A 44492-nucleotide genomic window follows, 5' to 3' on the forward strand; every position below is an offset into this window, starting at 1 on the left:
TTTCAAAGTCCTTTATGCTTCGTTAGATGCTTTCAAAATAGAATCACTATTCGCTTCAATCATCTGCCTTGCCTACAGCACTTTGAACTCCCGCTGAAAGATCACATATTTAATAGGATTGGTATTACTCATTTATTAGATGAGTACAGGCTAAGTACAATTGTACTCACCATTATAGCGGTTAACTTCTGGCTTCTGCTTGGCTTGCAAGGTATTCATCAAATGTCCCTTGGAAGTTTATCAATTTTTTATCTTTAACATCAATAATACGAGTGGCTAACGATGATACAAACTCACGGTCATGGCTGACAAAAATCAAAGTGCCTTCAAATAATTTCAATGCTTGATTTAGCGCTTCAATCGCTTCCATGTCCATGTGATTGGTTGGTTCGTCCATTACTAATACGTTAATATCCATCATCATTAACTTACCGAATAATAAACGGTTTTTTTCACCACCCGAACAATTTCGGACCTTTTTGTTGGCGTCGTCATCTGTAAATAACAGACGACCTAACATACCTCGCACCATCAAATCGTTGTGCTTTGGTGTACGCCATAATGACATCCAATCAAATAAAGTCATGTCATTATCAAAGTCTGCAGTACTGTCTTGTGGACAGTAACCAATGGCTGCATTTTCAGACCATTTAATCCTACCATGATTGTGTTGTAATTCATTTACCAAGCAACGTAAGAGGGTAGTTTTACCTACGCCGTTTTCGCCAATAATGGCCAGTTTTGAACCCGCTTCAAGAATAAGGTCACCATGTTCGAATAGCACTTCATCGAAACCGTGTCCAAGTTCTTCAAGGACGAGCGCTTGGCGATGCAGCTTTTTACATTCTGTAAAGCGAATTGATGGGGTAATACGACTTGATGACTTCACATCGTCAAGTTTAATTTTGTCCATCTTTTTAGCACGTGAACTGGCTTGTTTTGCTTTAGAGGCATTCGCACCAAAACGATTAACGAAGTCTTGTAACTCGTCAATTTCAGCGCTTTTCTTGGCATTGCCCGCTAAAAGTTGTTCACGAATCAGACCAGATTGAGCTAAGAAATATTCATAATTACCAGGATAAACACGTAATTCACCGTAATCGATGTCAGCCATATGCGTACAAACAGAATTTAAGAAATGTCTGTCGTGTGAAATGATAATCATGGTGCATTTACGTTTGTTTAGCTCTGTTGCCAACCAACTAATGGTATGAATATCCAAGTTGTTGGTGGGTTCGTCGAGTAATAGAATGTCTGGGTTAGCAAACAGGGCTTGCGCGAGTAGTACACGTAGTTTCCAACCTGGAGCAACCTGCTGCATTAACCCAAAGTGAAATGATTCTTCAATACCGGCTTCTAATAGAATTTCACCAGCGCGACTTTCCGCTGTGTAACCGTCCATTTCTGCAAACTGGCTTTCTAAATCGCCCACTCGCATACCGTCTTCGTCACTCATTTCGGCTTTAGCGTAGATGCTGTCTCGTTCTTGCTTGACTTTCCACAGTGCAACATCGCCCATGATCACTGCATCAACCACACTATATTGCTCAAATGCGAATTGGTCTTGACTAAGTGTACCCACTTTAAAGCCTGGTGTGATGGACACGTTTCCTGATGTTGGCGCAAGAGCCCCGCTTAAAATTTTCATAAACGTGGATTTGCCACAACCATTTGCGCCGATTAAACCATAACGGTTTCCGTGGCCAAATTGAGCGGAGATGTTTTCAAATAATGGCTCGGGGCCAAACTGCATGGTGATATTAGCGGTAGAAATCAAAGCAATTTTCCAACTGTGTACTAACTGAATATTTATCAACAAAAGGCAAGTAAACAGCCGTGTGAGAATAAGACAGACGTGAGTATATGTAATTAAATAGGCCGCGAATTATACAGGTTAGCGCTAAGTTGTCGATTTATAATCTGCTAATATTATGTTTGATGTGTTAAACCACAAACGTCAACCCTGCGCGACTTGGTGTCTGCTGTGATTGACTTAACCTGCCTTCCTAGCTGGTAAAGCGTTGTTTCGTGTTATTTAACCGTTTTTTTAGGTGTCTGATGTACGTTTAACACTAGGAATTTGGGAAGATCTCGTATTTTGAACTATACATAAACCACGGTCTGATAAATGGTATGAGTAAAGTTATTTATACAGAACAAACGTTGTAGGTAGAAGGTATGGTATTGACTCATTTAGAGAGTAAAGATAGGGCTAAAGCATTCACTTTCCATTAGATAATGATGACATCTGGTCGTTTTTACAATTTGAGTCTCCGCTAAACAACAAAACTTAACGCGATTACGATATTTTTGAAGATTAATGTCTATCTAGGTCACATTTTATGTTTCAAAAAGGATGCTGAGCTCACTTTAGATGTACATTAACCACGCAGACGATACCTACTTTAGTTTACTTTTCACCATTATTATAAGAGAGAGTATATGAACTATAAACACTGGCCTATATCAAAACAAATAGGCTCTCTTGTTATATTGTCATCCATTATTATTTTTACTGTTATATCTTGGTTTTCGTATTTATCAGCAACGACGGTATTGCACGATAAAGCGATTCAGGCAATGAAGTCTCAAATGCAAAGTAATGCTCATTTAATTGAGCTTGAGTACAACAGCATGTTGTCTTTGGCGAGACGAAATTCGGATATGCTTCGGACTTTATTTCCTGGCCAATTTTCAATAGGGAATGGCACGGTTGAGGTAGCAGGTGTTAACACGCCATTACTTACCCATGATGATGAACAAGTGAATAATGTTAATACTAATGTCGATCATTTTTCGCATCTTACCGGAGGCGTTGCGACGATATTTGCTCGTGATAATGATGATTTTGTTCGAGTGACAACATCATTAAAGAAAACAGACGGAAATCGGGCATTAGGCACTTATTTAGGTAACAAACATCCTGGTTATCAAGGCTTGATTAATGGAGACGTGTATGAAGGCTACGCCAAACTGTTTGGCAAAGATTACATGACCATTTATCAACCTGTAAAAGATCACAGTGGGAAAGTTAACGCTATCTTATTTATCGGTTTTGATATAACTCAATCGGTTGAACAGATCCGAGATTCATTGAAAAAATTAACTCTTGAAGAGTCAGGTTCTTATTCAATTATTCGTAATGCAGACAAACAAGTTATCTCTCATCGCGAGTTAAGTAAAGAAGCCCCTTTTACAGAAGCATTGTTTGATGGCCTTTCACTTGAACAGGCACTGAAAGATAACGGCAGTTGGATTTACACATCGTTATCGGGGCAACAAATGTTTTCCTATTCTGTCAACATTATCGGCTGGAACTGGACTCTAGTTGGTTATGTTCCTGAAAAAGAATTAAGTGATGAAAGCCTAGAGATGCTAAATATCAATGCCATATTGGCATTACTGGGTATAGTGATCATTTCAATTTTAGTGTTTACGGTTATTAACCGAGCCGTTAAACCGCTAAAAAAATTAGAGGGACAGATTGCTAAATTAGGCCATGGAGACCTTTCACAGCAATTTATCGAATGCTCTGAAGACAGCCTCAACGAAGTTGACCATATCACCGTTAGTGTCACGAAAATGGCAGCGAGTTTAGCCGGATTAATTGTGTCGCTAAAACAGTCTGTCATTAGCTTAGAAAACCAAGCAAACTTGAGTCAACAAACGTCACAATTAAATGGTAATGAAGCAAAAGTACTGTTAGATCAAACAGAGCAAATTGCGACGGCTATTGAAGAGATGTCTTCTTCGATTAAAGATGTTGCACAAAATGCTGCCCAAGGTGCTCAACAGGCGCAAGAAATCGATAGTGCTTCCCATGAAGGGCATACACAGTTAACCCAAGCGGTTACAGCATTCCAATCGTTGAGTGAACAGTTGATTCAAAGTCAAACCAATATTGAAAGTGTTAACAAAGAAAGCCAAGCGATTAGCCAAGTGATGGAGGTGATTAATAGCATTGCGGAACAAACTAATTTACTTGCATTAAATGCGGCGATTGAAGCCGCTAGAGCGGGTGAACAAGGTCGTGGTTTTGCGGTTGTTGCTGATGAAGTACGCTCTCTGGCACAAAGAACACAGCATTCAATAGGTGAAATTAGTTCGACTATTAGTAAATTACAACAACAAGTTGAACACACCGCGACACAAATGAACCAGTGTCAACAATTGGGCATTTCATCAACAGAACAAGCTTGTGTGGTTAATGATCAACTGAGCCTCATTAACCAAAATATTGGTGAGATGGCATCGTTTACATCAAGTATTGCAGGTGCCACCAAGCAACAAAGTACCGTTGCTGATGAAGTTGCGCATAACCTGCATACTATCTCTACACTGGCACATAATAGTGATGAGCGGGCGACAAAAGCGGTGGCTGACGCAGAACAATTAACCGAACTAGCAGGCAATATTAAACAACAAATATCTGTGTTTAATATTAATTCTAAATAAGTTATGTGTTCGAGATAAACGGTTTTTTGATCTGTAATCAGGCACAAAGTGTTATTTTATAAGCAATAAAAACCGTTTAACCTCACCTAAAAAATGGGGATTTTAGAGCATGTTCATTGAATAATGGCTCATCTAAAAATCTTCTTTACAGTTTGTCATTGTGGTTTTAGGCGAAGAATTAGGCCATATAAGTTGAACTTCGTAAACAACTTAATATGGATAGGGCACAAGGTGTTAATTTTGCTAAAAACATCAACAACTAAGCCTAAGTAAGATGACCTTTACAAAACATTGTAGTCTGTAAGGGTATGATAATACTCATTTAATATTCAATTAAGTGAGAAAGTAGCCCTGCTATATAGAAGGGCTTAATTGTTGACTGTTTTGCATGCAAACATTAAGTCATTATTCTGGTATTTGTTGCGGCAATGATCATTTTATTTCTAAGCCACTTATTGGCGGGTTCTTTGTCTACATTGACATGCCAATATAAATGCACACCAATCTCAGGTAATTCCACAGGCATTGGATGAATTGCAATATCGAGCATTTGCCCATACATAGCCGCAGCCGTTTTAGGTAATGTAAGTAACATATCATTATTTAACAATACTCTACATGCAGATAACGCATGCTGACAGCGTAATGTTATCTTACGATGTAATCCAACCCGAGAAAGTTCAAAATCTTCTAAACCTGGGCCAGTTGATCTTGACGACACTAATATGTGGTCTAAACGAAGGTAAGTGTCTAAATCGAGTTTAGGCGCAATGGCTGGATGGTTTTTGCGTGCGACAACAACAAGTTGGTCAAGTTCTAATTGAGTGTGCATAATATTATTGCTAACAGGGATCAAGGTATCAATTGCTAAATCAATATCACCACTTGCGAGCTTGTTTTCTAATTCAGTTCGCCTTACTCGTTTATTGCTTCGTAAGTTGATTGCAGGAGACTCAAGCGACAAGCTTTGCTGTAGTATTGGTAAATAGTAGGGTTCTAAAGATCCATGTAATGACAGTGAAAAACTTTTTCGCGAGGTTAATGGTTCAAATTGCCGGGACTGTACTAAGCAAACTTGTAGTTGATGTAATGCTTCTCGCACATCATCAATCACATTCTTAGCAACGGGTGTAGGCCTCATTTCATTGCCTTGCCTGATAAACAAAGCATCATCAAAATGGGTACGCAATTTGCCTAATGAATGGCTCACAGCAGGTTGCGATAAATTAAGCACTGAAGCTGCCTTAGTTATATTCCCTTCGCAATATATGGCATCGAATACCACAAATAAATTCAAATCAATTTTCATACACACTCCGGTGATTTCACTGCATAGATTTAAAATATCTTAATCTGTATCTACTATTTAAAATACAAATAGTAGGGTATTAGAACTATTCATTTGTTCAATTTAGATGTTGGGATTAGCATAGTCAAGTAGATTCGGTGCAGAGCAGATTTACAGCCGATACTCATGACAATAATAAGTTTGTAGGACAAGCAAAACGATTTTACACCCGATGCAATGTTGCATTTTAGCTTGTTCGTTTGAGATTAAAGACAATTTAAACAGTTAGTTAATTTGATTCCGTATTGGATCATCACTTTTATTCAGTTAGAGACCTAATATGGCAGCAATTTACTTGATTCGACACGGGCAGGCATCTTTTGGAAGTACTGATTACGATCAACTGTCAAATAAAGGTAGCCAACAAGCGACAATATTAGGCCAGTATTGGAGTTCTAGAGCGACACCAAGTAAGTTCTATTGTGGTGATTTATTACGCCATGGACAAACGTTAACCAGCTTTGTGAAAGGGTACCAAGGTGAGTCGACACCCATGGTAATCCATTCTGGTTTTAATGAGTTTGACCACGTTGATATTTTACAAAAATACAATGCCCAGTGGAATAATTTCGCCGAAATGAGTGCGGAAATCAACCAACGGAACGAGCCTAATAAAACCCTGCAAAAAGAGTTTTCTCAGGCGCTAGAACGATGGGTGTCTGGTGATAAGGACCATGAATACAAGGAAAGTTGGCCTCAATTTAAGGCGCGCTGTATTCGGGCGCTACACAACATTATTGAGCAAGAATTAGCAAATAAACGTGTTCTCAGCGCAGTAGCCAGTGACACTAAAAATAGTAAAGACATTTTAGTGTTTACCTCTGGCGGAACAATTTCAGCGATAGTGCAACATATTTTGCAATTGAGTGATCAACAAACATTGGCCATGAACCAACAAGCCAGAAATACCGGTGTGACAAAACTGTTATTCTCCGAGAACATGCTAAGTGTTGATTACTTTAATAACTACAGCCACTTAGAGCAGGCAGGCGATGACTGGGTAACCTTTAGATAATAACGTACCCATTGATGCTTTGAATCATTAACAAAAAATTAAGGAAATAAAATGAACAATGGCAATTTATTTGATTTAACAGGGAAGGTTGCACTCGTGACCGGTGCAAGCCGTGGTATTGGGGAAAGCGTTGCTAAAGTATTAGCTCAGTACGGCGCTCATGTCATTGTTTCGAGCAGAAAAATTGAAGCATGCCAAGCAGTTGTCGATCAGATTACTGCCGCAGGTGGCAGTGCGCAAGCAATCGCTTGTCATATAGGTGAAATGGAACAAATTGATTCAATTTTTGCCACTATAAAAGAGCAGCATGGCAAGCTAGATATTTTGGTCAATAATGCAGCGGCAAATCCATATTTTGGTCATATTATTGATACCGATTTAACGGCTTTTCAAAAAACTGTCGATGTGAACATTCGTGGGTATTTCTTTATGTCGACCCAAGGCGCGAAGTTAATGAAAGAAAGCGGCGGCTCAATTATTAATGTGGCTTCGGTGAATGGTGTTATTCCGGGTGATTTCCAAGGTATTTATTCTATTACTAAAGCTGCGGTTATTTCCATGACGCAAGCATTTGCGAAAGAGTGTGCTCAATTTAATATTCGTGTGAACGCGCTATTACCTGGTGGCACAGACACCAAATTTGCATCAGCCTTAGTGGATAATCCAACCATTCTGAAGCAAATGATGCATCACGTGCCAATGCGACGTGTTGCACAACCAGATGAAATGGCTGGCACCGTTTTGTATTTAGCATCCAATGCATCTAGCTATACAACTGGCACTGCCATTAATGTTGATGGTGGTTATTTAATTGGTTAAGCGTACATAAGTAAATTAATCAATTTAACAACAATAATAAAATAAGTCATTTAACGCTAGGAAACCGACATGAATAACGATAGTAAAACCAGTATTAATAAGTTATTTGAATCTTTTAACACCAAATCGTTGTCTTTAAAAAATAAAACTGTAATGGCTCCGATGACACGTGCATTTTCACCTAACTATGTGCCCAATGAAGAGGTTGCAGCGTATTACCGACGTCGTGCAGAAGGCGATGTTGGTCTTATTATCACTGAAGGAACATTTATTTCCCATAAAGCCGCCAATGGATATGAAAATGTTCCGGCTATATACGGCGAACAAGCATTAGCGGGTTGGAAACATGTTGTTGATGAAGTCCACGCAGCCGGTGGCAAAATTGCCCCACAACTTTGGCATGTTGGGGCAGTAAGAAAACCTGGCATTGGTCCCGATAAAGAGTCACCAGCCTATAGCCCTTCAGGTTTATATAAGCCCGGCGCTGCAAATGGCGTCGCGATGACCCAAGCCGACATTGATGAGGTGGTTGCGTCATTTGCACAAGCCGCACTGGATGCTAAAAATATTGGTTTTGATGCTATTGAAGTTCATGGCGCCCACGGTTACTTGGTCGATCAATTTTTCTGGGAAGGGACAAATCAACGTGACGACCAATATGGTGGCTCGTTAGAAAATCGTACTCGCTTTGGTGTTGAAATTGTTAAAGCCATCCGCGCTGCTGTAGGTGAAGACTTTACAATTATCTTCCGTTTTTCACAGTGGAAACAACAAGATTACAGCGCTAAATTATGTCAAACCCCTGCCGAACTAGGCACCTTCCTAGGTTTGTTAAGTGAGGCTGGCGTTGACATTTTTCACGCTAGTACGCGCCGATTCTGGGTGCCAGAATTCGAAGGTTCAGACCTAAACCTTGCAGGTTGGACCAAAAAATTGACCCATAAACCAGTTATTACCGTTGGTAACGTTGGCTTAGATGCTGACTTTATTGGCGAAGGAAACGCTGATTTATCTGGTACCTCAAACCCAACCGGAATTGATGAGTTATTAGTACGATTAAACAACGACGAATTTGATTTAGTCGGGATTGGCCGTGCGTTATTAGTTGATCCGCAGTGGGTTAATAAAATTAAACACAATGCGATTGATGACATTAAGCCATTTAATAAGAAGTCATTAATGTCGCTGAGTTAGTCAGTCCTAAACACAAGGCTAGGCAATCATTACAGCACCTATTAACGCCGTAATTACCCAGTAAAAGGATATAAAATGAATTTTGAATACAGTGAAAAAGTTCAAGGGTTAATCAAACGAGTCAATGACTTTATGGATTTACATGTGTATCCCGTTGAGGATGAAATGCATAAACAAGTTGAATTAGACCCATGGTCAACACCACCTTTAATGGAACAACTTAAGGCAAAAGCAAAAGCAGAAGGCTTATGGAATTTGTTTTTACCGGTAGCTTACGGCAAATACAGTGCTGGGTTAACTAATTTAGAATATGCACCGCTTGCTGAAATTATGGGCAAGGTAATGTGGGCGCCAGAAGTGTTCAACTGTGCTGCACCTGATACTGGCAATATGGAAGTATTAGCCAAATACGGTAATGAAGCACAGAAAAAGCAATGGTTAGAGCCATTACTTGAAGGAAAAATACGTTCTGCTTTTGCAATGACAGAACCTGAGGTGGCTTCAAGCGATGCAACCAATATTGAATTACGCATTGAGCGAGATGGCGATGAATATGTCATTAACGGGCGTAAGTTTTACATTAGTGGTGCGTGTCGTAAACAATGTGAAATCATGATTGTGATGGGCAAAACGGACCCTGGCAATAGCAATAGATATATTCAACAATCACAAGTGCTTGTGCCGATGAATACGCCTGGAGTCACTTTAGTTAGACCAATGAAAGTGTTCGGTTATGACGATTCCCCAGAAGGCCACGGTGAAGTCACATTTACCAATGTTCGTGTTCCTGTTGAGAATATTATTGTGGGTGAAGGTAAAGGGTTTGAAATTGCACAGGGACGTCTTGGCCCTGGTCGAATTCACCATTGCATGCGCTCGGTGGGAATAGCACAGCGAGCATTAGATTTAATGTGTAAACGCGTTAGTGAGCGCATTGTATTTGGTCAACCGATGATAAAACAACAATCTGTTCGTGAAGACATTGCTAAATCAGCTTGTCAAATTGAGCAGGCGCGTTTAATGACCTTAAAAGCAGCGCAAAAAATGGATAGCGACGGTAATAAAGCCGCTAAAGACTTAATTGCAATGATTAAAATTGTTGCTCCAAGCATGTCTCTTGATGTGATTGACCGCGCCATACAATGTCACGGTGCGGTTGGGGTCAGTCAAGATACCTTTTTAGCTCATGCATGGGCTGGCCAGCGTACGCTTCGTTTAGCCGATGGCCCAGACCAAGTGCATATGATGCAGCTGGGTCGCGATTTAGTAAAAAAAATCGTTGAATAAATCGATAGTAGGTTGAAGCGCTACATCGCGTTTCAACCTGCATTTGAATTCGACAGACTAAATCAATAAAACAAGAGTATTGCTAAATGCCACAAGTATTCCCTATCGATAATGAACAACTTAGTGCTTATTTAGAGCAACATGTTAAAGGCTTTAAAGGGCCGATCACCTTGGAAAAGTTTTCTGGTGGTCAATCTAACCCAACTTATAAAGTCACTTCAGCATCTGGTGTCTATGTGTTACGACGTCAACCGCCGGGCAAGTTACTCAAATCAGCCCATGCTGTTGACCGTGAATATAGAGTGTTACATGCCCTAAAAGACAGTGCGGTGCCTGTCGCTAAGGTTTTTCATTTGTGTGAAGACACCACTATTATCGGTTCAATGTTCTATTTAATGGAATATTGCGATGGGACCGTTTACTGGAGCGCATCGTTACCCGAAATAGACACAAATGAACAACGCTCAGCAATGTATGACGCAATGAATAATGTGTTAGTTGCTTTGCATCGTGTTGACGTTGATGCCGTTGGTTTATCTGATTATGGTAAAGCAGGTAATTATTTTGAGCGTCAGTTTGGTCGCTGGAGTTCGCAATATCGCGTTACCGAACTGAACGAAATTCCAGCAATGGATGCGCTTATTCAGTGGTTGGAAGAACACATACCAGAAGATGATGGACGTGTTTGTTTAGTCCATGGCGATTTTCGCTTAGACAACATGATGTTTGCCAAAGACAAACCTAAGGTGATTGCTTTACTTGACTGGGAGCTCTCAACACTAGGTCACCCTTTTGCAGATTTAGCTTATCAGTGTATGCAACTACGTATGCCTGCAGGCATGGGAACCATTGATGGTTTAAAAGATATCGATCGAGCAAGTTTAGGTATTCCAACAGAAGAAGAGTATGTCGCTCAATATTGCCAGCGAATGGGGATTGCACGAATCGAAAACTGGGCGTTTTATCTTGCGTTTAGTTTCTTTCGTTTGGCCGCTATCGCACAAGGTGTGGCCAAACGTGCAACAGAAGGCAATGCCTCTAACGAACATGCTAATAAAGTGGGTTCGTTTGTAGCGCCTTTAGCGCAAATGGCATTAGACGTTATCAGTAAATCAAAATCATAAAAACAACATAAACAAGACCCTCAATTACAGGAGTTACTCCCATGGATCCATTATTAGACTTTACCGGTAAGGTTGCCGTTATAACAGGCGCAGCACAAGGTTTTGGCAAGCTTCTCGCTGAAGAATTAGCCAAACGTGGCGCAAAATTAGTTATAAGCGACATTAATGAAGCGGGTGTTCATAAAGTGGCTGATGATATTGCCTCTAGTGGCGCTTCTGTTATCGCAATGAAATGTGATGTATCTAAAGATGCATCATGTAAAGCCATGGTTGATACTGCAATTGAACATTTTGGTCGAGTTGACATTGGCGTGAATAATGCAGGTATTGCCCATGAGTTTATGCCGCTACATCATATCGACGAGTCGGTGATGGACAGCCAATTTGCCGTAAACGTTAAGGGTGTGCAATTTGGTATGCGTCATCAAATACAACAAATGCTTAAGCAAGGTGAGGGAGCCATTCTTAATGTTAGCTCTATGGCAGGCCTTGGTGGTGCGGCTCGAGGCAGTGCTTATGCGATGGCTAAACATGCCGTTATTGGTTTAACCAAAACGGGTGCAGTTGAATATGGCCGCGAGAATATTCGTATTAATGCTATTTGCCCATTCTTTACCCTAACGCCTATGGTGACCAACTTCGCAGACGAAGAAAAACAAAAGAAAATGGCCCGTGGTGCGCCTATGCATCGTCTTGGTGAACCTAAAGAAATCGTTGCTGTGATGCTAATGATGTTGTCACCAGCAAACACTTATATGACAGGTCAATGTATTGCGGTTGATGGTGGCGTATCTGCGTTTTAACCGTATCAAAGACACATTACTTGAATGACAGAAAACCTGCTCAGTAACAAGATAAGAAGAGAATATTATGCCTGCAACGTTAATGAATGAACGTGATCTTGAATTTATGCTTTATGAACTGTTTGATAGTGAAGGATTGACTAAACGAGAACGTTATCAAGATCATGATCGCCAAACGTTCAATGAAGTGGTTAACACCGCAAAAGCGATTGCAGAAAAATATTTCCTTCCTATTCGTCAAAAGATGGATGTTGAACAACCGACTTTTGATGGTAAAAAAGTGCATATCGTGCCGGAGCTTAAAACGGCCATTGATGCGGTTAATGGGTCTGGTATTGGGTCTGCGACAGCTGATTATGATTTAGGTGGTATGCAACTGCCACCAATAATAGCCAGTGCCGCAGGGTCTTTTTTGAGTGTAGCCGGTGGTGTCGGCATGGGTTACAACATGTTAACCACTGCGAATGCCAATTTACTGCAAGCCCATGGCAGTGCCGAGTTGATTGAAACGTGGGTAAAACCTATGCGTGAAGGTCGGTTTATGGGCACGATGGCAATGACAGAACCAGGCAGTGGCTCAGGCTTAGGTGATTTATCAACTAAAGCGGTTAGGGCAGAAGATGGCACATATCGCGTAACGGGTAATAAAATCTTTATCTCAGGTGGCGATCATGATTTAAGTGACAATATCGTTCATTTGGTACTAGCGCGCATTCAAGGGGCACCTAAAGGTGTTAAAGGGATTTCATTATTTGTAGTGCCTAAGTTTTTGCTGAATGATGACGGTTCTATTGGTGCAGACAATGAAGTAGCGCTTGCAGGTTTATTTCATAAAATGGGTGGACGAGCGCAAACATCGACGGCATTGAGTTTTGGAGAAAAAAATGGGTCAGTTGGTTATTTAGTTGGTGAAGAACACTGTGGCTTAAAGTACATGTTCCATATGATGAATGAAGCTCGCATCATGGTTGGTACCAGTGGTGCGGTACTGGCAGTTGCGGGTTATCAATACTCAGTAGATTATGCAAAAAACCGCCCGCAAGGTCGCTTACCTTCGTGTAAGGATCCATTGTCTCCGATGGTCAATATCATTGAGCATGCCGATGTAAAAAGGATGTTGTTGGCGCAAAAAGCGTTTGCAGAAGGGGCTATGGCCTTAGTGCTATATGGTACTCAATTAAGTGATGATGAACATACCGCTGAAACACCAGAGCAACGTCAATATGCCCATACACTGTTAGATTTTTTAACCCCTATTATTAAAACATGGCCATCAGAATACGGCCCAAAAGCTAATTCATTAGCGATTCAAGTGATGGGCGGCCATGGTTATATCAACGAACATCCGGTCGAAATGTTTTATCGTGATAACCGCTTAAATCCCATTCACGAAGGGACCACAGGGATCCAATCTTTAGATTTGATGACCCGTAAAGTACCGATGAACAAGATGCAAGGTTATAAAGCAACGTTGAATGAAATTTTGAAAACCATTGATGAGGCAAAGCAATATGACAACTTGAATGAGTTTTCAAACCAGTTAAGTCAAGCGGTTGAAACGTTAACCATTACAACAGATGCGGTATTAACGGCAATGTCGACTAAAAATATTGATTTAGCCTTAGCTAATTCGGTTAAGTATTTAGAACTGTTTGGTCATGTGATTATCGCATGGTTATGGATTAAACAAAGTATTGTTGCCACTAAAGCCTTGACTAAACAACCTCATCAAGCAGATGTTAATTTTTATCACGGTAAATTACAGGCTTGTCAGTATTTTTATCGATTTGAACTGCCCAAAATTTCGCTATGGTCTAGCTTATTGGTTAACACTGACAGTACAAGCTTTGACATGCAGAGTGACTGGTTTTAACTAATAATATTAATTTCAATGTATTAACACGTTAACCATTTATTAAATCAATAAAATTTAAAACATTATCGATTCATTCGGTAATGTTTTTTTGTTTTTTACTTCGTACTGCTATAACTCGCCTTTCTATTCATCTTGCGAATATCTTAGTATCAAAACTATTCATTTGTTTAATTGCTCTACCACCATTAGCATGAGTTATCGCTTAAATTTTATTCATGGATAGTATCTTGAAGTTGAAGAGGAAAGGGAACAATGCCGACAGTAATTAATCGAAACGACATAGCTAACTATAATGGTTTTCAAGCAGAGCCTACAAGCTGGTACCAAGTCACTCAAAGTCAGATCAATCAATTTGCAGATTGCACTCTAGATCATCAATTTATTCATGTCGATGAAGAAAAAGCTAAAGCAACACCATTTGGATCAACCATTGCTCACGGTTTTTTATCACTATCAATGCTGTCTCATTTTGCTGAAGAGTTTAGCGTCATGATTGATGGTTTTTATATGGGTCTAAATGCGGGTTTCGACAAAGTGAGATTTTTGCAACCTGTTACCGTTAACAGTCGCATTAGAGCACACGCCAAAACCCTTTCTATTGAAGAAAAAAAACCAGGACAATTTCGCTTATCCACCGAAGTCACTATTGAAATTGAAGGTGTAGATACACCTGCACTTGTTGCTGAGTGGATATCAGTGCAAATGGTTAAGTAACAATCATATTCACTTTAATAATAAAAAATAATACCGACTAAAGAAAGCGCTAAGGAAACATTATGACGATCAATTTTGCAGGAAAAGTAGCTATTGTAACAGGTGCGGGTAACGGTTTAGGGCGTTCACATGCATTGGAGTTAGCTAGACGTGGTGCCAAAGTGGTTGTTAATGATTTAGGCGGTGCACGTGATGGCAGTGGTGCATCTTCGGCAGCATCGCAAGAGGTAGTTGCTTTAATCGAAGAAATGGGTGGCGAAGCCATCAGCCATGGTGCAAACGTAGCTAACTTTGATGAAGTACAAGATATGGTTCAGCAAACCATGGACAAATGGGGACGCGTTGATATTTTAATTAATAACGCTGGTATTTTGCGTGATAAATCGTTTTCAAAAATGACCTTAGATGACTTTAAATTAGTCATGGATGTACATGTTATGGGGTCGGTTAACTGCACTAAAGCCGTGTGGGAAATTATGAAGCAACAAAACTATGGCCGTATTGTGATGACGACATCATCCAGTGGCATGTACGGTAACTTTGGTCAGTCTAACTATGGTGCCGCTAAAATGGCGGTACTTGGCTTAATGAATACCTTAGTGCTTGAAGGTGCAAAAAATAATATCAATATCAATGCACTTGCACCAACTGCCGGTACGCGTATGACAGAAGATTTAATGCCTGAAGAAATCGTTAAAGCATTTGCTCCAGAAGCGGTCACCGCAGGTATGCTTACGTTGTGCGATGAAGGCGCTCCTAATCGCTTTATTTTATGTGCCGGAGCCGGTGGTTATTCAAGTGCCAGTATTTTTGAAACAGAAGGCTGCTTTATTCCTAAAGCATCACAAAGCCCTGAATCAGTTCGTGAAAATTGGAACCAACTAACGGATCAACATAATCAAAAAGCGCTTGTGTCTGGTGCACAACAAGGTGAGAAATTCGTCCTTAAAGCAATGGCATTTATGAAGTCTCAGCAACAATAATTCATTGCGTAGAAAGGATTAAAAGACTGCTTAAATCATTGTGAATAGCAGCAACAAGATTAGTCTAACAATAAATAGAATAATAGGAATTATCATGAAAGAAGCAGTCATTATATCAGCCGCCAGAACGCCTATCGGTAAAGCGTACCGTGGTGCCTTTAACGATTTATCGGCCCCAACGTTAGCCGCTGTTGCCGTAAACGCAGCAGTAGAAAGAGCCGGTATCGATCCAAATGAAATTGAAGATTGTATCTTTGGTGCAGCGTTAACCCAAGGTAATCAAGGTATGAACTTTGGTCGTCAAGTGGCTATGGCTGCTCATTTACCTGTGTCGGTGCCAGGGATGACAGTTGATCGTCAATGCTCTTCAGGTTTAATGTCAATTGCAATCGCCGCTAATCATATTGTGTGTGATGGCGCGAAAGTTGTTGTTGCCGGTGGTTGTGATTCAATTAGTTTGGTGCAAAACGATAAAATGAACATGCACCGTGCAGTCGATCCAAGTGTTAAAGCGTATCGTCCCGCTATTTACATGCCCATGCTTGATACCGCTGAAGTGGTCGCAAATCGATATGATATTTCACGCGAAGCCCAAGATGCATATGCATTAACATCACAACAACGCACAGCGGCTGCTCAAGCAGAAGGTAAATTTGATGATGAAATAGTACCCGTTACCTGTACTAAATTGGTCATGGATAAAGCCAGTGGTGATATTAGTAAAGAGCAAGTTACCTTAACCAAAGATGAAGGTAATCGTCCTTCCACCAATATCGAAGGCTTAGCAGGCTTAAAAGCTGTTAAAGATAATGGTTCAATCACTGGAGGTAACGCATCACAACTTTCTGATGGCGCTGCCGCCGTAGTGGTTATGGATCGTGAATTAGCTGAACAACGTGGCTTGGCTCCTTTAGGTGTGTATCGTGGTATGGTGGTTGCTGGGTGCGAACCCGATGAAATGGGTATTGGTCCTATTTATGCCATCCCTAAGTTACTTGAGCGCCATGGCTTAACCATTGATGATATTGGTTTATGGGAAATCAATGAAGCCTTTGCCGTTCAGGTGATTTATTGTGCCGAAAAATTGGGTATTCCTGCAGACCGTTTAAATGTCGATGGCGGAGCCATCTCAATTGGCCATCCTTATGGCATGAGCGGGACCAGAATGACGATGCATGCGTTGATTGAAGGTAAACGCCGTGGTGTTAAATATGTAGTTATCAGTATGTGTATTGGTGGTGGTCAAGGCGCTGCAGGATTATTTGAAGTGTTATAAAGCGGATTCTTATCCAAAAAACAAACCGTAAGTAAGTGTGCATCATTGACAATAATAATAAACATAGCTGCTAGAGTATTAGGTTCTATTACGCATTCGAGATGAACTTTGCAGCCGCTAATAACGTAACATTTGGGGACAATATTATGGAAAAGATTTGGCTTGAAAAGAGTTATCCGCCTGGGGTTGAGTTTGAAATCGATCCCGATAAATATAACTCTTTAGCAGATTTGTTTTTTAAATATACCAAGTTATATGCAAGTAATACCGCGTTCATTAACATGGATGTCAGTATTACTTATCAACAGCTTGCACAGCAAGCGACTGATTTTGCCGCTTACTTACAGCAAGATTTAGGCCTAGTTAAAGGCGATAAATTTGCCATTATGATCCCCAACACGCTGCAATATCCTATTGCGTTATTTGGTGCTCTTATTGCAGGCCTGACAATCGTTAACGTTAACCCTTTGTATACCGCCCGTGAGTTAGAACATCAATTAAAAGACTCGGGTACTAAAGCTATCCTTATCCTTGAAAACTTTGGCCATGTATTACAATCTGTGATTGATAAAACGGATGTTAAACATGTTATTACAACTGGCGTAGGTGACCGATTAGGTATTATTAAAGGTGCATTAATTAATGGTGCGATTAAACATGTCAAAAAATTGGTTCCAGAGTTCAATTTACCAAATTCGGTTAAATTTAATGATGCTATGGCCAAGGGCAGCAAGCAAACATTTATGCCTGTAGATGTTGTTGGATCAGATCTAGCCTTTTTACAATATACAGGTGGAACCACTGGGCCATCTAAAGGCGCAATGCTGACGCACCGCAACATGGTTGCTAACCTAGAACAATCTAATGCGGTAACTAAAAATGTTTACGAAATTGGTAAGGAGATCATTGTTACGGCATTGCCGCTTTATCATATCTATGCGTTGACGTCGAACTGTTTAGCCTTTTTGCCGTTTGGTGGGACCAACTTATTAATTACCAATCCAAGAGACATGGCAGGGTTTGTGAAAGAGTTGGCTAAATATCGCTTTACCGTTATTACTGGCGTTAATACATTATTTAATGGACTGCTTCACACACCTGGTTTCGATAAACTGGATTTCAGTGCGTTAAAAATGGGCTTTGGTGGGGGAATGTCTGTGCAACGCCCTGTTGCCGAACATTGGGAAAAAGTCACTAAGAGTCGCCTTTTAGAAGGATATGGTTTAACCGAATGTGCACCTTTAGTCACAATGAGCCCATATAACCAAAAAAGCTACAATGGTTCAATTGGGTTACCAGCATCGTCAACGGATATTCGTTTAGTCGGTGCCGATGGTGAAGACGTTGCGCTAGGTGAACCAGGCGAAATGTGGGTTAAAGGGCCACAAGTAATGAAAGGTTATTACAACCGTCAAAAAGCAACCGATGAAGTATTAATCGATGGTTGGCTTGCGACGGGGGATATCGCCACCATGGACGAAAACGGTTTCTTTAAAATTGTTGACCGCAAAAAAGACATGATCAATGTGTCTGGTTTTAATGTATTTCCGAACGAAATTGAAGAAGTTATCGTCATGCATGAAGGCGTTCTTGAGGCGGCAGCTGTGGGGGTATCCTGTGATGCCACCGGTGAGCGAGTCAAAGTGTATATTGTTCGCAAAGATCCAAGCTTAACCGAACAAGATATCTTTGATCATTGTAACGAGATGTTGACCAATTATAAGCGTCCTAAAATTATCGAATTTATGAATGAATTACCTAAAAGCAATGTAGGTAAAGTGTTACGTAAAGACCTTCGTAAACAGTCTTAATCTTTGATGACGTTCTAGTGTCGGCCTAGCAGCCGACACGATAATAATAAGAATGATATGTTAGAAATATATGCTGGTGAAACGGCCTTAAAAAAAATCCACAAATATGGCTTTTATCCTGAATTATTTAGCTCATTTCTTGGTGCTAGTGGTGGCCCTAAATGGTTCACTTTATTGGGATTAGACAAGTACCTCTTTGGAACATTTTTTAAAGGAAGAGAGACCCCTTTAAATGTCATTGGTTCAAGTGCTGGTGCATTTCGTGCTGCGTGCTTTGCCCAAAATGATCCTGTTGAAGCCATTAAACGTTTAGCTAAAAACTACAGTGAAACGGTGTATTCTGACGATACTAAACCACAGCCAGAAGAGATTACCACTAAAGCCATTGAACTACTTGATGTGCTTTTAGGTGATGCTGGCGCAAATGAAATAATGACGAATAAAATATTTAAAGCGCATTTTATTGTGGCCAAATGCAATGGTTTCGTCGCATCAGAAAACAAGTTGCTACAAGGATTAGGACTCGCTAATAGTTTTATTCGAAATACCGTCAGTCGACCATTACTTAGCAGCCAGTATGAACGTTATATATTTCAGCATAACCAAAGCGATTTAACGCTGTTTGATCCGGATAACATCGTAACCACTACTGTGCCATTTAGCCAAAATAACATCAAGGGAGCACTGCTGGCGTCGGGTTCAATTCCTATGGTGATGCAAGGTATAAAAGACATTGCAGGTTGTCCCCAAGGCATGTATCGAGATGGAGGGATTATTGATTATCATTTTGATTTTAAAATACAAAATGAAGGGTTAACCCTTTATCCTCACTTTAGTTCCACATTGAAAGCTGGCTGGTTTGATAAAAAGTTATCCCGAAAAGTCAGGTTAGCACATTACGATAAAACGGTATTGCTGTGTCCTTCAGCAGCATTTGTTGACTCGCTTCCTTTTAACAAAATACCCGATCGTAGCGACTTCATAAAAATGAAACCCGCGCAACGAATCCAATATTGGCAGCAAGTTTTTGTTGAAAGTGAAACGTTAGCAGAACATTTTAAAAAATTTTATCAACAACAAAACATTAGCAGTATTAAAAACATCCACCAGTTACTTGATTAAGTACTTCACGTGAGTACGTTAATCGATAATTTACATAAAAAGAGAACAATAATATGACCACATATACAGCAATCAACTTAATCGCACGTCCAGCCGCTGGCCCAATTGGTCCTGAATTATTTGAAGTCGTTGAAAAGCCAATGCCCAAGGTCGGTGAAGGCCAGTTTTTAGTGAAACAGAAACACATGTCACTTGACCCTGCCATGTTTGGTTGGATGAGCGCTGATACAGAAAGTTATATTCCGCCTGTTGCACTCGGAGAGGTGATGCGCAGTTCTGGTATTGGTGAAATTGTAGAAAGTCATCACCCAGATTTTAAGGTTGGTGATCGCGTAATGGGCATGATGGGCTGGCAAGAGTATTTTCTCAGTAATGGTACTGGATTAAATAAAGTCACTGCCCCTTTGCCTGATGAAGCCATTTTGTCAGTATTTGCATTACCTGGTTTAACGGCAACCCAAGGCCTTTATGGGGTTGGAAAGCCAAAAAAAGGTGAAACCATTGTTGTCTCTGGTGCTGCGGGTTCGGTAGGGTCTATCGTTGGTCAGCTCGCCAAAGCTGATGGTCTACGAGTGATAGGCGTAGTTGGCAGCCAAGAAAAAGCAGATTGGATAGTTAATGAGCTGGGTTTTGATGGTGCAATCAATTACAAAACCGATGATTTAGCCGCAAAATTAGCAGAACTGACACCCGACGGTGTAGACGTGTATTTTGAAAATACTGGTGGTCCAATTCAGCACCATGTCGTTGCAAAAATGAATGCTCATGGACGTGTTGTTGTGTGTGGCATGATTGCTGATTACCCAAAAGCCGTGCCTGATTTAGGCCCAAACTGGATCCAAGTAATTAAAAAGCGTCTAACTATTCAAGGTTTTACAATGCCAGATCATTTTGGTGATGTTCCTGCCTTATTAGAAAAATTAACACCGTATGTCATGAAAGGTCAGATTAAACATCGTGCGCATGTGCTAAATGGGCTTGAGTCGGCCATCACCGGATTAAATTTATTTTTTACTGGCGACAATAAAGGTAAGTTAATCGTTAAATTATAATCAATATATTTCAATGACTTAATTTAACCTTAGTACGATATATAGTGGATAAAGGTAAGTCGCAATATCAAGCTTATCAATTATCAACAGAGTCATTTTTTGTTTGCAAAGCGTAACCCCACACTCATCGTTGCGTTAAGCGCTAACCTATTGTGTGCTAATGCAATAGGTTAGTAGGGCAAAGAATTTTTGATAATGCTTTATTCATTAAATTGAGGTTGTTTTATGCATAACCGACCTCAATGGTATGAAGCTACTTCAAGTGATTTGACTCGTTAAATGGAATTAAACATGAATATGCCAACAAAAATATTAACGACTGCTATTAGCTCGTTGATGATAAGTATCAGCGCATTTTCAATACATGCAGCAACCAATGCTGTCACTATTGATGAAAAAAGTTTCAATTGTATCAGAGACATGACCCCAGTTCGCCATTTCTATGTTGATAATGTCCTTGGCAATGTCGATGCAACATTAGCGGCAGCAAACGCGCCGGAAGGGGCTATTTACCCCGCGGGGTCTGTTGTACAACTTGTACCGACAGAAGTGATGGTAAAACGTGACGCGGGTACTTTTCCCGCGACGGGAGACTGGGAGTTTTTTGAATTAGAGGTGAGTGAGCAAGGTTCTACTATTTCCAAACGTGGTTTTGTTGATGTTAATAATCGTTTCGGGGGCAATTGTTTTACGTGTCATTTGCCGGCTCGAGAAAAATGGGATTTTATTTGCGAATCAGATCATGGCTGTGAACCCATTGCGATTGATCACAGTATGACTGGGGCGCTTCAACGTTCAGATCCGCGTTGCGGTGAACCAGAACTCGAAGACGGTGACACCTTAGCACTGTTTAAGCTTAAGTCGATGGTCGTTATTGGCGGCATAAAAAAATGGTTTGAAGACCTATTTTAACAGCGACAATTTCTTTTCATTATTCCAAGTCAGGTTACCAATATGAGCGAGATTAACACCCATTATCGAAACTGCAATATTTGCGAAGCCATGTGTGGCTTGGAAATTAGTTATAAAGATAAACAAATTTTGTCGATTAAAGGCGATCAATTAGATCCATTTAGTCAAGGTTATAATTGCCCTAAGGCTCTGGCGTTAGAAGATTTTTATACAGATAAAGACCGCTTAAAAACGCCGATTAAACGCACTAAATCAGGTTGGGAGGCAATTAGTTGGGATGATGCATTTAGCGAAATAACTGGTAAATTTAAAGCGATTCAACAACAACATGGCAAAAATGCATTGGCAGTATATTTAGGAAATCCTAATGCCCATAGCTTAGGTAATGCGTTAGTGCTTAAACCATTTATGAAGTCACTTGGCACCATAAACCGATTTAGTTCAGCGTCTGCAGACCAACTACCACATCATGTCGCGTCTAATTTTATGTTTGGTGCAGGCATGTTAATCCCTGTACCTGATATTGATCGAACTGATTTTATGTTGATTATTGGAGGTAATCCCGTTGTCTCAAATGGTAGCATGATGACGGCGCCGAATGTGATAGGGCGGATCAAGGCGATTCAAAAATGTGGCGGTAAAATTGTCGTGGTTGACCCACGTAAAACCCGTACCGCTAAAATTGCCGACCAACATATTTTTATTCGTCCTGAAAAAGATGCCTTATTACTGCTTGCGTTAATCCACTGTGTTTTTGCCAGTAACAAGGTGAATTTACGCCATTTAGAACACAGAGTAGAAGGGCTTGATGAGGTTGCAAACCTTGCCAAAGCGTATTCACCTGAAACGGTGGCGAAATTTGTGGGTATTGAAGCATTAACGATACGTACCTTGGCAAATGACATGACTGCGGCAGAGTCTGCTGTTTGCTATAGCCGTATGGGCGCGTCAACGCAAACGTTTGGTGGCATATGTTTATGGTTAACCAATGTGCTCAACATTATTACCGGCAACTTTGACCGTCCTGGTGGGGCGATGTTTCCACAACCTGCTTTTGATCTTTTACGAAACCATAAAAGTGGGCATAAAACTTCATTTGGCCAACATAAATCACGAGTTAGAGGCCTACCATTTTTTAATGGTGAATTCCCCGTGGCCACCTTAGCAGAGGAGATACAAACTCCTGGTGAAGGACAAATTAAGAGCTTAATAACTATTGCGGGTAATCCTGTACTGTCTGCGCCTAGTGGTCATAAATTAGCGCAAGCTTTTGCTGATTTAGACTACATGGTGTCGGTTGATATTTACTTAAATGAAACCACAAAATATGCCGATATTATTTTGCCGGGTACCACGGGGGTCGAGAACTCACATTACGATATCTTCTTTAATTCATTCTCTGTGAGAAACACGGTTAAATATTCGCCACCGTTATTTGAAAAAGATCCAGATCAACGCAGTGACTGGCAAATTCTTAAAGAAATTTCTGCAAGAATGCTCAATATTCCTGCTGACGACCCTATGCATAACATTACCCCAGAAATTATGCTCGATATGGAATTAAAAAATGGTCCTTATGGCGAACAAGGCATGAGCTTACAAAAATTAATCGATAATCCTCACGGTATTGATATTGGTCCACTAATGCCTTGTATTGAACAACGCATAAAAACTGCCACTGGGAAGGTCGACTTATTCCCTCAAGTTTATATTGATGACTTACCTCGGTTAAATGAAGTGATGACTCAATCAGTAAGGTCTACAGACTACCCGTTTGATTTAATCAGCCGCAGGTTAGTTAAAAGCCATAATACCTGGACACAAAATTCAGCTCGGCTAACGAAGGGGAAAAATCCTTGTACATTAGAGGTGCATTCTGAAGATGCGAAACACCTCGGGGTTAAACAAGGCCAACTTGTTAAGGTGAGTTCGGCGGTTGGTGAAATAGAAATTGAAGTCATGATTACTGACGATATTCAGCAAGGTGTTGTCACTATGCCTCAAGGGTGGGGGCATAATCAACAAGGCACAAACATGTCGGTTGCAGCTTTACAGCCTGGCGTGAGCATGAATGAATTAACCGATGCAAATAGAGTCGATGTATTAACAGGAAACGCAGCATTTAATGGTACTCCTGTTAGCATCAAAGTGGCTTAATACTGGCTGTTGTCTTGTGTAGAGACTAAGCCAGTTTATTAATGATATATGTACATATAATCAACGCTTTGTTACGACAAAGTGATATAAATGAAAAGGTTGACCATGTTTAAAAGTACAGATAATTACATTGCCTCAAACGAGCTTACATTAGCGGTTAATGCCGCCATTGCCTTAGAAAAACCGTTATTAATTAAAGGTGAACCAGGAACCGGTAAAACCCAATTAGCTGAAGAGCTCGCTCGCTCGCTTAATTGTAAATTGTATCAATGGCATATTAAGTCGACGACCAAGGCACAACAAGGCTTATATGAATATGACGCGGTTTCACGTCTACGTGATAGCCAGTTAGGTGATGAGCGCGTGCACGACATTGGTAACTACATCGTGAAAGGTAAGTTGTGGCAAGCGTTTGAAGAAGAGCAAAGACCTATTTTATTAATTGATGAAATAGACAAAGCAGACATCGAGTTTCCTAACGATTTACTGCAAGAGCTCGATAAAATGGAGTTTTATGTTTATGAAACTCAACAAGTCATTAAAGCTAAGCAACGTCCCATTATTATCATTACCTCTAACAATGAAAAGGAGTTGCCAGATGCTTTCTTAAGACGTTGTTTTTTCCATTACATTAAATTTCCAACAAAAGATGAAATGGCAAAAATTATTGATGTTCACCACCCGAATGTTAAGCAAGATTTGTTACAGCAGGCCTTGGAGGTTTTTTTCGATTTACGCGAGGTAAATGGTATTAAGAAAAAACCATCTACATCTGAATTAATCGACTGGCTCAAACTGCTGATATCGGATGACATTTCTCAAGATACATTGCTCGATAAGCAATCAGATATTATTCCCTTGTTTGGAGCATTACTTAAAAACGAACAAGACGTTTCTTTAATTGAAAAGCTTGCCTTTATGAGCCGCAGAAACAGGTAATAACATAGTGTTTATTGATTTTTTTCTTACCCTAAAAAAGCATAAAGTGCCTTGTAGCTTACGTGAGCTATTAGACCTAATTGCGGTATTAAAAACCGGGGTGGTTTTTGCCAATGTAGAAGATTTTTATCACCTAGCCAAAATTGTCATGGTTAAAGATGAAATTCACTATGACAAATTCGACAACGCTTTTGCGGAGTATTTTAAAGGCATAGAGAGTATTGATATTTTTGATCAAATCTTACCTGAAGACTGGTTAAGAAAGGAGTTTGAAAAACATCTGTCTCAAGAAGAAAAAGATAAACTTAAATCGTTAGGCGGCTTAGAAGAGTTAATGAAGGCGTTAAAAGAACGCCTTGAAGAACAGAAAAAACGTCATGCGGGCGGGAACAAGTGGGTTGGCACTGGCGGTACTTCTCCATTTGGCGCTTATGGCTATAACCCTGAAGGGATCAGAGTTGGCCAAGATAAAAACCGCAATAACAGTGCGGTGAAAGTATGGGATAAACGTGAGTTTAAAAACTTCGATCAAGACCGTGAACTTGGTACCCGAAATATTAAGTTGGCACTTAAAAAACTCAGAAAATTTGCCCGTACAGGGGCCAGTGAAAAGCTGGATATTAATACCACTATTCGCTCAACAGCACAAAATGGTGGCATGCTAGATGTGCACATGGAACCTGAGCGTCACAATGCCGTAAAAGTGCTGATGTTTTTTGATATTGGTGGTTCTATGGATGATTATATTCACACTTGTGAAGAACTTTTTTCAGCGGCGCACAGCGAGTTTAAACACTTAAAGTTTTTTTATTTTCATAATTGTGTGTACGACAAAGTTTGGCAAGATAATCACCGACGCTTTGATAAAGTCATTGATTTAGAAGAAGTCATCAGAACATTTGGTGCCGACTATAAAGTCATTTTCGTCGGTGATGCAACCATGGGGCCTTACGAAATCATCGCAAAAGGTGGCAGCGTTGAGCATTGGAATGAAAGACCGGGTATCGAGTATATGAACCGGCTTTTAGGGCATTTTAACAAAGTAGCATGGCTTAACCCACAACCGGAAAGCCAATGGCAAATTCACCATTCAATTTCAATTATTCAGCAACTGGTGAATGATAAAATGTATCCGTTAACCGTTGATGGAATAGGTCGTGCCATTAAAGATCTTAGTTAATAAATAACAGTTAATTAAACAGTATTTTGGCCTTCATGCACGAGATATTGAATGAGTAAAATAATAGCCAAGTTTACGATATGAATACGTGAACAGGGTGTCGATTTAATCCATCTATCCATTGTTAATGTTAGGGGCTGTTGACCTTTCAAGGCTGCTTTTGCAGCAAAGGTCTACCGATCCTAATAACAATAATTATTGATAGAACAACAATAAAAGGATGTGAACGTGTATGGAATTTTTACGTACCGATGATAGCTGTTTTGCTCATTTGGCTGGTTACGATTTTTCTGCTAACTATTTAATGGTCGACGATAGTGAAGGCGGTGAGTTACGTGTGCATTATCTTGATGAAGGCCCTAAAGGTGCAGAACCTATATTATTATTGCACGGTGAACCTTCATGGAGTTTTCTTTATCGCAAGATGATCCCTATTCTTGTTCAAGCGGGTCATCGAGTAATTGCCCCTGACTTGGTGGGCTTTGGACGTTCGGATAAACCAAGTAAACGTTCTGATTATACTTATCAACGTCATGTTGATTGGATGACATCATTGGTTTTACAACTCGATCTCAGCAACATTACATTAGTGTGTCAAGATTGGGGGGGATTAATTGGATTACGTTTAGCCGCAGAAGATACTAACCGCTATGCTCGTATTGTTGCTGCCAACACTATGTTACTCACTGGTGATTATGACCCTGGAGAAGCCTTTAAAAATTGGCAGAAATATTCTCAAGACGTAGAGCAATTCCAAATTGGCAACATCATCAACCGCGCTTCTGTGGAAGATTTATCTGCTGAGGTTATCGCTGCCTATGATGCTCCATTTCCAGATGAAAGTTACAAAGAAGGCGCTCGGCAATTTCCGTTATTAGTGCCTATTACGCCTGATGATCCTGCAGCTGAAAAAAATCGTGCCGCGTGGAAAGTGTTATCTCAGTGGCAAAAGCCGTTTTTGACAGCATTTAGTGACTCAGACCCAATAACCGCTGGCGGCGATAAGTTGATGCAAAAATTAATTCCTGGGTCAAAAGGGCAAAAGCATACCACCATTACTAATGCAGGCCATTTTTTACAAGAAGAAAAGGGTGAAAACTTAGCCAAGGTTGTGGTTACATTTATTGCAGATAATCGTTGAGTTCACATTTAAGCGTAAATGATCAAATGGTTTCAAAATATAAAGGATGAACAGTGCTGTATCAGGGAGTATCACTCATATTAGCCCCGTTACTAGTGTTTCAGGGGCTTAAGGTTAGACGCACTACGCCAAAATTACCTGAACCACAAGGCGATCGTGTAGGTAAAACGGCAACTAATGCTGATTTGAGTCTACTGATACTCGGTGATTCTGCTGCTGCCGGTGTTGGCGTTACTCATCAAAAACACGCATTGTTGGGACAGCTTATCCAGTATTTACGTCCGCAAAATGATGTTAATTATGGTTTGTTTGCCAAAACAGGTGCTACGACAGCCAGTACGCTTACGTCGTTAAATCAACATATTACATCGTCACATCCAATCTTAGGTCAAGATCATTTTGATGTTATCATTACATCGCTTGGGGTAAATGACATCACTTCGTCAGTAAGTTGTCATCATTGGTTAGCCCAACAAACCGAGTTACTGACATTGTTAACTGAGCGTTATCGCCCCAAACTCATCTTAGTGACAGCCATACCACCCTTGGGTTTATTTCCTGCATTACCCAATCCATTACGCTGGGCCTTAGGGCAACGGGCTAATCAATTTAATCAAAAAATGCATAAATTGTTATTTATGTTAGATCAACAACTAGGTTCACAACTTAATGTTAAGTTGATTAATCTGCCTTTAGAGAAACCGGCTCAGGATATAACAATGCTTGAATATATGGGGCAAGTGATGGCCAACGATGGTTTTCACCCTGGCCCAGCAGTTTATACAGCATGGGCAAAGCTTATTGCGGAGCAAATTCAGTTAGTCAGGCATCCTCAATAGTGTGGTTATTCAAAGCAGTTTTGAATAATTAGGGCCTGTTGATCTTTGCTGGTTAAGTTTTGTTCGAGATAAAAACGTGTTAATCGAGGCGAGCGAATTGCTGCCTAGCAATCTAAGCTACTTTTACTTAACGAAGAGGACTCAACAAAGAGTAAAACGTTTTTAGCCGAACAATTCGCTGCCAAAACAACCTTGAAAGATCAACAGGCCCTAACCAGTCTATGGTTTTATGTAGTTGATACGGTAAATCGCATTGGCAAAATCGTCTGATACGAGTATCGAACCGTCGGTCAAGGTCATGACATCTACAGGTCTGCCCCAGCTTTCCTCACCACCAAGCCAGCCGGTGGCAAAAGGTTTATAGGCGCTAACGGTGTTGCCGTTAAGCACAACTTGCATAATGCGATAACCAACTTTGTTAGAGCGATTCCAAGAACCGTGTTGCGCAATCAAAATGTTATCGTGATATGCCGCTGGAAATTGTGTTCCTTGATAAAACTCCATACCTAATGCAGCAACATGAGCACCTAAGGCTAATACAGGAGGCGTGTTGAGTTTGGCTATTTTGGGGTTAGTAAAATCTGGATCGGCAATATCCGTGTTATGAATATATGGAAAACCAAAGTGTTGGCCTGTTTGACTGACTCGATTAAGCTCATCATCGGGTAAATCATCGCCCATCATGTCGCGGCCATTATCGGTAAACCATAACTCGTTTGTTTGTGGATGAAAATCAAACCCGACGCTGTTGCGCACACCTTCGGCGATTATGCTGACTTGTTTGGTAGCGATATCCATTTGTAAAATCGTGGCAAAAGGCAGTTCACTTTCGCAAACATTACAAGGAGCGCCCACTGGAATATACAGCTTCCCATCCGGCCCAAAAGTGATAAATTTCCACCCATGATGTGATTTATTCGGCAGTTTGTTATACACCAATTCTGGTTTCGGGATATCAGGTAGAGACGTTTCAATGTTAGGATAACGCCAGATTTTATCCACTTCAGCGACATATAGGCTGCCGTTATGGTAAGCAAGTCCGGATGGCATAAACAAATCTGTCGCAATAACAATTTTTTTGTCGGCTTTAAAGTCATTATCACTGTCTATAAGCGCATAAACATTACCCGCTTTACGGCTACCAACAAAAACAGTCCCATTATCTCCCTGGGCCATCTGACGTGCATTTTCAATATTTTCGGCATAGGTTTCAATGGTAAAACCAGCTGGCAATTTGATTTTATGTAAAGGTAGAGAAAAGGATGGGTAAGAGGTACTTAAGCCCAAGAGTAGGGCTGATAACAAAACCGTTTGCCTTATCATATGCAGTGCCTCTTATGTTGTTTGATGAGATCAATGTTGCCTTACCATTCTTTAATGATACTTTTTACCATAGTAGCGGTATTTTCCGGCTGCTCTAGCGGGAACATATGGCCACCTTTAGGTAGCTTAATTAACTCTATATCGTTCAATTTAGCAAAGCGAGTAAAGTATTTAATGGGGAATATATTGGTATTCTCACCATAAATCAGTTTTGCTGGCACCTTTAATTTGTTTTTATATTGAGAAAGGTTTGTTGGTAAGTGCCTAAAGATATCGGCTTCGACGGCTGGAGAAAAGGTTAATTCCAAACGTTTGTCTCGCTGTATTACACCAGATGTTGCGTAGTCTTGGAGGCAACGAGGATCGAAGTTTTTGAATAATGCTTTTTGTGAAAAATAATCAACCAAGTTTGTTTTTTCTGGCCAATGTTGTTGGCGTGTTTTGGCTTTTCCTGCTGGAGAAAGTTTATCAATGTAGGGGGTGCGTTTAATAAAGCTGAGTAAATGCGAGTAGGCACCTGTGACAACTGGTGGGTCTAACATGACTAAACCACGAAATAACTCAGGATGTTGGCACGCCGCAACAAATGAAATTACGCCACCAAACGAATGGCCTATACAAATGACTTTTTCATCTTGTTTTTTAATAAATTCAATTAACTCAGTCACTAAATGTTGCCAGTTGCTATGTATAGGATACATCGCATTATGACCAAATTGATCATGTGCTACGGTTCGGAAATCGGCATTAAATTGATGTAAAAAAGTCTTATAGCTTCCTGCAGGAAAGCCATTAGCGTGGACTAAGTTGATTAATGGTTTTGTCATAGTGTCTCTAAATGGTTTACGCGCCATTTGCCATTAAATTATTTCACTCAAATAACAAATGACGCTGGTTTATCCAAATACTTAGAAAATTTTCGTTGGATCAATTGGGGTTAATGCTTCAAATTCAGGTGCACGTTTTTGCGCCTTGGCTTTAAAGATTTCCATCATATCGTTCTGTGGCTGGAACATGCCACTTTGCCATACAGACATATAATTGAGGCTATCTGCAACACTATGGTCACGTGCATAGTTGATCATTTCTTTACAGCCTGTCACAGCCAGAGGGGATCGTGCCGCGATTTCTTTGGCAATGGCTAATACGGCTGTGATCATTGATTCTTGGTCGTCATACACATGATTAACTAAACCGGCTTGTTTGGCTTCTGCTGCGGGCATTCTTCGGCCTGTGTAGGCTAATTCTTTTACCAGCCCAATTGATATTAATTTTGGTAATCGCTGTAGCGTACCAACGTCGGCTGTCATGCCAAGTTTTGTCTCTTCAATGCTAAAAAATGCATCGCTGGTGCAATAACGGCAATCTGCCGCAGTGACCATGTCGACCGCTCCACCAATACAACCACCTTGGATTGCCATCAACACAGGCATTCTGGCTGTTTCTAAAACAGAAAAGCAGTCTTGTAGTCTGAGAACTAAGCGACGAAGTTGTTCGTGTTTGCGGCCTAATTCAATATTGTCTTTGGTATCGTTTGCGCTGAAAACGGCTAAGTCCATTCCGGCACTGAAGTGTTTGCCTGTAGAGGAAATAACAATAGCACGAGCGTTGGCTTGGTGATTGATGTCATTAATCACATTTGGAAACTCATGCCAAAAGTCCACATTCATTGAATTCAGCTCATCTGGGCGATTTAGAATGATGTGAGCAACGTTATCGTTAACATCGACAGTGAGTGTGTTGTAATGTTGTTGTGATGTCATTGCATTGTCCTTAAAAATTGAATTTGATTTGCGCATCGAGTTTTATGGCAGCATCGAGTGATGCGAGTATTGAATGACGTTCTTTTAGTTTGGTGCCATGATGTGCTTTCATATTCAATGTTTGCATGTTTTTAGCCACTATAAGGGCGGTACTCATCAGTTGATCGGGTTCAACTACTTGGTCAATAAAGCCAGCAAGTACAGCCGTTTCTGGTGAAAATAGCTCGGCGTTAATCACCGCGCGAGTTAAATAATGTTGCGGGATCCGATTACGCGCAATTTCAATCCCTGCTTGGTGCATTGTCATGCCGATAGCAACTTCATTTAAACCAATTTTAAAGTCACCTGCACAGCCAATACGATAATCACAGCTCAGCATTAAAAATGCACCTTTGGCAATGGCGTGACCAGTGCATACACCTATAATGGGGGTTGGGAATGCTAGCATTCTTCTGGCTAGGGTTGACCCCGCTGTCACTAGAGCGATGGCGGCCTCAGAGCTGTGCTTCATGGTCTTAAGGTCAAAGCCACCCGAAAAAATGCCTGCTTGACCGGTGAGTATTACTACAGCGCCTTGCTGTTCGGCGTTGTCTAATGCGTGATTAATTTGCTCTATCACCTCCGGTGAAATTGCGTTTACTTTGCCATTGTTGAGGCTGATGATGTGTATATTGTCGTCAATTACTACGTTGATTAATTGCATTTTGCACCTAAGAGTGAGTTATTGTTTCGTTGTTATTATTGGTTTTTAGATGTTTTGTTTTCCAATACTTTGAGTTCAACATACCGACTAAAATACCTGCCGTAAATAACATTGTTAAGGTGTAAATTGCTGGCGTGAATGACATTTTATAATTTGCTAACAGTGTCAGTGCCATAAACATGGATAATGTACTGTTTTGCAGGCCGACCTCAATGGTGATAGATGTTCTTTGAGCAACATTGAGTCCAAACCATTTACTCGAATAATAACCAAGTAACATGGTCGAGATATTTAAAATAATTGAAACTGGACCAGCAGCAATCAGTGCTGGGATCACAATATCCTGCTGAATGTAGGTGAGAAAGATAATCAATAAAGTGAGAAATAATATTCCAAAACGAGACACATGAACTTGGGTGCTTTCTGCAATTTTGGGTGCAAATCGTCTAATCACCATACCAAATGCAATAGGCACAATTGTTAGCTTCATTAAACTGATCATAGTCGGAATAATAGGTAACTGAAATTCATTTCCTTGTCCCATAAAGTGAACCAATGAGTAATTCAGCACAACAGGAATGGTAAATACGGTGATTAAACTTGCCACTGCAGTCATCGTGACAGACAGCGCTACATCGGCTTTCGCTAAATGAGAAAACATATTAGATGTGGTGCCACCAGGGCAAAGCACTAACAACATAACACCAACGGCATATTCTGGCTCAAGTGGCATTATACTGGCCAACGTAAAACCAATAATAGGCAGTAAAAGCAATTGATTGGTTAGCCCAATGGCAACAGCTTTAGGGTATTTAATTACGCGTTTAAAATCATCAATAACCAGCGACAAGCCCATACCCATCATAATTAAGAATATGCACACTGGGATGACTTGCGTATTAACAAATGTCACTAATTCAATATTTTCCATAACAACCTCATGTAGAGAAGACCTTTACAAGGTCAATAACGTCCGTTTTAGTCTTATAAGCTAATGATTTGACCCACAGTGGCATCGGCTGTGCCCGTTAACACTTTTTGGTAGATGTCATTAAGCTGGTTGATATCGTCGGTGTGGGCAATAGTGATATTTGAACGACAAAACTCGATATAACCGAGTAACGATAGACTCAGTTGTTTCATTGTTTCACCTATTCCCCAGTCTACACTGCGTTTTTTTAATTGTGTTGGAGCAAAAAAGAACGTTGGCGTTGCACCGGGTAATCCGAATATATTCATAGTGTTATTAATATCTATATCGTTGTGTTGTGTTGCACCAATGCGACAAGAATAATTAAGTTGTTTAGCAAAGTGATGGTGAATAGTGGTTAGTGTCGTTTTACCGCCTGCCATATCAACCAAAATTGACTGAATATTAGGATCTTGTGTGGTTATTTCCTCATAACTAATCACCTTGTCATAACAACCTAATGATTTAACAAAATCTTTGTTTTTATGAGAGGTAATACCAATAGCAGAGCGCTCGCCACGTTGTTTAATGGTGAAGGCTAGCGCGATACTGGTTTTACTTGAGGCGCTAGTGATTAAGTATTGCTCAGCCCCAAAGTGTTGGTTGTCATACATGAAGTCTTCAACTAACCAAGATGTTGTAAATAATCCTCGCAGTAAAATGTCATAGTCTTCATTTTGTTGTTGATAAAAGGGGTTTTCAGCAACACGATCAAATTTGTTATACACAGGAGATAAACCATCACGACAAGGGCTTATATCGGAAAAACCGGTTTTAGAAATGTTACCCGCAACGATTTTTAAGTGTGTTGCCATTGGCATAAAGCCCCACACTCTTTCACCCACTTTTATGTGTTCATTATTTGATGAAATCACATCAGCAAATCCCATAACAGGTAATCTGCCCCACAGCGCTTGTTCTGCCACATCTTGAGATGGAAAAAATCGCCAATAACCAAGCGCATCACCGCTAATACCATAACTAATATTATTTGCTGTAAGGGCAAACTTATTAATACGCAGTAAGACTTCATTTTCTTCCAGCGGTGTGGCTATGTTCAATTCAACCACACGAGTGTTATGTAAGTCGTTTTTGGCAACTTCAAATACAAGCGCCTTATTAGTTTGGGAGTCTTGGGTCGTCATGAAATACCTTTATTGTTAGTTTTTTCGGTAATTCAGTTCATTAGCTACAGAATGACACTAGCTAATCGGCTGATAACTGGTTAATTTTGTTGTTTAATCAGGAAATTATTGATGGCAATATTTACCTCATCGGGTCGTTCATGTTGTAGCCAATGGCTGGTGTCTTGAAAACGTTTTATGGTGCAATTAGGCACATAGTGTTGGATGTTATCGAGGTTTGCATTAACGAAGGCGAGGTCTTGTTCGCCCCATAGCACTAGTGTTGGAACATTAACCCGAATATTGGGGATTTTTATTTCAGAGGTATCTTTCACTGGACTCGGGGTAGTGGAGTCATGCTCATTAGATGGTACCGTGTTTACTGTGTGGTGATTGTTTTGTGATTGACTTGCTGCGAGTTGTGGCATGGCACGGTAGTACTGCAACATGCCATTTATGGCGCCTTGTTGGTTCCACACTTTACGATATTGTGCTTTTACGTCGTCTGTAAACACACTTGGTTGTGTGCTGACCATGATTTCTTCGCTCAGGTAGTGATAGTTATCTTTTGATAATAATGATTCACCGCTTGAACTAATTAATTGATGAATGTAAGCACTTTTTTTGCGCTGAAGTGGGTTGTTAATCATCTCTCGAGTAAATGTGCTTGGGTGGGCAGCATTAAGAATAATCAGCTTACTAATGAGTGGTGAGTGAAAAGCCGCTAATGGCCAGGCAATAGCACCACCCCAATCATGGGCCACTAAAATAACTGGCTGGGCAGGGCTAGTAGCGCCAATAAATTTTGCCATAAAGGCAATTAAATTGGGGACGGCATAAAAACTCACATCAAGGGGTTTATCGCTTAAGTTGTAACCGGGTAAATCAGGTGCAATAACACGATATTGATCCGAAAAAAAGCGCAATTGGGCTGACCATGTGCCCCAATACTCAGGAAATCCATGCAAAAAAATGATGGTTTGTTGTGGCACCTGTTGATCAGCCGATACCCCAGATTCAACATAATGAATATTGACATCATCCACTAAAATATTTTTATGCTCTAGCGCCATATTCAATCTCATTATCTACGATGTTAACTGAAAAATGCCACAGCATTGTCTACTGCTTCACGGTCAGTTCGGGTGTTGTTTACTGCAGCATTCTCATCGGCATAACCAAATGACATACCAAACAAAATGCCACGCTCACCGGGAAGGTTTAAGATCTCTTTTACTGGATCAGGAAATTGTCCAAGTGCACCTTGCATACAGTTAGATATGCCATGTTCTGCCATGATGAGTGACAGTGTTTGTGCATAAATGCCTAAGTCAACCGCCCCCATGATGTCTAAATATTTATCCATAGTGAAAAACACAGCATGTGGTGCATCAAAAAATTGCCAATTACGGACCATTGCCATTTGTCGTGCTTTCTTGTCTTCTCTGGCAACGCCGATTGAGCTATAGAGCGCATTAGCTGAACCGAATTGACGTTCACGATGAACCCCTTGATATTGCGGCAACCAATTAAAATCAGGATTGGGTGTCGCACCACTCATTAGGGTTTCCATAAATTTGGCTTTTAATTTATCTTTTGTGGCACCAGATACCACACAAGCCTGCCATGGTTGTACATTGCAATTTGAAGGAGAAAGTTGTGCATTAGCAAAAATTGTCGCTAAGGTATCCTGATCGACTGGCTTATCAAGAAAGGCACGAACTGAAGCACGGTTTTGCAATATCGATTCAATAGACATACTGAAGACTCTTATTGTTTTATGAAAGTCGATTTATAGTTATCTATAAATCAGTTGTTTGATTGTTAGGTTAATAAAAGGGCCTGCAGTGACAGCAGATCAATAGTACTGTCACCACAGACATTGTTACGATTTAAAACTGATACGAAATATTGGCTCCAAAGGTACGAGGTTGGTTTGGATAACCATTGAAGCTACCCGCTTGAATTGGTGGTGGGAAAGCCGAAAGCAAATGCTCATCGTTGGTTAAATTTCGCACCCAAAGCTGTAAACTTAGGCCATTATCAAATGCCAATCCTGTACTTGCATTGAAAGTATTAACTTCACGCGTTAATGATTCAGGGGTGTTTTCCGCCAGCTTGACTTCACTTTCGTAAAGGTAATCGGTACGAACATAACCGTCTGCGCCATTAAACACTTCAAAGTTATACACAATACCGGCTGTGATACTGGTTTCATGAATACCTGCAGGTTTTTCACCCGATAAATCAACTGGACCATTTAGACCTGACGCGCCTACAAATGAATCGTAAACAGGGTCAAGGAAGGTGCCAGCTAATGTAAACGTTAAGTCATCAGTAAGATGATAGTTAGAATCGAACTCTAGACCTTGGGTACTTTGCTTACCTGCGTTGGCAAGAACATAACCTGTGCCAATAAAGATAGACGATTGGAATCCTTCAATGGTTTGGTCGAAGAATGTCGCATTAAATGAACCATTTTCAAATTGGGTTTTGATACCAATTTCATACACCATCGCTTCTTCAGGTGATGCATAACGGCCACCGTAGACTTGATTAGGTAGCGCCAAGCCAGCTGTTTCTAATGCTGATTGATCCGATGCAAATGGACTAGAATAACGAGATAAATTCCAAGATGTTGCTTTAAAGCCTGTTGCAGCCGTTGCGAAAATATTTACGTTTTCATTAATTTCGTAAGATACACGTAACGACCATGTTGTTTTACTGTCATCGGATTTGTTTTTCTCAACAGCATTTGGCAGGCCCAACATTTCGGGTAAAAACTGTAAGCTTTTTATTACCGGGATGGCTGGTGCCAGTGTTGGGATACTGCCAATAGGTACATTATACACTGTTGGTACAGTGTCTAAATCTAATGCAGACAGCACGTCATTATGGCTTTGTGAAATAGTGACTTCTTTTTGGTCGTTGGTATAACTGACACCAAAAATGGCAGTTAACTGATCCGTTATATGATAATCGAAGCTAGCAAATAAAGAGTAAGCATCATTCTCTTGCTCAAATTCAGAGCTCACAGCTGTGTCGCCCGAGAAAAAGGTGCCTTGGTCTAAACCATACACACCTTCAATACCACCGAGTAAACCAGGTGCACCACCCGCGGCCATTAATACATCAAAGTAGTTTCTGATGTCATTACCGTAATATAAAGTATCACCAGTGGTGACTTCTTCATGGAAAATGTATGCGCCAAACATCCACTCAAGTGTTTGTTCACCAGTAGAGGTTAAACGAAACTCTTGGGTCATAGTGTCAATATCGGTGTAGCCACCTTCACTCAAAATATCTAATGAGGTGTAATCGACATCATTCATAAAATCTGAATCATTTGTTCGAACAGCACTTATTGAGGTAAATGAATACCCTTCAAAGTCCACGTCTAATTGCAAAGAAACACCGCTGTCTTTGACATTGTTTTCTGGGTCGGAGTTAAGTGCAGATTGATATACGAATGAATCCGATTCATCAATATCAACGCCACCTAAAGCTCTCACAGCCGCGGTAGTTGGGCCATTGATTGAGTTTTCGACGGTACAACATGCTTCCTGAATCTTACTATAGTCAGCAATTAAGCGAAGTTTAATGTCTTCAGTTGGTTCATACAATGCTTGGCCTCGAACGTTCCAACGGTCGCGATCATTTACATCGTTTAATCCGACAACACTTTCGGTATAACCATCACGGGTGTTAAATCCGCCAGACAGGCTGAATGCTACGTTATCCGTTATGCCATTGGTGTAATAGCCTTTCATCACTTTTTGATTAAAATTACCGACACCAGCTTCAATTTTAGCCTCTTGGTAATATGCAGGTTCACGAGTGCTAATGCTTATGACACCAGCTGAAGCATTTTTACCAAACAAGGTACTTTGCGGACCACTTAATACTTCTATTTGTTGTAGTCTTGGTAAGTCGCCAATTTGAGCTGCTGCGCGTGAGCGATAAACACCATCAATAAATACACCTACTGAAGGTTCAATGCCGGTATTGTTCGTTCCATTACCAAAACCACGAATTGAAAAGTTGGTGTTTGTTGAACGTTGAAGTGGAGTAACTCGAAGAGTAGGGACTAAAGTTTGTAGATCATTTATATCCATAACTTTAGCTTGTTCTATAGCCTTGCTGCTAACAACGGTGACAGCAACAGGTGATTCTTGCAATCCTTTAGAACGTTTTGATGCCGTTACGACAATTCTTTCCATGTCGTCTTCATTCTTTTGTTTAATGTTCTTGACTTCATCCTCAGCGTAAGCCGAAGAGCTCAGTACCCCCATCACAGCAAATGCAAGTACTGAATGTTTAAATACTTGTGATTTTTTATTATTCATTTATATCCCCAGGTAATGACTAATTCGTTATCAAATAAGCTGCCAATACATTGAATTACATACAATATGCATAACGCTTAAGCGCTCTTATTGGTAACTTATAAATTTACAACCTTGTAAAATCAGTTTTATTCAATAACATCAAGGGGAATCTTCAGCATTCGTTTTTCAATCACGAAAATCAATCCTGAAACAAAGTAACTACCACTTATAGTGAACAATTAACTGTCAAATCATGCTAGGGGGTGTTTTAAAATTAAACAAATCAATTGTTTTAATGCGCTACTATTCATATAAAGAATAATGCTGTGATCTCGCTCGCATTTTTTATTTTTATCAAACTTCTTCACGCTTGCTTATGTCTCAATGCAAAGTTGACTTTAGCACTAAAAAGGTGAGTAATAGGATTATCAACAGTCTTAACTATTCATTTTATGAATATCTACCTATGATTAATATGCATTTGGATAATACGTGTAGTTAATTTAGCATCAATCATACAGAAGATTATTTTTACGGATAAATAGCTAAATAATCAATCAACACTATTACACAGAGATTTTTTGGAGAACCACAATGCCTGAATACAAAGCCCCCATTCGTGATGTTAAGTTTGTTATGCAAGAATTACTTGGTTGTGAGGGCCACTATGAGCGTTTGGGTTACCAAGATGCCAGTATTGACATGGTAGACGCCATTATTGCAGAAGCCGCAAAATTGACTGAAGAAGTTGTTGCCCCTCTAAATAGAATTGGCGATCAGCAAGGATGTACATGGAATGATGGTGTTGTAACCACCCCTGATGGTTTTAAAGACGCCTATGATAAATATGTTGAAGGTGGTTGGCCGACATTATCTCAGTCAGAGGAATTTGGGGGGCAAGGATTACCTCATTCACTCAATATTAGTATTGCTGAGTTATTTTCTAGTGCGAACCATAGTTTTGCAATGTACCCAGGCCTTAGCCATGGCGCATTAGCAACGATTGAAGCCCATGGCACTGAATCTCAAAAGCAACAGTTTATGCCAAATCTTGTCGAAGGTAAGTGGACAGGCACAATGTGTTTAACTGAACCCCATTGTGGTACAGATTTAGGCATGCTTCGTACTAAGGCTGAGCTAAATGAGGATGGCAGTTATTCTCTCACGGGCACTAAAATCTTTATTTCGGCAGGTGAGCACGATTTGTCAGATAACATTGTTCACATTGTTATTGCCCGTATTCCTGGTTCGCCAGAAGGTAATAAAGGCATCTCGTTATTTATCGTTCCTAAGTTTAATGTGAATGACGATGGCACAATTTCTGATAGAAATGGTGTGAGTTGCGGGTCTATTGAACACAAAATGGGCATTAATGGTAACGCAACATGTGTGATTAATTTTGACGGTGCAAAAGGTCATCTAATTGGTGAGCCTAACCGTGGCCTTAAATGCATGTTTACCTTTATGAATGCTGCCCGAATTGGCGTGGCTAGTGAAGGTGTTGCCGCAGCAGAAGCATCATTCCAAGGTGCATTAGCGTACGCAAAAGATCGTTTACAAATGCGTTCAATCAGTGGTGTTAAAAACCCTAACGGCCCAGCGGATCCCATCATTGTTCACCCTGATGTACGTAGAATGTTGTTAACCCAAAAGTCTATTGCTGAAGGTGGTCGTGCGTTAATTTCTTATCTTGCCCAGTTAGTCGATATTGGTCATGCAGAAAAAGACGAAGCAATAAAAGCCGATGCAGAAACCAAGCTCGCATTGTTAACACCGATTGCAAAAGCGTTTCTGTCTGAATTAGGTTTTGAATGTACCAGTCATGGTGTACAGATCTTCGGTGGCCATGGTTTTATTAAAGAGTGGGGCATGGAACAGTTAATGCGCGATACCAAAATTAGTTGCTTATATGAAGGCACTACCGGTATTCAGGCATTAGATTTATTGGCCCGTAAAATTATTGGTACTCAAGGCGAAGTGTTAAAGCCTTTCTCTAAAGACGTTACCGTATTTTGCCAACAAAACATGGAAAACCCTGCAATGGCAGAGTTTATTAAACCCATAATGGCTTACGCAAAAGAGTGGCATGAACTGACTGTCCTTATCGGTGGTAAAGCGATGAAGAATCCTGATGAAATTGGTGGTGCATCTGTTGACTACCTCATGTTTGCTGGCTACGTCACGTTAGCGTTTTTCTGGGCCAAAATGGCGAAGGTTGCCCAAGATAAGTTAGCCGAAGGCACAACAGAATCGGCTTTTTATGAAGCAAAAATCAAAACAGCTCAGTTTTATGTTCAACGTATGTTACCAAGAGCAAAAGGTCACGCCGCATGTATTCAAAATGGCGTCGATTCAATGATGGCATTAAGCAGTGATGACTTTTCTTTTTAACGAAATAGTCTAGCTATTCATACAGTAAAAACCGTAACCTAATACGTTACGGTTTTTTGTATCTGTTATGGTAAAGATCTTCCGTAGAGGCAAATTTGAGCAAAAAAAAATTATCTACAGACTCTTATTTACAAATGTAATTCGAGCCGATAAATAATTTTCTTGGGGTGACCTAATTAACAAACAAATTTAATCATCAACACCAAGCATCACGTTTGATGCTTTTACGATTGCATATGCCGTAGAACCCACTTTTAGCTCAAGCGACTGTACCGCCTCGTTAGTGATAATGGATACAATCAATTCTCCACCAGATAACTCAATCAATACTTCGGAATTTACTGAGCCGGTTTGGATTGTTTTGACAGTCCCTTGCATCTTGTTTCTAGCACTTATTCTCATATTCTTGCTCCATATTATTGGCTGATTACGAATTAAATTTATCACGGTTTATCATTTATTCGTATAAAAAATAGTTCAAGCTAATGACTCTGCATGATACAAAACAAAGTATCACTCTACTGTGCTATCTCATATTAATAACACCGTATAACTCCACCTTGTTTAGCATAGCCATACACAGTTGCAAGCATTTATCTAAAATGGTTTATAAGGTCTATTCATCCCATTTAATTTGATTGTAACGATAATTATTCAAAAAACATCGCTACAAGTACAGAAAACTAAGCTTGATCACACTATTGAAGTTGAGTTTCAGTTGGTAAATAGCAACTAATTTACATTCTGTAACATCATCATTATCAGATGATGTTAATTAAACAACTGAAACAATAGATGTATTATTTTTAAAGGCAGTAGAGTTATCGCTAAGTAAAGGGGGCGTGGTAAATATGAGCTTAATTCAGGTATAGTGATATTGGGTCTTCATTTCACCATACTAAAAAGGGATTAAGCCGATGTCGGGTAGACTACTCACTTCAGTGATGTCATTGCTAACGTTACTTCCGTTAACATCATCAGCCAGTTCTTGGGTTGATGTCAGTAATCGATATACGAATGAACAAATACAGCTAACGAGTCAATTTCAACCTGAATTGGCGAGTTCAATTGGAATAACTGAAACTGATAACCAATGCAGCAGTGTGACTCAAGCGCAACAAAAAAAATATATTCATACTCTTGAAACAAGTAAGAAAAAATTGTTAAAAGCATTGGAAACAGAAAGTTTATTACCTGTTCGGCAAGACCTTAATATCATTATCGACAACATAGATCAGACCATTGCCACCAGTAATTTACAAGATAAATACATGTTACCTTGGGTTGATGTGCCATTAGTTGTATTTAGAGGTGTATCGGCATTATTAGATGAACAAATGCCTAGTGTGCGTAAACAGGCAGCCATTTCACGTCTTGCTTGTTATGTTGGTAAAGCGGGGCAACCGGCCCTTACCGAACAAGCAAAATACTTATTTGAATCAGCCTTAACCAATAAACAACTCATTGGCCCAACAAAGACCGAAGTTAGCCAAGCGCTAGCAAGGATCGATACACTCATTACCGGTTTACAGCAATTATTTGACAAAAATGAATTCTCTCGAGCCGATGACAATATGTTGCTGTTAACACAGCAAATCGAAGATTACCGTCAGTGGGCAGTCAATACCGTTATCCCTCATTCCCGTGACGATTTTCGATTACCCTCTGACATTTATGCGTTAAAATTAAAAACGGTAGGCATAGATATTGAACCTGAGTTACTAATTGAGCGTGCGAAAGCAAGCTACATGATAACTAAAGCTAATATGCAAGCGCTTGCACCATTGGTGGCAAAAAAATTCAATTTACCATCAAATGATTATCGCGATGTCATCAAAGCATTAAAAAAAGATGCTTTAGGCAACGATAAAATCGAAGATCACTATCGAGCCATTAATAAGAAACTCGAAGCGTTAATTACGCAGCAAAAAGTGGTTAATTTACCTGAGCGAGACATGGTTATGCGACTTGCCACTGAAGCAGAAGCAGCTGGCAGTCCAGCACCCCATATGTTGCCACCACCGTTTATTGGTAATACTGGTGAGCAGGGGCAATTTGTATTAACAACAGGTAACCCTGCATTAACGGGTGATGCAGCATATGATGATTTTAACTTTAACGCTGTGGCTTATACATTAAGTGCTCATGAAGGTCGACCTGGCCATGAGTTGCAATTTTCAGTCATGTTAGAGCAGGGGGTGTCGCTAGCTCGTGTATATTACGCATTTAACAGTGTTAATGTTGAAGGATGGGCATTGTATGCCGAAGCTGAAATGCTACCTTATTTACCTATCGAAGCGCAGCTTATTGCACTCCAGCACCGTTTATTACGTAATGCTCGCGCAATGTTAGACCCAATGCTTAACTTAGGTCTTACAACAAAAGAGAAGGCATATTCATTATTACGTAATGACGTGGTGTTTTCAGAAGCAGCAGTGAAACAAGAAGTGGATAGATACACCATGAGAATGCCTGGTCAGGCTGGCAGTTACTTCTATGGATTAACCAGATTGCTTGAGATTAGAGCTGAAGTGGAAATTGCCCTTGGAGATAAGTTTGATCGGTTAGCATTTAATAATTTTGTGCTAAAACAAGGGTTAATTCCACCTAAGTTAATGGCCGAAGCCGTAAACAAGCATTTTTTGGATCAATAAACGTTAATTTATCCAGACAAAAATAAACGTATCCCATTTAAATTGAGTGATTTAAATGGGATTTTTTATCTACATCTATTTGTCTTTTACCATTGAAATGTATTATCAGCTAGCGAGGATGCACAATACCGTCATGCTAAGTAGCACTAAATACAAGATATAAACGTGTTATCTATTCGGTTAATACCGCATATTCATCTAATGTTGTATGGCCTCTGGTTTTTAAAAATGACAATAAGGCTTCTGGGCTACGATTGAGTAAACGTTCTATTGGAAACTCAACAGCATCAATGACCTCAATGGCTTTTTCAAACCCACCTAAACTAAAAGCAACATGAGAATCGGATCCCATAACAAGCAGGCCGCCAGCGTCTTTTACAGCATTAGCAATATCAGTACAGTTACACAGACTGCCTTTTCGTGAGGTCAAAAAAGATGAATTATTTATTTCAAGAGCGACATTATGTTTAGCCGCTGCAGTGGCAACCCTGATAATGTCAATTGGGTAAGCAGGATTACCAGGGTGAGTAATAATGTCGACATTACCGCTTTCAATACAGTTGATTAATGCATTCGTATGTGTTTCTTTAGTTGATGGAGCAAAAACGGGTTCATGAAAACCAGCCAACACAATATCCAACTGTGTTAAATAATCACCAAAAAAATCAATTTCGCCTTGTTCATTTTTTATATTGGCTTCAATACCGCGGAGCATGCCAACACCATCGACGACTCTAGGTAACACACGCATATTCACAAAATGCCAAAAGTGGGGCGCATCTGCCATATCTGGCCCATGATCGGTAATGGCGAATAACTTAATACCTTTTGCTTTCGCAACAGAAAAGTAATCATGCACAGTACTATAAGTGTAACCATCCCTTATATAGATCATATTTTAAGAGAGTTTTCCTCATTTAATCGCTCATACATCTTGGGCGGTAGATCGTTCAGTGATTCATGTGGCCGATCATAATTATATTCTTCAATCCAACTATCTGTGATTTCCCTAACTTCAGTCAAGCTATTGAACAAATAACAGTCTAATACTTCATTTCGATAAGTCCGATTAAATCGTTCAATATACGCATTCTGCGTCGGTTTCCCTGGCTTAATAAAATCTAACTTAATGCCATGTTCTTCTGCCCAAACCTCAAGCGCGTTTGAAATAAACTCAGGTCCATTATCT

At 40.1% G+C, this 44492-nt stretch carries 36 protein-coding genes; 22 read left to right on the forward strand and 14 right to left on the reverse strand.

Features of this window, described 5'->3' with window-relative positions:
- Positions 1-181: 181 nt before the first annotated feature.
- Entirely contained in the window at positions 182-1777 is a 1596-nt protein-coding gene (locus ACWXWT_RS05580) for an ABC-F family ATPase (protein ID WP_456040633.1), read from the reverse strand.
- A gap of 665 nt (positions 1778-2442) precedes the next feature.
- Here ACWXWT_RS05580 and ACWXWT_RS05585 point away from each other — a divergent pair.
- The gene (locus tag ACWXWT_RS05585; protein ID WP_456040634.1) at positions 2443-4455 is read left to right on the forward strand and encodes a methyl-accepting chemotaxis protein; all 2013 of its coding nucleotides are present in this window, start codon (positions 2443-2445) and stop codon (positions 4453-4455) included.
- Positions 4456-4852: 397 nt separating this feature from the next.
- Here ACWXWT_RS05585 and ACWXWT_RS05590 read toward each other — a convergent pair whose 3' ends face one another.
- The gene (locus ACWXWT_RS05590; RefSeq protein WP_456040635.1) at positions 4853-5764 is read right to left on the reverse strand and encodes a LysR family transcriptional regulator; all 912 of its coding nucleotides are present in this window, start codon (positions 5762-5764) and stop codon (positions 4853-4855) included.
- Between the two features lie 319 nt (positions 5765-6083).
- On the opposite strand from ACWXWT_RS05590, the gene ACWXWT_RS05595 reads away from it, so the two are divergent.
- From ACWXWT_RS05595 to ACWXWT_RS05685, 19 genes are all read left to right on the forward strand, one after another.
- Entirely contained in the window at positions 6084-6818 is a 735-nt protein-coding gene (locus tag ACWXWT_RS05595; RefSeq protein ID WP_456040636.1) for a histidine phosphatase family protein, read from the forward strand.
- A 51-nt stretch (positions 6819-6869) separates the two neighbouring features.
- Positions 6870-7637 carry an SDR family oxidoreductase gene (locus tag ACWXWT_RS05600; RefSeq protein ID WP_456040637.1) on the forward strand — a complete coding sequence of 256 codons (768 nt, stop codon included), beginning with the start codon at positions 6870-6872 and terminating at the stop codon, positions 7635-7637.
- 69 nt (positions 7638-7706) lie between these two features.
- Entirely contained in the window at positions 7707-8831 is a 1125-nt protein-coding gene (locus tag ACWXWT_RS05605; RefSeq protein ID WP_456040638.1) for an NADH:flavin oxidoreductase, read from the forward strand.
- A gap of 75 nt (positions 8832-8906) precedes the next feature.
- Positions 8907-10118, forward strand: coding sequence for an acyl-CoA dehydrogenase family protein (locus tag ACWXWT_RS05610; protein ID WP_456040639.1), 1212 nt, complete (start codon positions 8907-8909; stop codon positions 10116-10118).
- Positions 10119-10204: 86 nt separating this feature from the next.
- The gene (locus ACWXWT_RS05615; RefSeq protein ID WP_456040640.1) at positions 10205-11242 is read left to right on the forward strand and encodes a phosphotransferase family protein; all 1038 of its coding nucleotides are present in this window, start codon (positions 10205-10207) and stop codon (positions 11240-11242) included.
- 41 nt (positions 11243-11283) lie between these two features.
- Complete coding sequence (locus ACWXWT_RS05620; protein ID WP_456040641.1) at positions 11284-12045, forward strand: SDR family NAD(P)-dependent oxidoreductase; 762 nt, start codon at positions 11284-11286, stop codon at positions 12043-12045.
- Positions 12046-12112: 67 nt separating this feature from the next.
- The gene (locus ACWXWT_RS05625; RefSeq protein WP_456040642.1) at positions 12113-13918 is read left to right on the forward strand and encodes an acyl-CoA dehydrogenase; all 1806 of its coding nucleotides are present in this window, start codon (positions 12113-12115) and stop codon (positions 13916-13918) included.
- A gap of 255 nt (positions 13919-14173) precedes the next feature.
- A complete protein-coding gene (locus tag ACWXWT_RS05630; protein WP_456040643.1) occupies positions 14174-14635 on the forward strand; it encodes a MaoC family dehydratase in 462 nt (153 codons plus the stop codon).
- Between the two features lie 62 nt (positions 14636-14697).
- Positions 14698-15618: an SDR family NAD(P)-dependent oxidoreductase gene (locus ACWXWT_RS05635; RefSeq protein ID WP_456040644.1), complete on the forward strand. Its 921-nt coding sequence runs from the start codon at positions 14698-14700 to the stop codon at positions 15616-15618.
- Positions 15619-15712: 94 nt separating this feature from the next.
- A complete protein-coding gene (locus ACWXWT_RS05640; RefSeq protein ID WP_456040645.1) occupies positions 15713-16894 on the forward strand; it encodes an acetyl-CoA C-acyltransferase in 1182 nt (393 codons plus the stop codon).
- 146 nt (positions 16895-17040) lie between these two features.
- Positions 17041-18705, forward strand: coding sequence for an AMP-binding protein (locus ACWXWT_RS05645; RefSeq protein ID WP_456040646.1), 1665 nt, complete (start codon positions 17041-17043; stop codon positions 18703-18705).
- A gap of 57 nt (positions 18706-18762) precedes the next feature.
- Positions 18763-19827, forward strand: a complete 1065-nt coding sequence (locus ACWXWT_RS05650) for a patatin-like phospholipase family protein (RefSeq protein WP_456040647.1) — start codon at positions 18763-18765, stop codon at positions 19825-19827.
- A 53-nt stretch (positions 19828-19880) separates the two neighbouring features.
- Positions 19881-20879 (forward strand): NADP-dependent oxidoreductase, encoded by a 999-nt coding sequence (locus ACWXWT_RS05655; protein ID WP_456040648.1) that lies wholly within the window; start codon positions 19881-19883, stop codon positions 20877-20879.
- Between the two features lie 291 nt (positions 20880-21170).
- Entirely contained in the window at positions 21171-21791 is a 621-nt protein-coding gene (locus ACWXWT_RS05660; protein ID WP_456040649.1) for a hypothetical protein, read from the forward strand.
- Between the two features lie 42 nt (positions 21792-21833).
- Complete coding sequence (locus ACWXWT_RS05665) at positions 21834-23948, forward strand: molybdopterin-dependent oxidoreductase (RefSeq protein WP_456040650.1); 2115 nt, start codon at positions 21834-21836, stop codon at positions 23946-23948.
- A 105-nt stretch (positions 23949-24053) separates the two neighbouring features.
- On the forward strand, positions 24054-24887 hold the full coding sequence (locus ACWXWT_RS05670; RefSeq protein WP_456040651.1) for an AAA family ATPase: 834 nt from the start codon (positions 24054-24056) through the stop codon (positions 24885-24887).
- Between the two features lie 7 nt (positions 24888-24894).
- Complete coding sequence (locus ACWXWT_RS05675) at positions 24895-26067, forward strand: vWA domain-containing protein (protein WP_456040652.1); 1173 nt, start codon at positions 24895-24897, stop codon at positions 26065-26067.
- A 232-nt stretch (positions 26068-26299) separates the two neighbouring features.
- Entirely contained in the window at positions 26300-27208 is a 909-nt protein-coding gene (locus tag ACWXWT_RS05680; protein WP_456040653.1) for a haloalkane dehalogenase, read from the forward strand.
- A 53-nt stretch (positions 27209-27261) separates the two neighbouring features.
- Complete coding sequence (locus tag ACWXWT_RS05685; RefSeq protein WP_456040654.1) at positions 27262-28047, forward strand: SGNH/GDSL hydrolase family protein; 786 nt, start codon at positions 27262-27264, stop codon at positions 28045-28047.
- 219 nt (positions 28048-28266) lie between these two features.
- Here the strand turns inward: ACWXWT_RS05685 and ACWXWT_RS05690 are convergent, their stop codons facing one another.
- The 9 genes from ACWXWT_RS05690 to ACWXWT_RS05730 form a co-directional block, all read right to left on the reverse strand.
- Positions 28267-29370 (reverse strand): PQQ-dependent sugar dehydrogenase, encoded by a 1104-nt coding sequence (locus ACWXWT_RS05690; RefSeq protein WP_456040655.1) that lies wholly within the window; start codon positions 29368-29370, stop codon positions 28267-28269.
- A gap of 41 nt (positions 29371-29411) precedes the next feature.
- Positions 29412-30197: an alpha/beta fold hydrolase gene (locus ACWXWT_RS05695; protein WP_456040656.1), complete on the reverse strand. Its 786-nt coding sequence runs from the start codon at positions 30195-30197 to the stop codon at positions 29412-29414.
- Positions 30198-30278: 81 nt separating this feature from the next.
- On the reverse strand, positions 30279-31133 hold the full coding sequence (locus ACWXWT_RS05700) for a crotonase/enoyl-CoA hydratase family protein (protein ID WP_456040657.1): 855 nt from the start codon (positions 31131-31133) through the stop codon (positions 30279-30281).
- A 10-nt stretch (positions 31134-31143) separates the two neighbouring features.
- The gene (locus ACWXWT_RS05705; RefSeq protein ID WP_456040658.1) at positions 31144-31836 is read right to left on the reverse strand and encodes a crotonase/enoyl-CoA hydratase family protein; all 693 of its coding nucleotides are present in this window, start codon (positions 31834-31836) and stop codon (positions 31144-31146) included.
- Positions 31837-31843: 7 nt separating this feature from the next.
- The gene (locus tag ACWXWT_RS05710; RefSeq protein ID WP_456040659.1) at positions 31844-32767 is read right to left on the reverse strand and encodes a bile acid:sodium symporter family protein; all 924 of its coding nucleotides are present in this window, start codon (positions 32765-32767) and stop codon (positions 31844-31846) included.
- 53 nt (positions 32768-32820) lie between these two features.
- Entirely contained in the window at positions 32821-33951 is a 1131-nt protein-coding gene (locus ACWXWT_RS05715; protein WP_456040660.1) for a DUF2855 family protein, read from the reverse strand.
- Between the two features lie 80 nt (positions 33952-34031).
- Entirely contained in the window at positions 34032-35003 is a 972-nt protein-coding gene (locus ACWXWT_RS05720) for an alpha/beta fold hydrolase (protein ID WP_456040661.1), read from the reverse strand.
- A 23-nt stretch (positions 35004-35026) separates the two neighbouring features.
- Complete coding sequence (locus ACWXWT_RS05725) at positions 35027-35689, reverse strand: nitroreductase (protein ID WP_456040662.1); 663 nt, start codon at positions 35687-35689, stop codon at positions 35027-35029.
- A gap of 133 nt (positions 35690-35822) precedes the next feature.
- Complete coding sequence (locus tag ACWXWT_RS05730; RefSeq protein WP_456040663.1) at positions 35823-38276, reverse strand: TonB-dependent receptor; 2454 nt, start codon at positions 38274-38276, stop codon at positions 35823-35825.
- 576 nt (positions 38277-38852) lie between these two features.
- On the opposite strand from ACWXWT_RS05730, the gene ACWXWT_RS05735 reads away from it, so the two are divergent.
- Entirely contained in the window at positions 38853-40649 is a 1797-nt protein-coding gene (locus ACWXWT_RS05735; protein WP_456040664.1) for an acyl-CoA dehydrogenase C-terminal domain-containing protein, read from the forward strand.
- Positions 40650-40838: 189 nt separating this feature from the next.
- Here ACWXWT_RS05735 and ACWXWT_RS05740 read toward each other — a convergent pair whose 3' ends face one another.
- The gene (locus ACWXWT_RS05740) at positions 40839-41051 is read right to left on the reverse strand and encodes a TOBE domain-containing protein (protein WP_456040665.1); all 213 of its coding nucleotides are present in this window, start codon (positions 41049-41051) and stop codon (positions 40839-40841) included.
- Positions 41052-41566: 515 nt separating this feature from the next.
- On the opposite strand from ACWXWT_RS05740, the gene ACWXWT_RS05745 reads away from it, so the two are divergent.
- A complete protein-coding gene (locus ACWXWT_RS05745; protein WP_456040666.1) occupies positions 41567-43303 on the forward strand; it encodes a DUF885 domain-containing protein in 1737 nt (578 codons plus the stop codon).
- A gap of 172 nt (positions 43304-43475) precedes the next feature.
- On the opposite strand, the gene ACWXWT_RS05750 is transcribed toward ACWXWT_RS05745, so the two are convergent.
- Positions 43476-44198, reverse strand: coding sequence for a PHP domain-containing protein (locus tag ACWXWT_RS05750; RefSeq protein ID WP_456040667.1), 723 nt, complete (start codon positions 44196-44198; stop codon positions 43476-43478).
- Positions 44195-44492, reverse strand: a 298-nt coding sequence (locus ACWXWT_RS05755; protein WP_456040668.1) for a transposase, incomplete at its 5' end; no start/stop codon positions are given. The genes ACWXWT_RS05750 and ACWXWT_RS05755, both read right to left, overlap by 4 nt.

The sequence above is a fragment of the Shewanella sp. A22 genome, assembly GCF_053850585.1.

Bases quoted from the DNA above. Each gene is read 5' to 3' on its own strand.
- ACWXWT_RS05665 (WP_456040650.1), top strand. From the start codon at position 21,834: ATGAGCGAGATTAACACCCATTATCGAAACTGCAATATTTGCGAAGCC.
- ACWXWT_RS05640 (WP_456040645.1), top strand. From the start codon at position 15,713: ATGAAAGAAGCAGTCATTATATCAGCCGCCAGAACGCCTATCGGTAAA.
- ACWXWT_RS05710 (WP_456040659.1), bottom strand. From the start codon at position 32,767: ATGGAAAATATTGAATTAGTGACATTTGTTAATACGCAAGTCATCCCA.
- ACWXWT_RS05605 (WP_456040638.1), top strand. From the start codon at position 7,707: ATGAATAACGATAGTAAAACCAGTATTAATAAGTTATTTGAATCTTTT.
- ACWXWT_RS05630 (WP_456040643.1), top strand. From the start codon at position 14,174: ATGCCGACAGTAATTAATCGAAACGACATAGCTAACTATAATGGTTTT.
- ACWXWT_RS05705 (WP_456040658.1), bottom strand. From the start codon at position 31,836: ATGCAATTAATCAACGTAGTAATTGACGACAATATACACATCATCAGC.
- ACWXWT_RS05670 (WP_456040651.1), top strand. From the start codon at position 24,054: ATGTTTAAAAGTACAGATAATTACATTGCCTCAAACGAGCTTACATTA.
- ACWXWT_RS05660 (WP_456040649.1), top strand. From the start codon at position 21,171: ATGAATATGCCAACAAAAATATTAACGACTGCTATTAGCTCGTTGATG.
- ACWXWT_RS05645 (WP_456040646.1), top strand. From the start codon at position 17,041: ATGGAAAAGATTTGGCTTGAAAAGAGTTATCCGCCTGGGGTTGAGTTT.
- ACWXWT_RS05700 (WP_456040657.1), bottom strand. From the start codon at position 31,133: ATGACATCACAACAACATTACAACACACTCACTGTCGATGTTAACGAT.
- ACWXWT_RS05740 (WP_456040665.1), bottom strand. From the start codon at position 41,051: ATGAGAATAAGTGCTAGAAACAAGATGCAAGGGACTGTCAAAACAATC.
- ACWXWT_RS05695 (WP_456040656.1), bottom strand. From the start codon at position 30,197: ATGACAAAACCATTAATCAACTTAGTCCACGCTAATGGCTTTCCTGCA.
- ACWXWT_RS05585 (WP_456040634.1), top strand. From the start codon at position 2,443: ATGAACTATAAACACTGGCCTATATCAAAACAAATAGGCTCTCTTGTT.
- ACWXWT_RS05655 (WP_456040648.1), top strand. From the start codon at position 19,881: ATGACCACATATACAGCAATCAACTTAATCGCACGTCCAGCCGCTGGC.
- ACWXWT_RS05625 (WP_456040642.1), top strand. From the start codon at position 12,113: ATGCCTGCAACGTTAATGAATGAACGTGATCTTGAATTTATGCTTTAT.
- ACWXWT_RS05750 (WP_456040667.1), bottom strand. From the start codon at position 44,198: ATGATCTATATAAGGGATGGTTACACTTATAGTACTGTGCATGATTAC.
- ACWXWT_RS05590 (WP_456040635.1), bottom strand. From the start codon at position 5,764: ATGAAAATTGATTTGAATTTATTTGTGGTATTCGATGCCATATATTGC.
- ACWXWT_RS05610 (WP_456040639.1), top strand. From the start codon at position 8,907: ATGAATTTTGAATACAGTGAAAAAGTTCAAGGGTTAATCAAACGAGTC.
- ACWXWT_RS05595 (WP_456040636.1), top strand. From the start codon at position 6,084: ATGGCAGCAATTTACTTGATTCGACACGGGCAGGCATCTTTTGGAAGT.
- ACWXWT_RS05725 (WP_456040662.1), bottom strand. From the start codon at position 35,689: ATGTCTATTGAATCGATATTGCAAAACCGTGCTTCAGTTCGTGCCTTT.
- ACWXWT_RS05650 (WP_456040647.1), top strand. From the start codon at position 18,763: ATGTTAGAAATATATGCTGGTGAAACGGCCTTAAAAAAAATCCACAAA.
- ACWXWT_RS05745 (WP_456040666.1), top strand. From the start codon at position 41,567: ATGTCGGGTAGACTACTCACTTCAGTGATGTCATTGCTAACGTTACTT.
- ACWXWT_RS05620 (WP_456040641.1), top strand. From the start codon at position 11,284: ATGGATCCATTATTAGACTTTACCGGTAAGGTTGCCGTTATAACAGGC.
- ACWXWT_RS05735 (WP_456040664.1), top strand. From the start codon at position 38,853: ATGCCTGAATACAAAGCCCCCATTCGTGATGTTAAGTTTGTTATGCAA.
- ACWXWT_RS05615 (WP_456040640.1), top strand. From the start codon at position 10,205: ATGCCACAAGTATTCCCTATCGATAATGAACAACTTAGTGCTTATTTA.
- ACWXWT_RS05600 (WP_456040637.1), top strand. From the start codon at position 6,870: ATGAACAATGGCAATTTATTTGATTTAACAGGGAAGGTTGCACTCGTG.
- ACWXWT_RS05690 (WP_456040655.1), bottom strand. From the start codon at position 29,370: ATGATAAGGCAAACGGTTTTGTTATCAGCCCTACTCTTGGGCTTAAGT.
- ACWXWT_RS05635 (WP_456040644.1), top strand. From the start codon at position 14,698: ATGACGATCAATTTTGCAGGAAAAGTAGCTATTGTAACAGGTGCGGGT.
- ACWXWT_RS05730 (WP_456040663.1), bottom strand. From the start codon at position 38,276: ATGAATAATAAAAAATCACAAGTATTTAAACATTCAGTACTTGCATTT.
- ACWXWT_RS05720 (WP_456040661.1), bottom strand. From the start codon at position 35,003: ATGGCGCTAGAGCATAAAAATATTTTAGTGGATGATGTCAATATTCAT.
- ACWXWT_RS05680 (WP_456040653.1), top strand. From the start codon at position 26,300: ATGGAATTTTTACGTACCGATGATAGCTGTTTTGCTCATTTGGCTGGT.
- ACWXWT_RS05715 (WP_456040660.1), bottom strand. From the start codon at position 33,951: ATGACGACCCAAGACTCCCAAACTAATAAGGCGCTTGTATTTGAAGTT.